Raw genomic sequence first — 57671 nt, forward strand, 5'->3', positions numbered from 1 at the left:
TAATTCATTTTGAGTCCTCCTTGGTTTGGTTAATTTAGGAGTCGATCGATCGACATCCCGTATGATACCAAGGAGGCTCATTTTTTGTTAAGCCTCAAATTTTTTCGTGACAGGAATGCTCCCTTTTATTGAACAATCTTTTGACCCGATTAGTTAAGAGCTTCTATATAATGTAATTATCTGAAATATGCACGCTAATAGAAGAATTGGATTGCTGCATGACGTTCCGAAGTTCCTTTTGCTGACAAAACGGGTGCACTTCCACTTGGTTGATAGCTGGAACAACATCATGACTCAATATGAGATCCACTAAACGATCTTCAAGAAAATTACATACACCGATTGCTTTCACTTTTCCGGAACGATATAATTCCTACATCGCTTTCCAACTGCCATGGTAATCACCATAAGGCATGTGAATTAAATATAGATCCAGATAGTCTGTTTACAGGTTTTGAAGTGTTTTTTCAAATGACTTCATTGTTTTCTCATATCCTGCATCTTGAATGAAGACTTTTGACGAAATAAATATTTCTTCTCTTGCAATTCCACTGTTTTTAATGGCATTTCCAACCGCTTTTTCATTTCCGTAACTGGCAGCTGTGTCAATCATCCGATAGACAGTATTTAACGCATGTAAGACACTTTGCTCACATAATTCCTGTCCGTTATTTGAAATACACCGAATCCTAATAGCGGCATCGTTACTTTATTATTTAATTGAATCGTATCCATTTAGCAGTTCTCCTTTATCATAACTTATTAAAGGGACTTTATTTGTAGTGACTACTATTTTATTTTATCCTCTAAATTTGCTATGAATTTTGCGGGATTTCCGCCGACAATGGTATTAGGTTCGACATCTCTGGTGACTACTGATCCAGCTGCGACAATGGCATTTTCACCAACTGTAACACCCGGGAGAATGGTTGCATTAGAGCCGATCCAGATTCTCTCCTTTAATACAATTGGTTTCAAATACATGGTTCCTCTATTTAATGGGTTATAGTCGTGGTTTATGGTTGCCAAAACAACATTATGGCCAATTAAGCTTTGATCTCCGATGATGATTTGGCCTTGATCTTGAAACCGGCATCCAGAATTAATGAATACGTTCTTCCCTATTTTAATGTTTTTCCCGAAATCAGTCGTAAATGGTAAAAACAACGAAAAGTCTTCATCTAGTGCCTGACCGACAATTTGTGAAATTTGTTGCCTGATCTGCTCATTTGTATAAACACCATTATTCAAGTGTGCACACAAACGTCTCGCTTCATCGGATACTGCTACCATTGCCTTATTGACTTCTGAACCAGCATGGATTACACCCTCAGTTTCCATTTTGGATAAGAGCTTTTCTAGTTCCATTTTATACATTCCTTTCTAGTCTGTATTTCTCACTTAAAAGAGTGCTCGCCACCCCCTGATGGGAATTTCGCCGAATCAACGATAATTCCCATCTATTTATTCACTGTTTGGCTTTTTGTAATTGCCAATTATGCTTCGCGCGGTGTGACTTTCACTGTTGCACTAATTGGCCCCTGAGTCATCATTGGAGGTACATATGGACTGTCCCCATACTTTTCTTGATAGGCTTGATTAATTTTTTCCGTTAATTCTGCGCCTGTTTCAATCGGTATATAGTAAACGGATAGGAAACTTCTTTGATAACCATTTGCCCTGCGCCTTGTTCAACAGCGGATTGATACCATCTGGAACGTTGACCGTTATAAGCCCGAACATATAAATCGTTATCAACTACAACCGACCAAATCCATGTCGGTGTTCCATACGTTTTGCCATCACTATAAAACGGGGAAACATGAAAATTATCTTGGTTACTAAAAAATTCCAATTGCTCATCTGTCCATCTTGTCATCGCTGTTCCATCCTCTCATTAATTATTGGAAACTGCTATATCTCATTCAAGTCTGATAGCTTCTTTATTACCAAGGTTGCGTGGTCGGCCCAATCGTAAATTCATTCACATTGGTATCCTCCGGCTGATCGATTGCAAATGCAACAACATTGGCAACACGGTCTGGACCGATTTGATACTGTTTGTACATCGCATTCGTCCCCTCTGCGGTTTCTTCATCCGTGATTGTTTCCAGTAACTCCGTTTTGATGGCAGCCGGATAAATAGTTGCTGTCCGGATATTGGTCCCTTCTTGTGCCGATTCCATACGCAACACTTCCATTAAATCGCGCACAGCCCATTTCGTTGCGCCATAAACGGCACCACCTGGGTAAGCTTTGAGTCCAGCTACCGAAGAAGTTGTAATCACATGACCGGATTTTTGTTCCTTAAATTCTGGAAGAACTGCTTCGAGACCATTTAAAACACCTTTTAAGTTTACATCAACCATTTGATTCCATTCGTTGCTCTTTAGTTCGGACAATGGAGAGTTCGGCATTAAACCCGCATTTAAAAAGATGACATCCACTTTGCCAAATTCCGTTTTTGCTAATTCCACTAATTTCTGGTTATCTTCAACCTTTGTAACATCCGTTATCTGATAAACTGCCTCTCCGCCATCTTTCGTAATTGCATCCCTCAATTTTTGCAATTTATCTTCACGACGAGCACCTAATACCAATTTTGCTCCTTTACTTGCCAACAATGTAGCGGTAGCTTCGCCAATTCCGGAAGAAGCACCTGTGATCATAACGACTTTATCTTTTACAGCCATGTTAATTCCTCCATTAATTTGATGTTATATTTACGATTCGTCTTTGCTCATACCACATGCTTTCGAACCTCGAATCTTTGTTGTTACACGTTTCAAGGTACATACAACATGTCCGCTCGGTTTAAAATTCCCTGAATGGGAAAATGGGATCTTTTAGTTGATACTCATAGGTGGATTCATCCACAATACCTACAATCTTGTTGCTATCATAAAGGTCTAACATAAAGCCGGCCATTTCATTTGCTGTAAGAAACTTGGCAACTTGCCCTTCATATTGGAATTCATCCAGGTCCTGGGAATTTTGTTCAAATTCTGTTTCCGTAACAGCAGGGACTAGAACCTTGGCCTGCATTTTGGAACTCTTACATAAATTAACACCATAATCATCACATCAAATAGCATTACAAATAACAAGCATTTTCACAGACGTATTAACAAGTGTACATAAATTTATGTACATCTGATAATTTGTATGTTATTTAGTATGTTATTTATTTCGTTGCATAAGTTGAATCGAGGACTTCCATATCAATAAAAAAGGGGATACTAAATCACTTGTGATTTGTATCCCTGAAATTTATGTTATTTTGTATTTTCTCTCCCAGAACTGAACCCGTTATTATAAAATCACCCTCTTTTTCCAGGGGAAGACACTACTGTGAGTGGGCTGTCCTTTAAATTCTGATTTTATAAGATGTCAAACCAATTATTATTTCCGCAAAATCTTCTCCATCGCTTTTCCCTTTGCCAACTCATCGATCAGCTTATCCAAATAGCGAATTTCCTGCATCGTTGGTTCTTCAACCTCTTCCACCCGGACACCGCAGACCACACCTTTAATCAAATCACGCGCTGTACCTTTAATCAAATCACGCGCTGTATTCAGTTGGGGAGCTTCCGCAAAGAAGGTCTCAAAGTCTGCCTGTTTTTCCAGTTGCGCTTCTAATTCTTCCTGGCTATACCCTGTCAACCAACGGATAATTTCATCGACTTCTGCTTTCGTACGTCCTTTTTTCTCCGCTTTCGTAACATAATGGGGATAGACACTTGCGACACTCATTGTATAGATCTTATGCTTGGCCATGATACATCTTCCTTTCTGCATTACCGTCGTGAAACATTAAAAACGTTGTAACTTATAAGTCATTTTTTCCACGTTTTCTTGAGATTTCTTATTGATTGTCCTCCTCTTATTCAATTATATATCCCCATTCTGATAGATGCTTTCTTCTTCCGCGAAAGTTCCCATTTTCTGAAGATGCCGTTATCCTATAAAGTTGCCCATTGTTGAAATTGTAACATATGTTATTCCACAATCGGACCCTAACGCAAGGCAGGCGCATCCTCTATTCGGAATGCGCCCGCTTATGGCAAATACCCAGAGCTATTCATCTTCACTTCTTACAAGCTGTCTGAACCCAAAGTGAAGGCGGTGGTTTGTAAACTGCATTAAGTGTTCAGTTCCATGCAATGTAATGGTGACAGCACGGGGGCCTACGGAACGGGTTGGCATTTCAGTTCCCTGGATCTCCACAAAAATAGTTGCATCTTTTTCATAGACTTTTACCGTTTGACCTTCATTAGATTGATAGGTGCCGGTGATTGCTTGGCGGTCTGTTTCTGTGGGTGCATAATGGTCATATTCGATGGCCGGTTTTTCCGGGTCAATATCCATTTCGCTTTGTACTGCCCCTTTTAAAAGAGCTTCTGCAGGCGCACCGGCAATATTCGTTAAGCAAATGGCTGAGATGCTTCTCTCAGGCAATACTGCGAATTGTGCCGTCACACCCTTAATGCCTCCACCGTGTTCAATAAGCGTTGTACCAAAAAAATCAGGTGTGACCATAACGCCATAACCGTAATGCCGGCCGGGCTCCACTTCAATATGCCGGGAAGTCAGATCATTGAGACTTTCTGCGGATAAAATACCATTGCCGCTGTTCAAAAAGACATCCCCGAAGCGGAGCATATCATTTGCCGTCGTTTTTACATATCCGGCTGCCCGCATCACTGGAGCATCCCACCATTCCGGTGAGTATTCAATCGTTGGTGTTTCGGCAGTTGGATCAACACTGTACAAGCGCGCTGCCTGCTCATCCAATTGATCGGGATGAAAGAAACTATTTTTCATCCCAAGGGGCCGAAAGATGTTTTTTTCAATATAACGTTCATACGGCTGCCCGCTGACACGTTCAATAATGATGCCCAGAAGTGCATAGCCGTCGTTTGAATAACTGAATGATTTTCCGGGCTGATCAAGGGGAACGAATTGAATGGCATTTAAATAATTTATGAGATCATCGTATGTATCAATGCTATCTTGTTCCCGGTCAAGCGGGGCACCCAGCTTAATTTGCAAGTCGAATGAGCCATCCCTCTCCATTGATGGCTTATTCGCATAAAAGAGTGTATTCAATGGTGGGATGCCGGATGTATGGGTCATCAGGTGATGAAGTGTGATATCACTGCTCCCTTTAAATGTGATTTCGGGCAAATATGTTTGAATACGGTCTTGGACGGACAGCAGTCCTTCTTCCTGCAGCTGAAGTATCCCGATACATGTCATTGACTTGGTAATACTGCCAATGCCAAAGATGGTATCAGCGGTAACAGGAAGTTGATTTTCAAGGTCCCGGAATCCGAATCCTTTTTCGTAACGTTGATCATTTATTCCGATGATCGCCCCAGGGGTATGACTGGTGTTTATAAGTGATTCAGCAAATCTTTCATATTTTTCTTTATTCACGGTAATGCCTCCTTTTTTATTACATACGACTAAGCATATCCAAATGTTTCGCTATTTTTTAAATACCAATGGCGAAAAAAATACGCTTCCCGTTCTGTTTTTACAACACAAAGCGGGGAGAAAACTAACCTGCAGATCTCTTACCGCCTCACGCAATCGATTTCATTTTAAAATGCAGAAAACGTCTTTTTGTCGACTTAATGGTATTGATGGCGTGACTTCGAAACTTATTATTAATCGAAGTCTTCCAGGGAATCATTTATCCATTCATGCGGTGAAATATTGTGGCATTCGAATGATAATGCGGTTCAGCAATATTGCCTGCACTTAAAAACACATCAAGCAAATACGTCTTCCCCATTGTGCGCAATTGTTCATGACCAAGTACATTGATATAATTGTCCTCATTTTTGATAAAGAACCTGCTTTGTGCCATATCATAGGCATAATGCAGATTGGGGTTCGTATAATCCATATGCTTAGTACAGTAGCGGGGAGTCTTTTTTTATGGAGTATTTTTCCTGGCCAGGAAGGAATTTAGTCGAGGCGTATCGAATAGAATGGTTGTGTGCGCTTCTCCGCACAACGAATGTACATTACAGGCAAGGTGTCGACAATGAAAAAAGAATCGCTTGGCAAAATCAAATCGGGCTTGCTGATCGTCATATCCTTGGCACTCATCATCACCGGAATACAGCTATATCAGGAAAAACAGGAAAACAATCGGCAGTTCGAATTGTTTTTGAATCATTTTTATTTTGAATTGACGGACATAATACGGTCTCTGAATGCCGTACTGAAGGAGCCGATGGAAGGAAAAGAACTGGAACATGCTTTGCTGGCTGTCAAGGATGGTCTGGAGCGGACAGACTTTATGCTGGAAGCGGGCAGCGATTTTGCAGACCGGGACATCCATGCCCACCCATCGTTCTTTTCAAACCATCCGCTTGGGCAATTTTCTGATGATGGTATGCTTGCGAGTGAGGAAGCGGACTACCTTGAGGACTTAAAAAATGATCTGGATACCATACGATCAGGCTTACATTCAGATGAATCCGGACAGGAGAACCCCGACCTGAGCATCCGTGCATTCAACAATATCATCAATGGTTCGGGATACGAATCAGGTTTTTTAACAGAGCATAAATCCATTACGCTCCCTTTCCAAATAGTTGATCCGGAACAGGTACCGGAACCCATCCGGAAATGGATAGAACAAAGCGCATCCGAGGATCAGAAAAAAGTATTCCATGTTGACGGCAGGATGTACGTCTTAATTATACCGGAACAAGCCGGCAAATATCAGGCAGTCATCACCGACATGACCCGAGCTGGCGGGGGGATTGCCGTCACCCATAAAATCAAAGAGCAAAGCGGTGATACTGCACAAGAATCCGCGATGGCGATTGCCGCATTGGAAATGAAGAAGGCGCGACCCTTTCAGTTCACAACACAGCTCGAGAGTGATGAAGAAAGTGGAAACACTGGGAACAGCAACGCTCAGCGTGTCCAGGCAGGGGCTGTTGCTGAATTGGTACCGCCCGAAAAGATTTCCGAGGACGGCCAAGTGGTGGAATAATATGGACTGTTAGGAGGGGAGCACATTACTATAATTTCTTTAAAGTCCATTTATGGAAAAATAACATAATGATATAATACAACAATCGAACCATACTATTGGATAAAAAAGGAGTTCGAAAGCATGGATGGTATGGGAATGGGAGTCATCGGTATGCTCTTCTGGATTATCGTTCTCGGTTTGTTGTTTTACGGCGTATATTTATTGATGGCCAAAATTTCCGGGAAACCAAAAGAAACCCTTTCCGATGATTCATTACGCATTTTAAAGGAAAGGTTAGCGTGCGGTGAAATTAATGAAGAGGAGTACGAACGGTTAAGGGAAGTAACCGCCTACCTCATCAAAAACGCTTCAAAATCAGTTTGTGTCTCCTTCTTAAATCGCCGTTTTTTCTGTACCATCCAAAAGTCCCTTGTTAAACTAAATCCTTTGATGGGAATTTCTCGTAGCGTTTTATATTTCAATTCTTTCTGGACAGTTAATTTAGGCAAGATACTCGTTCCTAAATCAGCTTCCACTGCACTTTTGATTGCCTGCGTGCTGCCAAGTTCCATTGCATTTTCTATTTTTTCGAGAATATGATGCTGTTCTAAAGCTTCTTCAACGATTAATCGGGTTCCGGACTCTTTTTCCCTCCAGATCATCTTTTCCTCCGGCAGCTCATTTAACTCAATCTCCGCTCTTCTTCCCCAATCGTGATCATTGGAGGTAACCAATATGAGCTCATCATCCGCAAATTTTTGTTGGTTATATTGATCAATTGGTAAAACACCTTCTACTAGAGCAATATCGATTTCATCGTTTTCCAATTTCTCAATCATAAGGGGGGTGTTCCCAACCGACAGACTGAATTTAATATCGGGATGGTGCTTATTGAAACGACCAATTAAGCCCGGCAATAAATACTCTCCAATAGTAAGGCTTGCTCCGACATGCAAGTTTTTTTCCTTATCTCCCAACTGTTCCTGGATTCCTTCATAAGCCGCTTTATTCAAGGCAAGTATTTCTTTTGCATATGGATAGAGCAGCCTGCCAGCTTCATTTAGTCTTAAGTTTCCCTCTTCCCTGTCAAACAGCACTGTTCCATAACTGTTTTCCAACTGGTGAATTTTTCTGGTTACAGCGGGTTGTGAGACAAAACCTAAACGTGCGGCTTTGGTAATACTCCCCTCTTTCACTACATGACAAAACGTCCTTAAGTTATCAATATTCAACTCTGCAACCTCCAACCTTTCTCTTCTCTCAACATAATGTCTTGTCCAATACTGAAGCTATTTTAACATAATAGAAACCGCCATTCATTTTTGTTAACCCCTATAAAAGAAAGTGATTTGAGTTGCCCTCCTTTCCGTGAGAGGATAAAGTAAGCATTGCCCATTGAAGAAAGGAGTTCGTTTTTTGGATATTTTGACAGGAATACTGCTGCTCATAATCGGTACTATCGCTGGAGCTTACGGTACTATTGTTGGAGCTGGCGGCGGCTTCATTTTTGTACCGGCATTACTTATTCTATTTGATATGGACCCGGTAATCGCCGCTGGGTCTGGTCTGGTGATTGTTCTAATCAACTCATTTACAGGTGTGATCGGCTATGCGAAACAGAAAAGAATTCACTATAACATAGCCCTTACGATCGGAATAAGTGCCCTTCCAGGGGCATTACTAGGGGTATGGCTGCTGCAGGTTTACGCTTCGCAATATTTTCATGTTATTTTTGCTACGATATTAGCCGCCCTTGGGATCTTTTTATTCTACAAGAACTCTCCCTGGGAAGGTAAAATTTTTAATAGAAATAAAACAACAGATTCTACTGCGATAACAGACAGCGAAGCAAGCGTATTAAATAATGGTTGGTTTATTCCCTTAGGATTCGGTATGGGTGTTTTATCCAGTTACCTTGGAATCGGCGGTGGTTGGCTTTTAGTTCCGATTTTAATTTACTTGTTTAAGGTGCCAACACATCAAGCAGCCGCTACATCTATCTTATCCTTATCTCTCTATTCAACAGTAGGAGTCGTTTCGCATCTCTATTATAGTAACATTGACTGGATGATAGTTGCCTTTGGAGGTGTCGGAATCATCATTGGTGCAAACATCGGAGTGATCTTGTCACAGCGACTCCCAGGAAGAATTGTCCTGCAGATGCTGTCCATATTATTGGTCATTATTGGCTTTAGAATGTACTTTCAATAACCGGAAATGTTTTAAATCGGCATTCAAGCAGGTAACAGCCATCTCCACTAATTTTGTAGTTATGGATAATGTATTGGTCCTGTGTTTTTATAAAAGAGAGAGACGGCTGATGATTAGTATGCTGTGTGATGATCGTCATAAAGGCATGTGCAGAATACCCTAATTCCATTTGGTTAACCTTTATGGTATAGCCCTCAATCGCACCAATTGTCTTCCAGTTTGGCGACTCTTTCCGAGGCAGCTTGTCCCGTTAAATGGACTTTCTCCCCCAACTCCTTCATAGTGATACGGCTGTTATTGGATAGTTCATCCAGGATACGCATATCTGTATTATCCAACGTTTTTCAAATCCTTTCAGTTATCAAGTCTAACGGCAATAAGTCCTGATTTTATCCATGTATTTCTCCATTGATGATAATATATACTAAATGTGAATGAAAGAAAGGAGTTTATAACTATGAATATACAACAAATTCGCAATGCAACCCTGGTGGTTGAATATGCTGGAAAGAAATTCTTAAGATGCTGCAGAAATTAAAAACAGGGTTTTCAGAACGTGGAGGTGCTGCAGAAAGATACCGTCTTTGAAGGTGTTCAATTATCAAAAACACAAGGCGAACACGGCAGAGGTGAAATTCTGAAAGTTGCTGGTCTGGTATGTGGCGTTGTCTTTAACCACTCAGATGAAAAAACGCTTTATGTCGCCGGAGATACGGTTTGGAATAACGATGTTAAGCAGGAAATTGAAACACACAAACCAGAAATCATTGTCGTCAATGCAGGGGATAATCAATTCCTGGAAGGTGGATCTCTCGTAATGGGCAAAGATGATGTCTATGAAGTGTACAAGGCTGCCCCTAACGCAAAATTATTGCCAGCCATATGGAAGCTGTCAATCATTGGACATTATCAAGAGAAGAATTAAAAAACTTCATTAATGAAAAAAGCATCTCTTCTAACGTTCTCGTTCCGGACGACGGAGAATCTTATTCATTTTAATGATGAAGGCAGAAAGAAAAATATTTTTCTTTCTGCCTTTAATTATCATCTGGGAAGTTATAGATTGTTAGTGCTGCTGCCAATTTTCCTGCTAGTTATCATTTCTTTATGACGACTTGAATAACATGTCCTAACCCCACATGTCTTTTTCCTTCATCCCGTGTCGCTTCACCATAATAAAAATGAATACATTTATAGGGTTTTATCCAATCCAGAATGTCTGCCGGGTCATACAACATGTCAAGAGCTGGCGGACCGCCTGTTCGATAGTTCAACTGATCTTCAGAGTAGACTTCAAATATAACATACCCACCAGGTTTTACTGAATCAATCATACTTTCCACAAAAAATTGTTGACTCTCCCTGGGTACATGTCCAAATACCATGATAGCTGCATCATACTGGTTTGTTGGTACTTTTTCTTGAGTCAAATCCATTTCAACGGTTTCCACGTCGACATGATTTTGCCCAGCTAATGCTTTCGTCTTGTCAAGACCAACTGTCGATTGATCATAGCTCGTTACATCGTGACCAAGTCTTGCTAAATAGACGGCATTACGGCCTTCACCTTCTGCAAAGCAGCCAACTTTTGAATGTTCCGGAATGAAACCACTCATCTCGCGTATCAACACATTTTCTGTTTCACCATAAACAAAATCCTGATCTGAAAAACTGTTATCCCAATGTTCTTTTGACATACTTCACGATCTCCTTACCTATTATTTCCAAATGTCCTGTGCAATACTGGTGACGTGTCTTAGTTTTGCCCATTGTTGTTCTTCTGTCAGCATGTTCCCTTCTTCTGTTGAGGCAAACCCACATTGTGGGCTTAAGCATAATTGGTTCAAGTCTACAAACTGGGTCGCTTCTTCAACACGCTGCTTCACGTCGTCCGCTTTTTCCAGTTCCGGATGTTTCGAGGTCACCAGACCAAGCACAATCTGAAGATCCTTCCGTTTAACGAATCGAAGTGGTTTAAAATCACCAGCCCGGTCACTGTCGTATTCCAAAAAGAAGCCGTCAACATTAACCCCGTCAAACAGTGTTTCAGCAACAGGCTCATACCCGCCGGCATACATCCAAGTGGAACGGTAATTACCACGGCAAATATGCATGGTAATGGTCAAATCATCCGGCCGGTCTTCTACGGCTTTGTTGATCGTATCGGCATATAACGCGATCAGGTCATCCGGATCTGTCCCCTGAGAACGCATCCTTTCCCGTTCGTCGTCAGAAGCTAAAAAGGCCCATGCGGTATCATCCAGCTGTAAATAACGGCAACCCGCATCATAAAAAGCTTGAATCGCTTGTTTATAAGCATCAGCCAAATCCTGGGTGAATGCTTCCGGATCGTTGTAAACACCCTCTTGAAAACTTGCTCTGAGACGCAACATGCTCGGACTTGGAATCGTCATTTTTGCTACAGGGGACCCAGCGATGCTTTGCAGGAATTTAAAATCCTTAAGCATGGGGTGATGGCCGAATCCGATTTTGTCCGTCACTTTGATGCCTCGTGCTTTGGTTTGCTGCTGACGAAATTGGAGTCCGGCCTCCGCATCAAACGCTTCGACACCATCTAAATTTTCCAGAAAATCGAAATGCCACCAGCTTCTCCGGAGTTCACCATCTGTTACAGCACTAAGACCCATTTCTTTTTGCTTGTCGACGATACGCTTGATTTCCTGATTTTCAATGTTACGCAATTGCTCTTGCGTAATCGTGTTATTGACGCGTTGTTGCCGGGCTTTTTTCAATCGATCAGGTCTTAATAGACTTCCGACGTGATCTGCGCGGAACGGCGGGTTAAAACGTTTCAGTGATGATTGTTGTGTGATCATCATCTGCCTCCCTTTCATTCATTCGCAAATTGATTAATGTTCATCTGCAAACACTTGCGACCATTCGTCCTTACCTTTCAGCATGTTGGAGGCGATGTCCTTGGCTCCCTCAAGACTGTGATTAGCGGCCCATCCACATTGCTTTGGATTGCATGCAGGAACTTCATCGGCTTCCAGAACATCTTCCAATGTTTTTTCTAACGCCACCAACACATCATCATAACTGTCATTATTCAAGACCGACATGTAGAATCCTGTCTGACATCCCATAGGACCGATGTCAATGACGTTATCCAAATGATTCCGGATAAGACCTGCCATCAAGTGTTCAATGGAATGCAATCCTGGCATGTCCATGTGGGATTCATTCGGCTGACAGAAACGGATATCATATTTGTAGACGATATCATGGGTTCCTTCTGTCTTGCCTGCCAGGCGAACATAGGGAGCTTTAACAGCTGTATGGTCCAAGTCAAAACTTTCGACGTTTGCCAATTCTTTACTCATTATGCTTCATCTCCTTAATCATGGTTAATATAAGTGCCGCAGAGTTTGTTGCAGCAGTTTGTAAAAATTGATTGAAACTCTCAGGTGCTTTTTTACCCGCTATGTCTGACAACGACCGAATAATCACAAATGGTGTTTCGAACCGATAACATACTTGAGCAATCGCCCCTGCTTCCATTTCAGCAGCTTCAAGCTCAGGAAATTTTGTCAATACAAGTTCGACCCGCGACGGATCGGACATGAATGAATCACCAGTTGCGATGAGCCCTGTAACGATATGGTAAGCATTTGTCTTTTCCTTCGCTGCATTTTCGGCAAGGCTCATCAAGCGTTCATCAGCCCTGTAAACAGCCGGCATTTGCGGAACCTGACCGTACGCATAGCCAAACCCTGTGGCATCGACATCATGATAACGGACTTCTGTTGAAATCACAATATCACCAACTTTCAGGTCTTTGTTAAAGCCACCTGCTGATCCTGTGTTGATCACAACATCAGGCTGAAAATGGTTTAATAAAATCGTTGTAGACAGCGCTGCATTGACTTTCCCAATCCCTGACTTCAGCAAAATGACGTCGTGACCGGCTATCCTACCCTGGTAAAAGGGACTTTCTGCAATTACCGTCTCCTGACAAGCATCCAGCTGCTCCTTAAGCTGTTCCACTTCCTCATCCATGGCTCCGATAATACCGATTTTTGTCATAGGTAAGCCTCCTTTCTTGTTTTTGTCATGCCGAACAGGAAAAAATCAGTTAAATGACACATCTTGTTTAAGAACCTCGGCTTTATCTGTATTTTCCCATGGGAATTCGACATCTGAACGGCCAAAGTGTCCATATGCCGCTGTTTCTTGAAAAATTGGCCTACGCAAATCCAACATTTTAATAATACCAGCCGGGCGTAAGTCAAAATGAGCCCGGATTCGTTCAATTAAACGCTCTTCTGACACCCTGCCTGTTCCAAACGTATCAATTGAAATCGACACCGGCTGGGCCACACCAATCGCGTAACCTAATTGAATTTCACATTTATCGGCTAATTCTGCAGCCACAATATTTTTGGCAACATATCTTGCAGCGTAAGCCGCCGAGCGATCCACTTTTGTCGGATCCTTACCCGAAAATGCACCACCACCATGACGAGCAATCCCGCCATAAGTGTCGACCACAATTTTTCTTCCAGTTAAACCGGCGTCGCCCTGTGGACCACCAATGACGAACCTGCCTGTCGGGTTAATCAAATACTTCGTGTCAGGGTCAATAAGCTCTTCCGGAACCGTCTCATCAATAACATATTTCTTTATATCATCTGTGATTTGTTCTAACGTTATCTCCGGATGGTGCTGTGCAGAAATAACAATCGTATCAATGCGTTTAGGTTGATTGTTGTTTTCCTCATATTCTACAGTGACTTGCGTTTTTCCATCAGGCCGCAGATAGTCCACAATGTGATTTTTTCTAACCTCCGACAATCGGTGAGATAACTTGTGTGCTAATGAGATCGGCAAAGGCATGAGTTCAAGGGTTTCGTTGGAAGCATACCCAAATACGATCCCCTGATCACCTGCTCCAATGGCTTCGATCTCTTCATCCGACATTCGCCCTTCTCTCGCTTCCAATGCTTGGTTGACACCTTGAGAAATATCCGCAGACTGTTCATCGAGGGATGTCAAGATTGCACATGTATTCGCATCAAATCCATACTTGGCTCGATTATAACCAGTTCCTCTGATGGTCTCTCTAACTGTCTCAGGGATATCAACATAGGTTGACGTTGTTATTTCACCTGTCACTAAAACCAAGCCAGTGCTTACGATAGTCTCACATGCTACGCGCGCGTTCGGATCATGCTTAAGCACCTTATCGAGAATGGCGTCAGAGATTTGATCACTAATTTTATCCGGGTGTCCCTCTGTTACTGATTCCGAGGTAAACAACCGGCGGGAATGTTGTAGTGTCATCTAAGCCCTCCTTCATTTAAGTTTAGTTTGGCATCATTTGATTGAATCGTGTAACTGGCGCATGTTAGCAGAGAAATCATCTGCTGTCGTAATAACCACCTTATTCATGGTGTCACGAACGCAGCGGTTATAGAGTCATTAGTTTACCATCTGGTCATACGCTTTTGTATCAAATCACACTCCCACTATATACCCGCATAGGTATATAAAGAAATAATTTGCTTGTATTTTTGAAAATAACAAATAAAGAAGTTTCCACATCATATATATGATCGCGCTAGCTTTTCTTATCAGCAAACAAGGAATCTACTATCGAACTTTTCCTTTGTTGTTTGGAAACCATCCACACTCGGCAACCCTGGTATATACATATCCATTGATAATGGACCAAATGCCGGCAGCGCTCCTAATATAAGCACCATCCATACTTTATTAAATTGTTTTGGTGTTTCTTGATCATCTATTGTTTGTTTCATTTCAGTCAAAATTGTCATATCCTTTCAAGTTATAGTTGAATCAAAATACTCATCATACGGAACGGGGTATATAAAAGCTATTGCTTCCTCAAAATACGCAGCTTTGGCTGGCGGAACTCCTTTCCCCTGAGAACGCCCCCCTGCACGAGTTGCGGCCGCTCCCTAGACAAAACGTTTACCTGGCACTAAAAAAGCCCTCTTCTCAGAATCAATAAGAAGAGGGCTTGTCCGTCAGCTCCGCTCTTCTTATCTTCAGCATAAGCCTCTGGAATTAGCACAGTACTAGTGTCTGTTGCTGAGGTTTCAATGGGCCAGTCCCTCCACCTCTCTGGATAAGAAAAACACAAGTATTTAATTACATTCCATACTATAACGCCGGACTAAAGCAACTGTCAAGAGAAGAAATCGATGAAACGCACTTTTAAGGTTAGCGTCAACGCCCACAAGCGTACGTGAAGGTTTGCGAACCAGAAATGTAATGATTGTTGAAGAGAAATAAAGATCAGAAGCCCCCCTCCTTCCATTACTAATTGGAAAAATGTCATAGAAAAGACACATAAAACAAAAATTCTTTCATCATATTTTCACATTAAACTTGTATGATATATTTTGGGGAACATTGAAATGGAGGACACACTTCATGATGGCTGCAAACAAATTAATACCTATATAGGGGATTTGATTTCACAAGCGATCATTTTAGTATCATAATCTGAATTGGGAAAAACATATGGAGTATGCATAAAAGCTCCATTATCGATACTGACCTATCCAATTAATAGTACTGGTGTACAGGTCTTAGTCCAATCAAATGGATGTACTTGCATTCACTGAATTTTTTCTGTCAGTATTTTAACGACGTCGTTCGTGTATGAAGTTATAATCATTACTAAAAAGAGAAAGGGGATTAACAATGGGTGGAATTGAAGCAGATACAATGTTGATTGCAGGCATGTTTTTAGCAATAGGGGCTGGTGCGTTATCGTTTTTATCCCCCTGCGTGCTGCCGATTTTTCCAGCATATATGTCCTATATCACAGGAATTAGTGTAAAGGAATTGCAAGGGAATAAGGATGCGAAGATTCGTCGTCAGTTGTTGAGTCATTCCTTATTTTTTTTACTTGCCGTTTCGCTGGTTTTTATCAGTTTAGGTGCCAGCGCATCGTTTTTAGGACAATGGGCTCAAAATTTACTGATGGGAGATTCTGGTTTATTTATTCAGCGAATTGCCGGCATTTTTATCATTGTAATGGGATTATTTGTTGCAGGATGGATTACGATTCCTACATTAATGAAGGAAAGACGCTTTCATTATTCGAACAAGCCGGCCGGATATCTGGGAACATTTTTTGTCGGGCTTGGTTTTGCTGCTGGCTGGACGCCATGTATAGGTCCTATTTTTGGGTCTATTCTGCTTTTAGCGGCGACCAATCCCGGTCAGGGTGTGTTTTACACCGTTATGTATGTCATTGGCTTTTCATTGCCATTCCTTATTTTGACGTTTTACCTTGGATCGACGAGATGGATTGTCCGGCACAGTCAAGTCATCATGAAAATAGGCGGAGCGATTATGATTATCATGGGATTGGTCTTGTTTTTAGGTTTCATGCCGCGTATTACAGGATTTTTGCTTGATCTGGTACAGGATACATGGTTATCAAGATTAGGATAGTATGGAGGAATAACCAATGAAAAAAGCAATACTTATTGTGTTGGTAGTCGGTATGTTCAGTTGGGCTGTGTATGATTTAGTGAGTACACCTGATGATACATCTGTGGAAGAAAGTGATGACAATCTTTCAGGCGGCGGAAAAATCACTTCACCACCGTCTGATGACAACGATGGTGAAGTCAAGGAATCGAATGAAGACGGACTTTCTGTAGGCCAAATGGCTCCTGACTTTGAACTGACAACACTTGAGGGAGAAACAGTACGTCTGTCTGACTTTAGAGGACAGCGTGTCATCGTTAACTTTTGGGCAACCTGGTGCCCGCCATGCAGAGCAGAAATACCGGATTTGCAAAAGCTTTATAATAAAAAAGATGTTGAAATCTTAGCAGTGAATTTAACCGGAACGGAAGAGAGTGAAGAAGGGGTCAGAAACTTTGTCAATGACTTCGAGATGACTTTCCCGGTGCCAATGGACGCAAACGCCGACGTTGCAACGACTTATCAAATACAGGCATACCCGACTTCATATATGATTGATTCAAATGGCCGTATACAATTCTCTGCAATGGGTGCCATGAATTATGATCTTATGGTGCAAGAACTGTCAAAGATGGAGTAACTGATAACACAATTCCTGGGAAAGATGAATAAAAGTTCTTTTTGTTATAGAATGGCAATAGAGGTGTTCTGGATGAAACAAACCATTTTAGTAGTGGAAGACGATCAGATGATCCGTCAACTTGTCAGAATAAATCTTGAAAAGCATCACTATGAGGTGGTTGAAGCTGGTGACGGTCAAGCCGCGAAAGATGTTTTCTTAAACAGTCAGCCTTGCCTGGTTATTCTTGATTTGATGCTGCCTAAAGTAAGTGGAGAGGAATTTTGTGAATGGGTACGTGACCGGGAAGGAAATGACGTGTCTGTCATTATGCTGTCAGCAAAGTCCCGGGTGGATGATAAGATTGCAGGTTTAAAAATGGGTGCTGATGATTATCTCACGAAGCCGTTTGAACCCGATGAACTCATAGCACATGTGGAAGCTGTTTTGCGAAGGACAGGTCAATATTGTCAAAAAATTGCCCATGACGGCTTATGTATTAAGCCACGAAAAGGGGAAGTACAACTCTGTGGCAAGTCTGTATCTTTAACAAAACATGAATTTAATTTACTCTATTATCTTATGCAGCATCCAAATGTCGTGCATGACCGTGAGCAGCTGATCGAACAGCTTTATCCACATGTCGAACATACAGTTCTCGATCGGACAATCGATGCGCATATTAAAAAGCTGAGGGAAAAAATCGAAACAGACTCCTCCAAACCAGAGCGCATCCAGACAGTCCGGGGAATGGGGTATAAGTTTGTCGGTGCGTAACCGGATAAAGTCAGTCTTCCCTAAAGGGCTCCTATGGCAGTTATCTGCATTGAATATAATCGTTGTCGCATCAGCTATCATATTAAGCGGACTGGCTATTTATAATACCGCTTGTTTTCTGGTAGATACAATGGGGCATTTGAATGATCAACAACAAAGTCAGTATAACGCTACGCTGTTTAATTACTTATTGATTTTTGCAGTTGTAACGATTGTTTCTGGCAGTTTACTTCATTTTTACCTGACAAAAAAAATAACAAAACCAATCCGGAGCCTGATTGAATCGGCCAAACAATTAAAAAGAGGAGAATACCCCAAGCCTGTCAAAAATACTGCACAGGGAGAGGTTGGCGAACTCACTGACCACTTCAATGGTTTAATCAGCCAGCTGAAAACCAATGATGACAGTCGTCAGAAACTGGTATCAGACATATCGCATGAGCTTCGTACGCCTCTGACCAATCTGAATGGGTATTTACAGGCATTGGAGAACGGCGACGTCAAGGGCAACGTAGAACTGTATCACGCATTGCACAATGAATCCAAACGTCTGACAGACATCATTGAACAGATTGAATGGCTAAAGGAGTGGGGCGATGTGTCTTCCCGCCCATACACTGACCATGATAAAGCTGACATGTCAGAACTGATTGAACAGTGTACGGCCATGTTCCAATGGGTACTGGAGCAAAAATCTTTGGATATCAATGTAACAACTGACTCTTATATATTATCGGTCCATGCTGAAGGCATCCAGCAAGTGATTACCAACCTGCTTGAAAATGCCATTCACTATTATCAAGGTGAAGGCCATATCGGCATAAAAGGCAACCTTGGAGATGACTTCTACCGTGTGTCTATCAGCGGACCAGGTGAGAGAATTCCTAAAGAAATACAACACCGGATTTTCGAACGTTTTTATCGACTTGATACATCAAGAAATCGTGAAACAGGTGGCGGTGGTTTGGGACTTGCGATCGCCAAAGAAATTATCGAACAGCACAATGGCAAAATCGGACTACATACGGAAGGTAATCAAAATACTTTCTGGTTTGAACTGCCGATAACATGAACAAAGTGATTCCTAATAAGATGAGGTTCCAAGCTGACGGTATAGCATAACACTGGAATGTTACCTTGCTGTCATTCACTAATGCCAGTTACATGCCGGGTAAAACACATAGGACATGCCATACCTTTTGCATCTAATACTTTTGCTGCTTCCATTGTGATTTCCTCCCTGTAAAAATTGGTTGCTACCTGCCTGAATCATTAGCCATGGACTGCACAGCGGTTTGGTCCAATCTCCATTTCACGTTGTTTATCGTCCTCAGGAGTCATTTTCCCCATATTCGTCTGGCGGATGTTTTCATATTCATTTGGCTGCGGTGGCAGATTTTCCGTTACCATTTTACGAAACGCTTGTTCATCATCCACTTTAAGTCCATTGTTACGCTTATACAAATCACCAAGACGTGCCTGGACACTGCTGTAATCATTTAATTCTTCAACGGACGAGTAGTGCGCTGGCAGTACAACCAGTTCATCAGACAGGTTTTTATACCGGCTGTAAAGCGTCTCTCGAAGGTCGCCAACCCAGTCATCAGCTTTACCGGCTAAGTCCGGACGGCCAATCGATTTCACAAATAGGATATCACCTGTCAGCAAGTACTGTTCATCGATAATCAATGAAGTACTGCCAATCGTGTGTCCAGGTGAATAAAGCGGCTGCACCTTAATCGTTGTGTTACCAACGGTTATATCATGGCCTTCTTCCAATGGTTCATAATCAAACGTTACGTCACTGGCATCTTTAGACGGAAGATGGTAGGTGCCGCCTGTTTTTTCAGCGAGCTTGCGGCCGCCTGAAATATGGTCAGCATGAAGATGTGTGTCGATCGTATGCTTGATGGTGACACCTTTTTCTTTAGCAAACTGTTCATAAATATCCGTCATACGGTTAGGATCAATGACAGCCGCCTCCTGTTCTGAAACGGCCATATATGATAAACAACCCTTGCCAAGCCGGACAAATTGATAAAGACTGCCGCCATCATTCAAGTCAGCTATTTTGACCGATTCCAAATGTTCACTCCAGGCTTTCATACCGCCTTCTACATCATAAACGCTGCTGAACCCTGCATCTTCCATCATTTCAGAGATCATTTTGGAAGCATTGCCTTTTGCACAGACAATGATGACTTCCTGATCTTTGTTCAATTTTTCGACTACAGGATCAATGCCATCGAGCAGGTTAACATACGGCTCGTTCATGATCTCAACACTGTCGCCTTCAATCTTCCAGTCAGCAAACTCATCCGTATTCCGTACATCCAGAATCAGTGTTTCCTCATGATTAACAATGCGTCGTGCAAGTTCTTTCGTCGTAATGCTTTGTGACAATTTTATGCCTCCTTTTATTTAAAATGTCAGTGAAATATCGGCGTCTTTGGCAAATTCAATAAATGATGCCGCTCCGCCAACTTCAATACCGTCTACAAAAGTGTCTTTTTCCAGGTTCATCACATCCATTGTCATTTGACAGCCAATCATCTTAACACCCATTTCCTGCGCCATTCCCAAGAGTTCACTAATTGAAGGGACATTGGCTTTCTCAAATCCTTCCTGGAAGTGTTCTTTCCCTTCCGGCAATGGCAGATTCTTGTGTGCCTCTTTATGAATCAGGTTCAATCCTTCAAACGTAAAGAAAATCCCTACTTCTTTATCAGATGCTGCAGCTGCCGTTGCATATTAAATACCTTGTATGCGTCGAACAATCCGCCATTTGCTGCGATAATAGCTACACGTGTGTTATTTTCCATTTTCAATTTTTCCTGATTAATTGTTTTGTTCAGCCGGACCGTCCCATGAAGTCATGCCCGGTGCTACATTTTTTGCATATTTGAAACCTTTTTCTTCTATTTCTCTACATCTTCATCCCAGGCCAACATACCTCCTTCAACGTTGGTGACATCAAAACCCTGGTTTTCCAGGAATTCAGTTACCTTGCCACTTCGACCGCCTGAACGACAAACCATGTAATAGTGTTTACGTTTATCCATTTCATCAAGGCGTTCAGGGACCTCTCCCAATGGAATATGTTCAGCACCGGGGATCTTACCCTGCTCGACTTCTTCATCTTCACGTACATCAATAACGCGGACATTTTCTCCCTGTTTTATTTTTTCAGCTAATTCTCCAGTTGTTATTTTCTTCATATACTGTCCTCCCAACGAATGCTTCGTTTTTATATCCCCCATACTTTTGCATGGTTATGATCTTTTACATATACCCGTATAGGTATTAAAAAAGCGATAAAAAAAGGTTAGTACGATCCATGTCACGTAACCTGTTTTTTTAGTTTAAAAGAAGTGCGATCAATCTGTAACCATTTTCATCGGCTTTTGACAAGCAAGTTGACTGCCTCTTTAACAAGCTCTTCAGAGTTTTCACCGTTTTGTTTGTCTTCGCGGATGCACTGTTCAAGATTTTGACTGACAATGACAGCAACAGTACGATCCAATGCATTTCGGACAGCTGTCATTTGTGTGACAACGTCACGGCAATCCTTTTCTTCGTCCATCATTTTCAGGAGTCCTCGGACTTGGCCCTCGATACGTTTTACACGATTTTCGATATCTGCTTCATATTCCATTGGATTGTCACTCCTTTCATTCATTCAACATCAGAGTAAGCAGCATGCGCTAATTCCGGACATAAAGCCACCATCTTTTCCTTCTCTTCAGCAGGACTACGGTTAGTCTATACCCCTGTAGGTATTTTGTCAAACGATGATTTATTCTGGTTAAAAACGCCATGGAATTTTACCGATAAACCAACCATTTGCTCAGCAATCATTACAACCATCCCATCTCCTGCTACACCGGGAGGTACAGTTTCGCATTCCACCGGACTCCATTTAGTCTTATGATGTTTTGCAATTTTCTATTGGGCAGTTTCTTCATCTTAGGCATATTGTGCACATCCCGTCCATAACGCTCCGAGTTCAGCGGCGCTCATTTTAGGTTTGTCTGTCAATAAGTAAACCTCCAAATACGTATGTTAAACGTATTTTCATCTGATTGACGTCAATTATGTATCCTTCAGAGGAGCTGCCCCAATATCACTTTGTCTTACTTTCCATATTTCTCTCGTTCTTCGGGGAATTCCTGCGTGTTATGTTCGAAATAAAATAAGCGATGCTCGCAGAAAGAAAAGCAAGTAATAGCATAGGCCAAAAAGGGCTGACACTGCCTTTTATGACGGTTTCCTGAGATAAGCTGGCACTTGAATTCCAAGCCTCTTCTATATCCGGCGTATAGGCGAATGTCAGAATCATTCCCGATAAAATCTGGCACAATGAAAACAATAGAATAAAACTAATGGCAAAAATCATATACTTTTTCATAACGATCATTCACCCCCGTTTAACACATTCTCATCCAGTTTCTGCAAATCCTCATCTCCCGGCCGGTCTGTCCTCAGCTGGCCGATAAACAGCTTCAATGTCTGTTCATTGATCCAGTTCGTTCCCCACACATCGTCATGGGCTATCATCGTCCCCATTAGCCAAATCCGCCTGGCGGTTATGAACAACGGCAGACTGCGCACATCATCGGTTGCCAAATCACGTTCGATCAAATAGCCCTTGAGAAATGCGTCCCAGCACTCTGTCTCCAGGTTCCGGTAGTTATTTTTTAAATTCCACCAGGACACCGCCATGTCATAAGCCCGGTAACCTATAGCACAGTTGTCAAAGTCAAATACTTCAATTATATCGTCCTGGATATGCATATTGTGGTTATGAAAATCGCCATGACAGAAACCTTTATCAAGATCAAATTCTGCCAGATCGGCCTTGGTGTTTTCCACAACAATATGTAATATCTTCACGGCAGTGCCCCCAAGATAGCGCTCAATCACAGGTGAAATAATGGCAGCCGGTTCATCTATTAGTGTTTGGGTATCCAGTTCAAACCCGCGTCCGCGTTCAGGTGCATAATCTGCAGTCAGTTCATGCAACCGGCCAAGTGTGGCACCAATGACCTCAGAGTTCGCCGGCGTCATTTGCGGCCGCTCTCCTACTGTATACGAAAACAGCGCCCCATAACGTTTTCCTTCTGGCGCCATGACTTCAGTTAAATAATCACCGTTACCTTTTTCAAACGGATATGAAGCCCGGAATGACTGCTTATACAGGTGGTGAATGGCTTCAAGCTCGAATAAAATCGCTTCCCTGTCACGCCAGCCAGAACGGTAAAGCTTGTAAATATATTTGGTATCATGTTGGTCCGTAATGAGATATGTATCATTCAAACCACGGGCTAAAATCTCACACTGGACATCCCCGGGCAAACCATAATCTACAGCTAATTGTTTGATTGTTTCCGTGTCAATCAATGAATGCCTGACATTAATGTGCAAAACATGAATCCTCCAATACGCTTACAACGGGACGTACTCACATTTGCGTTCATGCGGGACGCTGCTACTTTTCCTCATAAGCGCCATAATCCTCACCATAAAACCGGTTGTAGCGGTCTTTAAACTTTTCAAACATAAAAACAACAATGACCTTCAGGATTGCGTAGCCTGGAATACCGAGAATGACACCGACAACCCCAAACAGATTCCCGGCTACTAATAAGACAATAATGATCGTAAGTGGGTGTACCTGCATCGTTTTGCCCATGACGTTCGGCGAGACAAAATTTCCTTCGAGAAACTGTACCGCTGCCCAAACAATCCCCAGTTTTAACAGCATAACCGGGGAAGCAACAATTGCAATGATAATCGCCGGCGTGATGGCAATCATCGGTCCAAGGTATGGTACAACACTCGTGACAGCAGCGATAATGGCGAGTGTGATCGCATAATCCAAACCAATGATCAAATAGCCGATATATAAAAGAACCCCAATACACGAAGCGACAATGATCTGGCCTTGAATATAGGAGCCAACCTGCACGTCCATGTTGTGAAGGATTTGATTGGCTTCACCACGGTATTTAGGCGGCAGTAATTTCAGGCAAAACCGTTTAAAGCGGTCCCCGTCCTTTAACATGAAGAACAGAATAAATGGGAAGGTAATAATGGCGACCACCACACTGGTGATGGCACTGGCTACGTTTTGCACGCCTTCGACAGCTCCACCCAAGTATTCAGTAATTCTGCTTGTCACATCACTTAAGTTTGACGTGAACCAAGCGTAACCTTGTTCATAATAGGGAGCAAGGAATGACGACTGAATCCAGTTTTCAATCCCCTGACCCATCTGCTGCAAGTAAGTCGGGAATCTTTCAGCCAAGTCCTTCACCTGTGACTCAATCGCCGGTGCCGTCAGTAAAATCAATCCGGTCAGCAACCCACTGATGCCCAGAATAATGATGAGGATACCCCATATGCGATTAATATGTACCCGTTCCAACAGATTAACAATCGGATTCAGTAAATAAAATGCAATAAACGCTAATATGACCGGCGGCACCACGGTAGACAAGATGGTCACAATCGGATTAAAAATAAACGATACTTTAGCATAAATAAAGATGGTAATTCCGATCAGTAATAAAAGAATGAGACCATAAAACAAATCACGACCGCCAATAAATCTCATGAATCGGCTGATTTTCATATCACAACGCTCCTCCTTGATACACAAATTATAGATGATATTGCGAAAAATTTCCATAATAGATGTGAAGAAGTTAACGAATAGCTATCGTTATTTTTCCCATTCCAGAAATTCCAGCCGATTGCCAAAGGGATCAGTCATATAAAAGCGTTTTGCGCCGGGCAGCCGGTCATCTTCCCTGTATTCAGCACCCTTTTCACCCAGATACGTCTTCAAATCCGCCATATTCCCCACCCTGAAAGCCGGATGTGCTTTTCTAGCGGGAACAAATGGATATTCAATTCCGATATGTACTTGAATGCCTCCTGCTTGAAACCAAACACCGCCATTTTTCTTTAACGACGCCGGTTTATCAATTTCAGTAAAACCCAATATCCCGCTGTAAAATTCACGTGCCGTTTCCTCACTGTTCTCAGGTGCTGCCAATTGGACATGATCAATGACTTTATAAATAAATGACATCAGTATCACCCCTCCTATTCCATCATAACCCGAAAATAATATCGCGGATAATATGAATTATATATCACTGACAGAAACTTTTGCTTATACATCAAAAAAGCCAGCTCCCATAAGGAAACTGACTTAACACTTAAATGATTTACAGCCACAAGTGCCGTATTTTTATAAATAAAAAGTTTTAAACCACCACTTCACCAAGTGGGTGTTTGCAGAAACTTTCCTGTCTTCCGCTCTCAAGGCGGCCCGACATTTCAGTTCCGATATAAAACTCCCTATTCATTTGTTAGAGGTTTAAACTTATTTAAATACGAACATTGTAGCCTGTGTTTATATAATAAACCGTAGTTGCGTTAAAATCAATGGGAAATTTTTCCTGAACTTCGTGCAATACTTTACTGATAGTTTGATTCAGAAAAGTAATTCGTACACTTCCTTTAATTGCTTAGCCCGCACATCATCTTCCGCGTTTCTGGCATAATTCAATTCCTTTTCAACGACCGCGTCAAGATATGCCATTTCCTCTTCGTCAAGATTCCTTACAAATTCTTCTTCACTTTTAAAGTCATTGTGCTTGATCTTGCCAATCATTTGTTTCGCCCTATCGTTTTCACGATGGTTTACGAGTGATTCAAGCAAATAATCCAACGTATTGTCGATGATTCTCACCCTCATCTTTTCATTAGATGCTGCAGCTAAATTTTCGTGTTTTTCTTTTTAGCACGCTGTTCAAGCTGACTGTCCGGCTGCTGATCTGCCACATCTTCACTAAGACCTTGCTTATTCACACTGGTCTTTACCTGCCGATTACTGCGGTTAACTTTTTTATCAGCCATAAAACCACCTCCAGGGTGTAGTATTTCATAGCAGGAATTGTTTTATGCTGAATAATACCGGTCCCAAATGGCAGTTCGGAAATTATGATAAAAACTTTGCGTTTTTGCTCCTAAACATGAGCGTGATTTCTTCCGGATCACATCCAAATTTGGCCTGATCCCGTTAAACCGCTCTTTTACGCCTCCCCAAGTGTTTCATAGCGATCCCGCAGCGAACGCTTCAACACTTTTCCACTCGGGTTCTTCGGTAATTCATTCGTAAACGCCACATATTTCGGAGCTTTGAATGTCGACAGCCGCTCCCGGCAAAACTCCATGACAGCCTCTTTTGAAAATTCCACCCCATCTTTCCCCACAATGACAGCGGTAATAGCTTCGATCCAATAAGCATCCGGGATGCCGATGACAGCCACTTCAGACACTGCATCCATCTGGTAAATGGTTTCCTCGACTTCACGGCTTGATACGTTAACCCCGCCAGTATTGATCATATCTTTTTTGCGGTCAATGATCGTAATATAACCTTCCTCATCCATCACACCCAAATCACCGCTGTGGAACCAGCCGTTTTGAAACACTTCAGCTGTTTTATCCGGGTCATGCAAATAGCCTTTCATCGTATGCGGTGTTCGGTGTACAATCTCGCCCTCTATACCACGTGCCACTTCAACGCCATGATCATCCACAATTTTTGTCTGTACGTTCAGTGTCGGCACGCCGGCAGATCCAAGTTTGCGCAACTGATCTTCCGGCTGTAATGCTGTGGCGAGCGGAGCAACCTCCGTCTGCCCGTAGAAATTCCAAAATCGCGCATTCGGCAGGCGTTCTGCCAGTTCTTTTAAAATTTCCCGGGGCATGATGGCTGCACCATAATAACATTTTTTTAAAGTCGACAAATCGCGTTCATCAAAATCCGGATTTCTTAAGAGTGCAATCCAGACCGTTGGTGGCGCAAACAGTTGGGTCGCACCTTCTTCTTCAATCGTTTTTAAAATAACTTCCGGGCTTGCTTCCCCCAAAATAATCCCGCTTGCCCCAACGTAAACACTCGGCCCCAAAAACACATGAAGTTGTGCACTGTGATAAAGCGGCAGGGCATGAACAAACACATCCCCCGGCGCTATTTGTCCATCAACAATGCAGCTGACATATTCACTGACAAGACTTTTATGGGAAAGCATCACCCCTTTTGGTCGTGATTCCGTCCCGCTTGTGTACAGAACGTGAGCAAGGTCATCATCGTCGATAGCTACATCAACAAGGTCAGCTGCCTGTTCCTCCCGTGCCTCAGATAAGGAGACCCACTCCGCAAGATCGCCATCGTATTTGCCCAGCATATCCATTAAGTAACGATTCCTAATGTCTAGATTTCTTGCTGATTTATCCAGTACCGGCGCATATTCTTCAGACGCAATCAATACGCTCGCTTCAGCATGTTCCAAGATATACTGTACATCTTCAGCTGAGAGCATATAATTAATAGGAATCATGACTGCACCCATGCGTGCTAAAGCAAAATTCACGATCACAAAGTCAAGGCTATTCCGCGACATGACTGTCACCATGTCACCTTTTTCCATACCGTCCTCAAGAAAAGCCCGTGCCGTCTGGTTCACCAAGTCGTCCAATTCCGCATAATTCAGCCGCTGCCCATTGTAGACAAATGCGAACTTTTCCGGCATCCGATCGCGCGTCCGTGCCAGTAAATCCCCCAGCGTGTTCCGTCGTGCCCTGTCCAGCATCAACCTGAGATCATCTGATACATTCGTTTCCACGCTCATAACGCCACTCCTCAAATAAATTGTCGATGACTCATACGCTGAATATTCTATGTTTTAGTTTAATTCAGATATAAAAAGATGACAAGTCTGAAAAATGTCTTGTTTTGCAAAACATTTCCTGAATTTATCATTTTTTGTCGCCGTCATGCCGGGGCGTGAAAAACATTGGCTCCGCCGCACCGTGGGATACACCAAAATCGGCATAGTAGTTGCGTTGATTGAACTGCCAGGCACAATTGCTTTATATTTTGTGAAACACATTTGCCTTCCACATGTGCTCATTGCTGAAAATATAAGGGCACGCATTATGAACTTGCTTATCTAATTGAAGAAGATGAATATGGATATATCATAATTCATTATCATGACCGGAACCAGGGAGAACTTTTATCATGAACTAAAGAGGCACCTGAAGTGAAATAAAAAGATGGCGCCGTAAAAGCACCATCCCTTCACTACCGGTCAAACACAACCCGTGTATTCCCAAACATGTCATGTAACCCCTGCTTTTGCTCCCCGAATGCCACGAACAGGTATAATAGGTTGGTAAACCAGAACACACGGTGGATAAAGCGACCAACCACTTCCCGGAAAATCAGATCGCTCCATTCCAATGGTTCTCTGTCTTCACGGACAACGCGAAGTCCTAGAATCATTTTGCCCAGTGTCTTACCATAAAATTTCGTCATTAGCAAAAAGTACAGGTACAGCACGATGAGTCCAACGATCCCGGCTACAGTCCAAAATCCAATATCAACCCCGCTGCCATCACCGATAAATTTAAACGGACTAAGCAGGATACCGTTAATGCTAAATACAATAACCAAGTCAAAAAGATAAGCCCAGAAGCGCATCCAGAACCCGGCATAACGTTGCGTCTTAACTCCGGTATTCTCTATTTCGTATGTTTCCTGATATTCACTCATAACGGCACCTCCCTATTTCGAATATAAGTACATGGCACGTGGTCCGTCTGATTGCTGCAGCAGCTCCTGAATGGCCATCAGACTCTGGTCTTCTTTACCAAACAGACTTTGTACTTTACCGCTAAGAAGTGATTGCCAGCCAAAGTCTAAACCACTTTGATATTTGACAACTTTTGCGTTCGACCATTCAAAATCTTCCTGCATCATGGCTACGGTTTCTTCCAGGCTGCCAAGCCCATCAACAAGCCCATTGTCTGCTGCCTGGCTTCCGGTATAAACACGTCCATCGCCCAGTTCACGTACTTTGGACTCTGACATATCCCGGCCATCCACAATAACCTGAACAAAATCGGCATACATGTCATCAATCATTGTCTGCAGAATGTCACGCTCTTCATCGGTCATTTTTCTTGTCGTGGACATGATATCTTTAAATTCGCCGCTTTTAATCGTATTCATATCAACCCCGAGCTGATCGGCAAGTTCCGTAAAGTTATAGCTTTGCATAATGACACCGATCGATCCGGTTAACGTAGCCGGATGAGCGATGATTTTATCCGCCGGAGCAGAAACATAATACCCGCCTGATGCGGCTGTATTCCCCATCGAAACATAGACTGGCTTATTGTGTTCTTCTTTTATCTCAACGATTTTGTCATGAATCTCGTCACTTTCCACAACACCCCCGCCAGGTGTATTCACACGTAAAATAACGCCGGCTACAGACCGATCTTCACCGACATCCTCCAATTTTTTCAAAAACCGGTCATGGTTATAGCCACCCGAATTCAACATAGATGATGTGGACGTGTCCTGAATAACCCCGTCAAGCTCCACGACCGCAATCTTCTTACCGGTCCCTTCCTCAATAACCGTTTCCTCGTATGGCTGCTTCGGCATCTCAAACAAAGCTTCAAGATCGGTCGAGAATAGACTGCTCATAAACCTGAAACCGATTGAAACTGCAAGTAAACCGATTGCAATACTTAGTGCAATCCAGCGTGTCTTATTCAATTCGATATCCTCCATTTCGTTGTCTGTATGTATACGCCAATGCTACTATCATTTTTGCCGAATCGTAATCGGACAATGCGCCTGCTAAAGTTCCAGCTTCTCCAATGCAGCTTTCAAATTGGTCAGATCTGCTTCCGTCAGCGTGACACCTTTACCCATTTTTGCCTTATCAGGTGCCCAGTCCCTGAGATCATATTTCGGATCGCGTCCATTCCAGCTGACCAAATTCAATTCCTTCGTCCAGCCTTTTGGTGATTCAGATAGTTCTGCAATATGTTTGATAATGTCATATTTGATATCAGCCATACCAATTCCTCCATAACGAAATTTAAACAAACAAGCGTACGGTCGCCATGTCAGACTTGGCGCTTCATTCAGTACACTTCATAATTCTGCCCTGTCTGTGCACCTTCCACACTTTTAACATACGCCCTTGCCACACGTTCAGCAGGCACCGGGGAGAAACCGGCAAAAAGATGACCAATTCGGTCCCAGGATTCCTCTACAATATTAGGACTGACACAGTTAATCCGGATCCCCCTTGCCATTTCAATGGCGGCTGTTTTCACGAATGCTTTCACTCCACCGTTTGCCATGGCAGCTGATGCCCCCATAGGGATCGGATCATCCATCATAACACCGGTCGTCAGTGTGAAACTTCCACCATCATTCAGGTAATCCTGCCCAAGTAGTACCAAATTAATCTGCCCTTTCAGCTTACTTTCAATTCCTTTTTCATTCAACTCAGGGGTTAAATCCGGAACAGCTTTAAAATTCGCTCCCCCTGATGCATTTATAACGGCGTCCACTTGACCAACCGTTTCATACATATTAACAATGCTTTCCTGTGACATGAGATCAACTGAAACATCGACCCCATTTCTCCCGGCACGGAGAACCTCATGATTCGGTGTTAAAGCTTCCGTTATTTTTTTCCCAATGGTACCGCTTGCCCCGACAACAACTATACGCATTTCTTCAAAATCCCCTTTCCATCGGTTAAAAGTAGATTTTCGTGCTTTGTTTCGCACGTTTTTTGCTCTTGGGCGGATAATAGCCCCGTTCATAGATCCTGCCTTTTGACATATGGCACTTCCTTAGAAATATATCCGTTTCATCCGTTTCATATGTCTTAAATGCCTCGATTAAAATTTTAGCAGCAACCCGCGCATCTTCCAAAGCATGGTGATGGTCAAATTGAATCCCGTGATGGGAGGCGACCGTATTCAGTTTATGATTGGGAAGCCTTGACCATACGCGCCTTGAAACATTCGCAGTACAAAGGTAGTCCATTTCCGGATATGTCAGATTAAACTGATCCAGTGTGTGCCGGATAACGCTCATATCAAAGCTGGCATTGTGGGCAACTGCCAAATGATGTGATAAATAGCCATCAAGTGTCGGCCACAATTCCGCAAATGTCGGTGCATCCGCCACATCGTCCTCTGTAATCCCATGAATACGCGTGTTAAATGGACTGAAATATGTGAGCGGATTGATTAGACTGTAATACTCATCAACAATCTCCTCACCATCCACAACAGCGATTCCGATCGCACACGGACTGTTGCGCTGTTCATTTGCCGTTTCAAAATCAAGTGATACAAATTGCATGCTTCCGCCCCCGTTTCTTTATCATAATACGGATAGCTAATATATAACGTTTCATTTGTCAAAGGTGCTCAAACCAGACATGTTGATGTCAGTTCCACATTACCATCATTATAAACGTTTTACCATAAAAAATACCAACAACTGCCATCAGACCAACCAAAAGAAACGATTATTTTAAGCTTCTCCATTATTCTTCAACTGTTCAAAGACCCCTGCCAATGAACTTTGATACGCTTTCGGAGCGTACGATATTATGTTTCAGACCATACACTTGGCGGGAAAAGAATTATATAATTAATTTAAATGGAGGTGCTGCAATTGGCGGAAGAAATTTTTGGACCATTTTCGTCAGTTGAAGAAGCGGCAAAAACGGTTGACGTTCTCGAATTGGAAGGCTATTTCAAAGAAAATATCACGATTTTTTCTCATGGAAAGTATGCGGATGAACTGAACGCTAATACGGATGTCGCTGTTACAAGCACAGAAACTCCCGAAAACCGTGAGAGTTCTTTCATGGATAAAATCTCTAAGGTTATTTTCAACGGTGTCGGAGAAACGTCGAACATGCTTGACCAACTGCGAGGCAAAGGATTATCAGCTGAACAGGCAGCCCAGTATGCTAAACAAATTAATTCCGGTAAGATACTAATTACAGCGGATAGAACATTGAAAATGGGTAACGATGCAGCAGAGGATTCCAATAATACCGGTGAACGTGTTAATCACTTGTATCAATAAAAGTATATAGCAATGGAGTAATCGGCATCCGCCGATTACTTTTATTATCGGGCTGGAGTTAAACTCCCGTGGCAGGGTTTTCATGCCTCGGCTGGCAGCCCCCCCTCTTCTGCTGATATCCTTGTCCCCCCGCGTCGCTCAATCCAATTCATTTATTTGGAGCAGCCATGTATGCAGGATATAATGAAGCAAAAAGGAATGATTATCATGTGTCTGATCAATTTTAATTTTCAGGGGCACCGTAATTATAAATTAATCATCGCTGCGAACAGGGATGAATTTTATAAACGCCCGACCGCGTCTGCCCGGTTTTGGGAGGATAACCCTGACATTCTGGCCGGGAGGGATCTCGTTGGAATGGGCACCTGGCTGGGTATCACGAAAAGTGGCCGGATCGCTGCATTAACCAATTACCGTGATCCTAATGAAGAACAGAACAACAAAACATCTCGTGGCCATATTGTACGGAGTTTTTTGGAAGACCACATGCCTGCTACCGAGTTTCTATCCGGATTGCAGAAAGACAAGGGACTGTACGCCGGGTTCAATATCATTGCCGGAAGTCCAGAACAATTATGGTATTACAATAATATTCAAAACGAGATGTCACCAGTTCCTCCAGGTACTCACGGATTAAGCAATGAATTCCTTGATACCCCATGGCCGAAAGTTACCAAAGGGAAAGAACGGATGACAGCCTATATCCGAAAACATTCGATTATTGAAATTGATCCACTTTTCGATTTGATTACCGATGCGGAACAAGCTCCAGATGAACGGCTGCCGAATACAGGTGTTGGCGTGGAGCTAGAGCGGCAACTGTCACCACTATTCATCAAGACACCCGGGTATGGCACCCGCTGCTCGACGGTACTTCTGGTTGATCACGACGGACGTGTTACATTCGTGGAACGGACATATGACCAAGGCAATTTTGAACAGGAAAAGCGCTTTTCTTTCCAATTAAATAATATGTGAAATCGGTGCTAATTTGTATAAACATTGCACAACGATCAGGACGTTTTGGCTCTTTATCAGCGTACCAGCTCCACCGGCTACAACCAAACACCTCCTCAGCCACGTAAATGTAAAAAGCGAACAGCGCCACTGCACTGTTCGCTCCCATATACTACCCATCTTGATTTCGGATCTTACGGATTTCGTCAGCCACAAATTGTACCTGGGTACCGACGACAACCTGGATATTATGCTTGCCGACAACGTTGATGCCTGGAACGCCGGTTGCTTTAATTTTATCCTGGTTAACTTTATCCATATCATCTACTTCAAGTCTTAGACGTGATACACAATTATCAACTGTCAGGACGTTTTCATCTCCGCCAAGACCATCGTAAATTTTCTCGGCCATTACAGCTGTTTCGTCTTTTTCAATTTCTTCATCTGTACTGTAGCTTTCATCAACTTCCCCTTCTCCTGGTTCATCACTTTCACGACCTGGTGTGTTCAGATTAAACTTCACAATCAGGAATCGGAACAAGAAGTAGTAAATGACCGCAAATACAAGACCCTGCACAATCAGCATGAGCGGTTGATTGGCAATGGGGACGCCCAGACTCAGGGTGTAGTCCACCAAACCGGCACTAAAACTGAAACCTGCCGTCCATTCAAACATGGCTGCTACAAACAATGACAGTCCTGTCAATGCAGCATGTACAACATACAGTACAGGGGCCACGAACATGAACGAGAATTCAAGTGCTTCGGTTACACCAGTGAAGAATGATGCAAAGGCGGCGGCCATTAACAGAGATGCAGCCTGCTTCTTGCGTTTCGTTTTAGCTGTATGATACATTGCTAAAGCTGCTGCAGGAAGGCCGAACATCATAATCGGGAAAAACCCTGCCAAATAGCGTCCGGTAATCCCTTTTTCACCTTCACTTGCCCAAAAGCTGGCGATGTCATCGATACCAGCAACATCAAACCAGAAAACCGAGTTCAATGCATGGTGCAGACCGGTTGGGATAAGGAGTCTGTTAAAGAATCCGTATATACCTGCTCCGACAGCATCCAGACTAATAATCGCTTCACCGAACGAAACGAGTCCCGAATAGACAACCGGCCAGACAAAGAACAATACAGCAGAGACAACCATCATGGCGGCTGCACTCATGATCGGCACCAGCCGTTTTCCGCTGAAGAAAGCAAGCGCATCCGGCAGCCGGATATGACTGAACCGGTTATACATCATTGACGCCACGATACCGGATAGAATACCGATAAAAACGTTTTCGATATTTTCAAAGGCCGGATTAACCGCACTTTCCTCGATACCCTGAAGCCCGGCAACCCCGCTGACACTAAGAACAGTAGTCGCAGCCAGGCGACAAGGCCACTTAAACCGGCCGCACCATCCTGTTCCCTGGACATCCCAATTGCGACACCAACTGCAAATAGAATGCCAAGATGACTGAGGATGGCGTCACCTCCGCTTGTAAGATAATTGCCGATAATATTGTTCTCATCAGCATTAAGAATCCAATTTCCAATCCCCATCAGAATCGCCGCAGCCGGCAGTACAGCAACCGGCAACATCAAAGAGCGGCCGAGATTCTGCAAATATTTCATCATGTTATTTCCCTCCAATTTCGTAAAAATGGTTCAATTACCAGGATCCATCACTTCATGAAAGAAAAGCATACCGTTTCCATAACTGAATTCGTTTACAAAATAAGTCCACAATGCTCACAATAGGTATTCTATTAGTGTGTGCGCAGCCGTTCAATATGAAGTGTAATGTATCCCAGTTCTTCCTCAGGCAAGTTAATGCCGAATGACGCAGATGTTTCGTTAGCCACTTGTTTGGCGCATCGATAAGAAACATTATATTTCTGCTTAATTATGTCAAACATATCTTGATCCATGACATGACTATCGTGATGTTTGGCCCGTGTAAGGGCAAATTGAAGATGTGTTACCAGCCGGTCATAAGATATGTCTGCCTCATCGATGGCAATGTTTAGACAATCTCTGATCCCCTGCACCATCGTTTGCACCATTGTCGTCTGTCGTACTGTTTCGTGAATATCACCCCCTTGAATTTTCATCGTGTGAATATATAGTGCTATAAACGCCGCTTCGTCCACCGGCATTTCAACCCCGATTTCCGTTTTAATGCGATCGATTGCCCATAAGCCGATTTCAAATTCCTGCCGGTACAGCACTTTAATTTCGCGCAGCAGCGCATTCTTCAGTTGGATACCATTTTGCTCCCGTTCGATGGCAAATGAAATATGATCAGCAAGCTGTATGCGGATATGGTCATTCAGTTCAGCGTTCAGCCGCTGTTCAGCATGATTGATAATGGCCTCAGACAGGATAAAATGCGCTTCCGGTATCCGAAGCAACAACTGCTGCAATTTTTCATTTTCCTTTAAGACAAACAGCTTTTCAATTTTTTTCGGGTTTGCCACATCATTTTTCTTTTTCTCAAAGGCTATCCCCGATCCAATCGCTATTTTTTCTTCGCCTTCATCCATAACGATGACAGCATTGTTGTTCAATATCTTGCTGATCTTCATCAGAAAGCACTCCCTTCACCTCGGGATCATTTATCTGAAGCCGTGATGACCACGGTTTCACCGGCCTTGCCTTCTTTTTCATCCGTCATCGTGTATTGTTTTCCAGTTTCCTGTGCATTCGTGATGACAACGGGTGTCATATCACTTGAGGCATTATTGCGAATGTAATCCAGGTCAAACGTCATCAGTTCCTGTCCAGCAGAAACATTGTCTCCTATACTGACTGAAGCTGTAAACCCTTTCCCTTCCAAAGAAACGGTCTCAAGCCCGATATGAACCAGAACCTCGGTACCATCCTTTGCACGCAATCCAATCGCATGCAGTGTATCCGGAATTTGAACGATTTCACCTTCAACGGGCGCAAAAATTTTTCCTTCTGACGGTTTAACGGCAACCCCATCACCCATCATTTTTTGACTAAAAACAGGATCAGGCACCTCTCCCAGCGTCACAATCTCCCCACTAACCGGTGCGTATATTTCAGTTTTGGCATCGCCTTTTTTAAATAAATTTTTAAACATGGTTGAAACTCCTTTCAAAATGATGGTAAACCTTTTTACAGATTTAGTATGCACCAATCATTGCAACATAAAAGGGCATGGCGGTATAAAGGAGACCAGCGTCCCCTCTAAAATACCACCATGCCTAATCACGTCAGTAACATGTGTGCTTAATAATTTTTCATCTATTCTTATCCTACCACGACTTAGACTTTGAAACAACCATTTCATCCGAAATGTCCATGCAACAACCAGGGGACAAGTAGTTCTTTCCACCTGTTTTTACAGGAAATTTGACTCGTTTTGTGCCAAACCCCTTCGAAAATAGAATATTTAAACTATAATAAATATAGATAGTATTTGAGGAGGGAAAACAATGGCAAAAATGCATCTGATTCCGTATCAGGTAGAAGAAATTGAAGATACAGCCACAGAAATCCCCCAGGGCGTGCAAATGATTCAAGCTCCGGATGTGTGGGAGCAATCGGATGAAGGGAGCGGCAATGTGATTGCGATCATTGATACCGGCTGTGACAAGAGCCACCCGGACTTGGACGGGCAAGTCATTGATGGCAAAAACTTCACGGATGATGGCAGTGCCACCGATTATCGCGACAACAACGGCCACGGCACTCATGTCGCCGGAACGGCCGCAGCAGCCGCAGGCGAAGAAGGGATTGCAGGTGTCGCACCGAATGCAAAACTGCTGGTCGTCAAAGTGCTGGATGCGAATGGCAGCGGCAACTACGAATGGATTATTGACGGCATCAACTATGCAACCGACTGGGAGGGACCGAATAGTGAAAAAGTGCGTGCGATTTCCATGTCCCTCGGTGGCCCGGAAGATGTTCCGGAACTTTATCAGGCTGTTAAACGTGCGATTGACAGGGGTATTCCGGTCGTTTGTGCTGCAGGAAACGACGGGGATGACCGTCCGGATACAGATGAATATGCCTTTCCCGGCGCCTATAATGAAGTGATTCAGGTCGGCGCTGTCAACTATGACCGTGAAATCGCCCCATTCAGCAACACGAATAACGAGATTGATATCGTGGCCCCAGGCGTTGAGATTCTATCAACGTACGCTGACGGGAAATATGCGCGGCTCTCCGGCACATCCATGGCCACACCGCATGTATCGGGAGCGCTCGCCTTGGTCACCAGCATCGCTGAAAAACAGTTTGACAGGAAACTGACAGAAGGCGAACTATATGCCCAGCTGGTAAGACGCACCGTTCCATTGGGCTACCCCAAATCAGCAGAAGGAAACGGTCTGGTTGCACTCGATGTCCTGAACCGGTTCGAGCAGTTGTTTCAGACATTTAATACGGTTTTTAAATAACTTGAGCCGGGATCCTGATATAAAGAGCAGGGTCCCGGTTACCTGTTTTGAAATGACTATTGAACCTTCACGTTGTACCGCTCGCAAATTCGGATAGGAATTACACCCGTTCTGCACAAGTCGGTGCTCCTCCCGCACGGATTCGGCTTCTGTTGTGCACCTCCGCCCTTACCATAAGCAGGCTGCAGCCAATAACCCGCTAATCATAATGGCAATCAACAAAACGCTTCCCAATATAAATTGATCTTTCAACGTCAGGACACCGGATTGATAGGCAATGATGGTTGTATTTGAGTAAATCGGCAATACCATTAAACTTCCAATAATAAGAATTGTTAAAAGCGAGACACTTAAAACAGGTAAGCCTAACGAATTTCCAAAAGAAACTGCGAGTGGCAATATGACTGCAATCGCACCCGTCGGACTTGTGAAAAACACCCTTAAGAACAAAATCATAACCATTAGGAAAAATAAGGCGATCATATCAGGGTATGTTGGTGAAATCCAGCCGAATAATACATTGGCCAGCCAGTCCGCAGTCCCCGTCCGCTGTACGATGTTTGACAATGATATGGCTGAACCAATGAAAATAAACGTCTCCCATTCAAAGCTCCGAAAATCCATATCCGTAAACAAGCGAATTCCCGGTAGCGATAAGATGGTCAGCACAATAATGGGCGGAAGAATCGTCGGCATACCCGTATTACTTCCTATCAGCCAGGCAGCTATCATCAGGATAATTAAACTAAACACAATCTGCATGTTCCGTTTGTCATAGCCATTATTCGATAATTGATCGTTTACAGGCTCTGACGTGTTTGCACTACGTGACGAATCAGCCAACTCGTCCCATACATGAAAATAAAAAAAAGCAAAAATGATGACCATAACCGTCGCGGCATAAATAGGCGGCATCATATGCAAAAACCAGGAGGTCCAGGTCATCGAAAACCCGGCATCATCCAATAATTCCGATGCCAATATCGGATATCCGCCGCCTGTCAGAACAATCATCGTCAAAAACTGATTCACCCCACTGAACAGCCAATTACAAAAGCGTCTGAATGCGCTCTGTTCCGGCAGGTCATAAAAAGTATTCACTGAATCAATCAACGGATGAAACATGCGAAACCTAGCAACCGCAGACGGCATCAAAACAGGCAGTACCATGGCTGCTATTACAAACCCCAACATTACTCTTACAACATTTCCTGATGACAGTCGCAGAATAAGACGAGCTATCATTTTATCCAGACCAACTTTGATCATAACCTTGCTGATCATTGAAACGATTAAAACAAAGTATAGAGCTGATGCAATAAATCCGGAAATGGCTGATGAAAACGAATCGGCAAGGTTGAACATCATAATAATAGCAATTACAAATAACGAGCTGATACCCAGCGGCAGAAGTTTTGTTGACCATAAGAAAATAGATATGACCAACAGCAGAAGTGTTTTCCACTGTTGATCATCCAATCCTGAAAACGGCGCAGGAACAAGTAAACCTGCTGCAAATAAAATCACAACGATGACTAATTGCAGCCATTTCGTATGAAGAAAACGTTGACCCGAAATACTTCCATTCACATAAAATCCACCCTTCAGCAAGCAACAACATGTGCATCAAAACAATGATTGGTCAGTCTTCAGGACACCACCCCGCTTAAAGCGTTATCTTGCCTTCTTAACTCTTCTATTTTTAAAAAACGGAAAAGCAAATGATAGAATCGAAACAGCAAATAGTCCTATTGCAATCGGACTTTCCAGAAATATTATAAAGTCCCCGTTCGAAATGGTCAGCGCCTGCCGCAGTGACTGTTCCATCATACCACCTAATACAAACGCGAGAATAAACGGTGGCGCTGGAAAAGAATAGATGCGGAACAGATACCCTATCACACCGAAAATAAGCAGTAAGTAGAGATCAAAAACATTAAAGCTGATCGAATATACCCCAATGATACAAAACATAACAACCAGTGATATTAACAATGGACGCGGAATCTTTAATATTTTAGCAATGTAAGGAATCAACGGCAAATTTAACACCAGCAAAAAGAGATTCCCGACATACATACTGGCAACGACACCCCAAAATACATCCGGGTGATCCTGAAATAAAAGCGGTCCCGGGTTGATGCCTAATACAAGCAGCGCACCAAGCATAACTGCCGTAGTACCTGACCCGGGAATACCAAGACTCAATAACGGTACGAATGCACCACTCGTTGCAGCGTTATTGGATGTTTCCGGTGCAACAAGACCTTTGATCGAACCTTTCCCGAATTCATCAGGTTTTTTTGCAAACCTTTTTTCTGTGATATAACTGATAAATGACGAAACGGTTGCACCCGCCCCTGGCAAAACACCCATGATAAATCCCAGAGGTGAATGCCTTATTAACGGCCCGCGCATTTCCTTGAAATCCTTTTTGGTTAATTTAAGGCTCCCGATATTCTGTGTTTTGGCTAAACTGTCATCATTACGATTTTTAATCAGAAAAGCCACTTCGGCTATCGCGAAAAGACCCAGGGCAACAACAAGAAAATCGATGCCTTCCAACAGATTCGCGTTCCCGAACGTAAAGCGCGGAGTACCAGTTTGTGCATCAATACCTACTGTAACTGCCATGAGTCCCAATACCCCTGATATTAACGCCTTCATGGTCGACCCTTCCGACAGACTAGAGATAGCTGCCAACCCCATAAACATAAGTGCAAAATATTCCACAGGCCCAAACGAGACCGCGACAGAGGCCAGGGCCGGAGCAAACAGCATCAATAACACAATACTGACCGTGCCTCCCGTAAAGGATGAGATGGCGGCTATGGCCAGCGCCTGCCCGGCTTTACCCTGCTGCGCCATGGGATAACCATCAAACGCCGTGGCGACTGTTCCGGAAATACCCGGTGCATTCAGTAATATCGAGGCTGTGGATCCCCCGAAAACAGCGCCATAATAAACCCCCGCCATCAGCACCATGGCTAACGTTGGATCCATACCGTAAAGCATGGGTATCATAATGGCAATCGCTGTAATCGGCCCTAAACCAGGCAACATACCAATTAATGTGCCGGCAGCTACCCCAATTAAGACAAACATGATTCCTTCTAAACTAAAAGCAATTTGAAATCCGTCCAATAAACCTTGCATGGCATTCATGTCATTTCATCTCTCCTTTAAAACGGCAGGATCCCGGCTGGCAACCTAATTTGCAGCAAATAATTGAAAATATAGTATAGGATGACGGGAAAAAGAATTGAAACGGTTGCATTGACTTTAAACTTCTTATAACCAAGAAACCACGAACAAAAGAAAACAAATAATACCGTAACAATGACAAACCCTAAAACTTCCAACAATAGAATATAAGCTAACACCATTGCGGTTACCGCTAACAATGCAGGCGTTTCTGATTTTGATGTGGTACTTTCCTCTTTTTTATCTTCGTCTGCATCGCTTTTTCCTGTAAAAAATAACCCAACGGCTAGAGCAATCAGTAAATAACCTAAAGCTTTCGGCATCAAATCTGAATCGACCGGCACAAATTCATAGGGAGGCAGCTGATAGCTTAATATCAAATAGCCAATTGCCAACGCAATCAAGACCACGCTTATTTTCCGGTCAGCGGATTTTAACATATTGTCTCCACCACACTTTCATGTTTAAATGATTGGAGCCAATGTCTTGGTACATTGGCCCCCTAAAAGCTTTTTATTCAGCTAAACCAAGCTCTTCCATCAATGAGGTTAATTCTTCTGTTTGTTCTGCCAGGAATTCCTTATATTCTTTATGGCCAATGAACTGCTCGGACCATCCGTATTTACTTCTGATATCCGCAAACGCTTCTGAATCGCTGAGCTCTTTGAACTTTTCTTCATAATAGCTGATGGCGCTTTCGTCCATATCCGGTGGACCGAAGAATCCTCTCCAGTTGACAAATGTTGCATCGATTCCCTGTTCTTTTGCTGTAGGGAATGTCTCTAAAACATCCCCCTCCAGTCTTTCAGGTGATGTTACACCGAGTACTTTAATCTTATCGGCCTTCACCTGCTCAACGGTTTCGGCAACACCTGTGGAATAAACGTCAACGCTTCCATTAAGTAAATCTGTCAAAGCACCGCCTTCCTGATTGGATACATATTTAATTTTTGTCACATCCACGCCTGCCTCTTTCGCGATTTTCACAAATTGCATATGGTCCATGCTGCCAGGAGACGAAGCACCAACGACCGTAATACTTGACGGATCCTCTTTCATATCGTCAAATAGCTCATTCAAATTATCCCATTTTGCATCTTCTTTGACGGCAAAAGCAGCATAATCTGCAATCACGTTGGCAATCGGGGTGAAGTCTTCGTATGTTAATTCTGTTTGGCCGTTAAGCGGTACAAAGATCAGTGGTGGTGATGACACAAAAAGATTATAAGGGCTGCCTTCCTGGCTATTGATGTAAGACCAGGCAACGGAGCCACCCCCGCCTTCTTTATTGACAACACCAATATCCTGATCGATTATACCCTCTTCATCAAACACTTGAGCTGCGGATCTGGCTGTTGTATCCCATCCACCGCCGGCCCCGGCCGGTGCTACAATTTCAATGGATTCTTCCGGGGTAAATTCCCCTTCTTCTTCATCGGAGGCTTGTTCCCCGTCACCACATGCAGCAGCAACGATCATAACAATTACCAATAAAGACAAAAAGATAAGCTTTCTCATGAAACCCCTCCTAAAAAATTTTAATTGTCCCCTTTGCAAAGAAATAACACAATTCTTTATTGTGTGGTCATTATCTTACAATAAAAGATGCCTATTGCAAGCGTTTTCAAAATAACTTTCATAAAGAATATAAACCACTTTTTGTTCATTTTGTTCAGCCGGCTGTGTTCAACAAATCAATCAAAGGATTTATAGATTCTCTCCGGCCGGCCGACTATGCCGTATTCCAGTTCGGCATTCACTTCACCGGTTGACGTCAAATATTCCAGATATCTTCTGGCGGTCGTTCGAGATGCGCCCATTTTTTCACCGATTTCTTCTGCCGTTGCGCCTTTGTTTTCATGTAGCATAATCTTTTTCACTTTTTCGAGCGACAGGGGATCTATCCCTTTAGGCAGTTCCTGATCCGAGTCTTGCTTTGACTTAGGTGACTTGGACATGAGAAGCTGATCAACTTCCTCCTGATTAACGTCCGGTTTGGACGCCAATAAATGACGTTTGTGTTTGTATTTCTCAATTGTTTCCATAAATCGTTCCATTTTCAATGGCTTGATAATATAATCAAACACACCATAGCCCAATGAATTTTTTACCATTTCAATGTCCGTTGCCGCTGTAATGACAATGATATCAAGAGAAGGATGACTCTTTCTGAGTTCCGGTAATAAATCGATACCGAGTATATCGGGCATATAAATATCCAACAGTAATAAGTCAACCTCCTTTTCGTTTAACAACTTAAGTGTCTCTTCTCCATTCATTCCTTTACCGGCGACCTCCAAGCCTTCTGTTTTGGACAGAAACTGTTCATGGATTCCTGCAACCCGAAAGTCATCCTCTGCAATGGCAATTTTAATCAACGAAACGTCCCCCTTTGTTTCAATTGTTCAGGCAGAAAAACGGTCACAATGGTGCCCCCGTATTTCTGATTTTTCATCTCGATCCAACCACCTAACCGCTTAACCGTATCCTGTAAAATGGTCAATCCGTATCCGCGGTCACCACCGATCTTTGTTGAAAAACCCTTTTTAAACAGATCCTTATTTTCATCGATACCTTTACCACTGTCAGCCACTTCAAAAATGATGTCATTCCCCACATCCGTTGCAAAGAACGTCACGTCTTTTTCCTCAGTTGATTCAACGGATTCAAATGCATTGTCAATGATGTTTCCGATAATCCCGATCAAACTTGAGATATCAATGTGATCCGGCAGAGCGTTAAGCGAACTGTTGTCATCAAGGGAGAAATTGACTTTTTTCTCGGACGCTTTGCCTATTTTACCTAATAAAATGGCTTGGACTTTACTATCCTGAATCTGGTCGAATAAAATATGGTTCTGCGTATCCGTTGTTTTTAGTTCAGATTGAATCATGTCAACTGCCTCATCGTACTCACCAAGCTGAATTAAACCGGATAACACATAGAGCCTGTTCGTATATTCATGCGTTTGAGCTCTCAGATCCTCAGAGTACTGCCTGACTTCTGAGATGGTTTCAATCATTTCCTGGATTTCCGTTTTATCCCGGAAACTTGCAACGACGCCGACGATCTTGTCGCTTTCCTTGATCACTTCCCGGCTAACAATTACCCACCGGTCATTCAAATACATCTCCTGATTTTGCTCATTTTCGCCGGATTCAAGCACACGATACATAAGTGTATTGGGAAGAATGTCTTCGATTGGCTTATAGAGATAATTGCTGTGCAATTCCAGCATGTCGCTTGCAGCTTGATTCATCATGGTAATCAGACCTTTTTCATCAATAGCGATTACCCCTTCTTTGATTGAGTGTAAAATAGCGCTCCGTTCTCGGTAAAGATTGGCAATTTCATAAGGTTCCAACCCAAGGGTATCCTTTCTGATATTATTCGTCAGCACGATGCCGCCAATTGTACCGAGAATTAAAACAACAAGCGAAATCTTGCTGATATCCCATATTTTCTGATAAATTTCAGCATAGATTTCTTCCAGCAAATAACCTGTCGATACTATCCCCATAATATTGCCATCATCGTCAAAAACGGGTGATTTTCCATTTAAAGCAGGACCAAGTGAACTTGCTGATTGAGATATATAATACTGACCAAAAATCAGAGCCCTGTAATTGTCATCCCCGGCCATTGGCTTACCCAGCAGTGAAGCATTGGGATGCGCGTAACGTTCACCGTCTGCATTCGCGATCACAACATAGTCTGCGCCAACCTGCAGGCGTACATTTTCCGCAATGGACTGCAGTGAATCTGAGGGATTAGCATCATGAAAAGCCTCTCTGACAGAAGGCATAAATGATACGGTCTTAGAAACCTGCAGCGCCCGATCACCCATATTTTCTTCCGTTTGCTGCTTCTCAAGCACGATATAGATCCCTGACAATAAAATGATAACAACCAAGATCAACGATATAATCAAGGTAAGTATTTTCGTCTGAAGCGAGACATTTTTAAGTTTGACCATTTCGGAAATTCCCTTTCAAAGGTCGTTTGGAAAATTTACGTTCGTGATGAATGCAAAACAAAGACTGCGTATGCTAATACATACAGCCGTTGCCTTTAGTTTCACCATAATATCCGTGGTCCTGGCGAAACCTGTACGTTATCTCCGCCATTTCGCACGCACCAATTAAGTCTGTAGCCGGTAAATCAGAAACCGGTCATATGAATCACCATTAAAAATTTCTGACAAGACGATCTCATCTTTTAATTCAAAAGCTGTGGTGTTTTCCAAATAGTCCACATAACTATCTGGCCCATAATAAATGATCAGCTCGATGTCCCGTTTATATCGCCCTGCCGAGAGCAGGATGTTATGAATAACTTTATCAAATATGCCCACTGAAAACGGGTTAAAAAAATAGAACCGGTTATCTATCGGGGCAATCTGATATTCTTCAGCCAAACCGTAATGAAAGTCAATTCTGGCCGTGCCTTCCTTTGTGTGATTCACATATCGATGATGGTTTCCGACCGCCTCGTCAAAGAGGTCTTTGTTCATTTCAACCCCCGTACAAGCGGCATTGTAAAAATAATTGATATAAAAGTTCAATCGCCCTTTCCCACAACCAAAATCAACAACATGGTCACTGCTTTTCAAGTGATATTTTCGAAACAACGCTTCCAGCGCAATGTACGGTGTCGGCTGGTAAGGGTTATGATGCAAGGACTCGGGGAACTCTGTTTCATTTCCCAAGGTCTTAATACTCAACAACTTGTCATAATAGTATTCTTTCATCGGTATACTCCTAAGTGGTTTGATAAAGGACCGATCATCCCCAAGAAGTCATTGGGTTTCATAGCCACGATGAAGGTCGTTTTTCTCGTTTTCCGGGCTCATTCATGTCTTCATAGCACCTATGAATAGCTTGACCCATGGATTTCACCTTTCATTATACGATTGGTTGATACAATTTTCCATACAAAACAAGGAGCCAAACCTCGGTCAGCTCCTTGAAATCAATCTATTGGATTGTTCTATTCATATTCTTTCTCAAATGCCTTCGTGCTTCTCACCGTATCAATCGGACGGACATACTGCTCAATCTGTTCACGCTTTGGTTCCAGCATAGGCGGCAATGCCAATTTTTCTCCCAAGGTTTCATACGGTTCATCGCCCATGAATCCCGGGCCGTCTGTTGCAAATTCGAATAAAATTTGTGGGGCAACAGGGACATACAGTGATTCAAAATAGAAACGGTTCACGTAGCCGGATGTACGGAATCCAAAGTCGTCCATCCGCTTAATCCATTCTTCCAGCACGGAGCGGTCTTCAACACGGAATGCCGAGTGGTGGACCGTTCCATAGCCTTGCTGAGCATTCGGCATGGCGGTGTTATGTTCCACCACAACCCTTGCGCCATTACCGCCCTTGCCAACCTCAAACAGATGACGGTCGCCTTCCTGGTCGATTTCTTTAAACTGCAGCACTTTTTCCATCACTTCTTTAAAATAATCGAAATTGGCGATCCGCACATGAATCGGACCAAGTCCAGTAATCCCGTACTCCAGTGGAATCGGACCGTCCTGCCACGGGGCTCCCGGTTCCACCCCTTCATTGTGTTCATCCGAAACCAATTGATATTTCTGATCATCAAAATCCGAAAACGAAAGTGTTTTAACACCGAATTCTTCCTTAATGTCATCGTGTTGTACTTCAAGACGGTCAAACCGTTTCACCCAATAGTCCAGTGCTTCGTCGCTCGGCACACGGAAGGCTGTTTTGGCAATCTCGTTTGTCCCATGCGTCCCCTGGGGGATGCCAGGGAAGTCAAAAAACGTCATGTCTGTACCCGGATTCCCCTGATCATCAGCGAAAAATAAATGATATGTCCGGATATCATCCTGGTTGACCGTTTTTTTAACCAGACGCATGCCCAGTATATATGTGAAAAATTCGTAATTCTTTTCGGCGCTGCTTGTGATCGCAGTGACGTGATGCATTCCTTTTAGGCCATTCATGAAAATTCCTCCATATTCAATTAAACTAATTATGCTGAATTTTATTTATCTTTAATTCAGACTAAATATAATACAACAGCCAGATAGATGTCAATTTAGACGTCTTCAAGAAAAGCGCGGGGCGCCTTGTTCACCGCCGAAAAGCTTAAGCAAAAATTTGCAGTGGCGTGTTTTGCCACATTGCTTAAGACCTCGAGGGGGGCGCTGGCCGGCTAAGATTCGGCACGTCCTGTGCCAACGCCGGCACTAGTACGTCCTGTACGTCGAAGCTGGAGCTGGAGATATCGCTATTGCTGACAAAAAACTTCATATAGCCAAAAATTTTATACCTATCTTTCAACAAAAAACCGATGTTTGTCCCCCCCTATCATCGGCAAGGGTCTCACATCGGTTAGACAACTAATAATAAGGCTATTCGGAGCATAATAATCTGTTCATCCTACTTTCTTTAAAGAAAGCTGACATCATTTTCAATGTTAGTAACTCTTCTTCCACGCTTTCCATGTGCTCTTCAGGATTGTCCATTATCGCATTCCAAGCTTGTCTATCCGTCCAATTACAGCGCAAGCTATAGTACCAGCGTATAATGATCTATTGCAAGGAAGGAATAAAGATGGTAAACTAAATTAGTTAATATACCTACGTTACAACAATGTATAAAAATCCTTTTTATTATTCTATCATTATATTTGAATAAAGTCAATAAAAAGCACTTTAGGAGGATGATTTTTATGGATAAAGCTGACAATCGCGCGCATGAGCAACAGCGAGTCAATTATGTAATCGATGAAATCAACAAAAAGGCTGAAAATTTATACTCCAGAGAAACAGGGCTAAAAGAAGATGTCATCGAACTCCGAAAAAATTTCTGGGAAGATGTAACCGTCAATTTAGATGAACCGGATGACGTCATCGAAACACAAGCCAGTATTAAGCAACAGGCAGAACTCCTGTCACAAAAAGAGACGATTCATGGGAAAATTGAAGATGAACTTAAAACGTTAAAAAAATTAAAGAATTCTCCTTATTTCGGTCGAATCGATTTTATCGAGGACTCCGAGACAAAAACAGAACAAATCTATATTGGTATCGAGTCATTATTGGACAGTGACGAGAAGGATTTTCTGATATATGATTGGCGTGCCCCTATTTCCAGCCTTTACTATGATTACTCACCCGGTTATGCCCAATATGAAACAATTGAAGGAACAGTCATGGGGGAAGTTTCCCTAAAAAGACAATTCATCATACGACAGGGCTCCATTAAGGGAATGTTTGACACGGGGGTTACGATCGGTGACCATCTGTTGCAGCAGGCGCTGGGAAACAACGCCAGTACAAGTATGAAAAGCATTGTGGCCACTATTCAAAAGGAACAAAACAAAATCATCCGGAACAAAGGTAATCAGTTCCTAATTGTACAAGGGGTTGCTGGAAGCGGGAAAACTTCTGCAGCCCTGCAACGTATTGCCTACTTAATGTACCAATATCGTGAAGTACTAAATCCCAATAATATTCTACTTTTATCACCAAACCCTTTGTTCACAAGCTATATTGCCAATGTATTGCCCGAGCTGGGAGAAACAAATGTCAGGCAGACAACCTTTTTGGATTACCTGAAAGACAAAGCAGGAAGCCAGATGACAGTTGAATCACCCTTTGAACAGATGGAGTATGTGTTAACGGGAGAGAAACACACTGACTATTTAGTCCGAATGAAAAGCATCGATTATAAATCGGGCGTGGAATTCAAATACATGATCGATCACTTCATTACCGGATTAAATACACAAGGTATCCAATTTAAAAATATAACGTTTCACGGAGAAGTCCTCATTTCCAATGCACAGATCAGTGAGTACTTTTATTCTCTGGACCCGCAAATGGGCGTTCCCAATAAAATGGAGCTTGTCTCAAAATGGCTTTTGAAAAAAATACGAAGACAACAAAATATTGAAAAAAACAAAGACTGGGTGATGGAAAAAGTCGAACTGCTGGATAAGGAAGATTACTTGAATGCTTATTATAATAACCAGGAAGAGGACGAGGACGATTCCAGCCTGGAAGAGGAAATTTTGCGGAAAGTAGTTGTGAAAAGAATTTTTGCGTCGATTAAAAAACGTATCAAACAATTTGACTTCGTTCACGTTTTGACAACTTATCAAACATTATTTACCAAATGGACTCCAAAAGATATGCCCGAATACTGGAAGGAAATTAGTGAACAGACTGCAGCCAACTTATCACAAAAGTTCTTAACATGGGAAGACGCGACGCCTTATCTGTATTTTCAGGGGCGGCTATTAGGGGATCATCACGACCGTTCAGTCCGCCATCTGGTTATCGATGAGGCACAGGATTATTCAGCATTTCAGTTTGCTTATATAAAACATATCTTTCCATATACCCGAATGACCTTACTGGGGGACACTAACCAAGCGATCTACACGTATGCTACTGAAGAAAACCCGCTTTTCCTGGAACAACAGCGGGAAACTGAAAAAGTCACTCTGACGAAAAGCTACCGGTCAACGAAACAGATTGTGGACTTCACGAAACATTTTGCGCCGGGTGACGAACTGATTGAGCCGTTTAACCGGGAAGGCGTTAAACCAGAGCTCACTCTATTGTACAACGAAACTGATTTAGCCGGGGCATTAGTCGACAGCGCAAATGACCTTAGGAAAAACGGACACGAGACAATAGGAATTATCTGCAAAACGTCACAGGAAAGTGACATGATTTTTAATCTGCTAAAAGATAAAATATCCGTCATCCAAATAAATGAAGAAACGTATTCTTTTCAAAAAGGGCTGCTCATCCTTCCCGTTTATTTAGCCAAAGGGATTGAGGTTGATGCAGTCATCATCCCGGATGCTTCCGACCGGCAATATGTCAAGGAATCAGATCGAACACTTTTTTATACAGCCTGCACAAGAGCCATGCACGCACTGGTGATGATAGCCCAGGATAATCCGAGTCCTTTTATCGAAGAGGCCCCCGGGAATGAATATGTAAAAATACAATGAAGTAAAAGGCCGGAAGAAAATGTAATGCAAATTACCGCATTTTCTTCCGGCTTCAAAGCGTCTACTGCCAAAGCAAACTAAATGTGAGCTCAATACCCCGTCACGAATCGTCCACGTTCAAAACATAACCTCAAACGAAACATCTCTAATTTTTCCTTCCAAATCAAACAAGCACAGTACCGCCAACTGTGCTTGTCGTTCCTTGCTTTTAAGAGCCTATAACACCTTGGAAGACGAGCCCCTGGTCGAAACTCATAACTTTAACCATGCCGTTATTTTTTACAAAAACACTCTTATATTGGGAATGCCCGTCCGCATCTTTTAAAATGATAACCCGTATGCTTTGGTTGTCTTCTACAACCCGCATTTGGTAATCGTCCGCGTGCACGTGCTCATCCAGTATGTCACTTTCAGGATACATGCCATAGGCAGTATTTTTGGGCTCTTCGTCTGTAGCTTGCTCCGCGGCTTCGGCTGTTTTAACTTTCCCTGCCGGACCAACCGCCTCGGTCTTTTCTGTAACCTGAACAGAATCACTGCAGGCTGTCGAAGCGAATAACAACGCGCCTGCCGCTGTGCTTAAAAACAATGGTCTCATCCTGATACCCCTTTCCTTTTCCGGGATATCCTCATCATAGTGAAGTTTTTTGAAAAATGGATTGCAGAACCATTAGAAATCACTGAGAAATCAGTGGAAAATTTGCGGCAGCCATGTGTCATATTTTGGGACAAAGGGTCTGACCCCTTGTCCCAGCGTTCAGCCCTTCTTCTTGGCCAGTTCGTCACGATCCACCGCTCGTGGCGGCTCTTCCATCCAGCCATGCTTGATCATGATATCGGCGCCATCTTCAGCGTATTTCAGGATTTCATTCAATAATCGGTTATACGCAGTACCCAGGTCGCGTCTCGGGCTTGCTGAGATGCTGGCACCATAATAACCGACACTTAAGGCGATTAAGCCTGTACTATAATACATCATAAGCTTATCAGAAAATGTATACGCAGTGGAATCCGTCACTGAATCTTCCATTTTTGTTGGAGCAGGAACATCATCTTCATGCAATTTCGAGCTAAAAACTTCACAATGTTTTTGGGCAATTTCCTTCCCTCTGACCATAAATTTCCTGACATCTGTATTTTGAGCCACTTGACTGAATCCGACCAACGTGGCTGAACCCAGCGCATTACGAAAGTAGTTACCAAATAAGTTGTTGATTTCCGTACCGGCTAATGGCCTCCTTTCACCAAAGTAACCCGTCAAAAAACTTTGGTTTTGCACAAAATCATAACTTTCCGGTTTCGGAAGCATTGGATACATGACGTAAAGGCCTTTTGCCTGCAATACGTTATTAATCATTTTAAGAAATTCAATTTGTTCCTGCAGACATTCCGAAAAGTAATTGTAGACATCCTCTCTGCCGGCTAATCCCAAGCTGATGCTGTATGCCTGCGTCGCAATTTGTGCACCCTGCTGCAGATAATACAAGGTATACGAGTCAGAATAGAGTTTTGGTGCATTGACATCGGTATCCTCATCCAAATTAAACCCATACGGAATCGGGTAATTTTCCTTATTAAATATTTCCGTTAATGTTGGTATATGGGACTGTGGCAAATCCAGACCATGCTGGACAAGCTGCTTGATTTCGTTATCTTCCGTTTTGACCAAAAAGTACTGTAATTGACACATCAATGCACAGTCTTGCATATAAGCTGCCCAAAGCTGCGTGATTTCCGCTGATGTTAAGGAGTGTTCAACATTATTCACCGTCTTGCACCTCCATTATTTTTAAAAGTATACGATTATTCTATTGCCGATAGGTACCTTCTTCCCTGATTGATTAACTGCTATAAGTTATGCCACTAAACTTATACTGGAAGAATTGTATCCGGCAGCATCACCTCATCCTTTCTTCTTCGCCAATTCATCACGATCAAGTGCCCGCGGCGGTTCTTCCATCCAGCCATGCTTGATCAGGATGTTGGCCCCATCTTCAGCATATTTCAATATTTCATTCAGCAATCTGTTATATGTCACACCGATATCCCTTCTTGGGCTCATGGCCATGCTTGTTCCATAAAAACCGACGCCCAACGCAATTAATTCGGTGCTGTAGAACATCATTAACTTATCGGAAAATGTATAGGTAGTTGAATCCGTCACTAAATCTTCCATTTTTGCCGGAGCAGGGATGTCATCCTCATGCAACATCGAACCAAAGATCTCACAATGTTTTTGCGCGATTTCTTTTCCCCTTACCAGATACTTGCGGACATCTGTATTTTTGGCCACCTGACTGAATCCGATTAACGCGGCCGATCCCAGTGCATTACGGAAGTAGTTGCCAAATAAGTTATTGATTTCTGTCCCTGCTAATGGTCTTCGTTCGCCAAAATACCCGGTCAGAAAGCTTTGGTTCTTTACAAAATCATATTTTTCCGGTTTCGGAAGTGTTGGATATGTGGTATAAAGACCTTTCGACTGTAAAACATCATTAATCATTTTAAGAAAGGTAATTTGTTCCATCAGACATTCCGAAAAGAAATGGTAAACATCCTCTCTGCCGGCTAAACCCAGGCTGACACTGTGCGCTTGCATTGAAATAATTGCACCTTGCTGCAAATAATACAGACTAAACGAATCCGAATACAGCCGCGGTGCACTGATATTCACATCCTCGTCTGTGTTAAATCCATATGGAATCGGGTACTGCTCCTGATTGAAAATTTCCGTTATTTTGGTGATATGGGATTGAGCCAAATTCAAACCATGCTGTACAAGCTGTGTAATATCCTCATCATTCGTTATGGCTGAAAAATATTGGAGTTGACAGGTCACCGCACTGTCCTGCATATAAATTACCCAAAGCTGTGTGATTTCTGCTGATGTCAGTGATTGGTTGTTCTCCAAATTCACTTCCGGCACCTCCAAACGATTCGTTGCACCTATTTTCACCAAAGGCAGGATTTGTATGTATGTTTCAGATAAAAATGGCCTCTTATATAAACGAGCCGATCTAGTCGAGAAAAGATTGACACATACAAGACTTACAAACGACTTTTCATTTTTAACTCTAAAATGCTATGATAAGTCTGCGGGTTTAAAGAAAACGTCTGTGGTTCAAATGCCTTCACTCACTTTGCCCCAAGAATGTCAGTGGTGAAAAACTAACAGATCTGGTGATCCGTTATCGCTTAAACGTTTATCAAGGTCCGATCAGTGCTGCTCGCGTTAACGTTGAATGCTTCCATATAAAGAATCAAGGAGGACCAGGGAATGTTTACAAAAAACGGCTTCTAATCATCGCTGCCATCGCATTTTTTGTCGGACTGGTTCTTGCCATGACCGGTTATTCGAATATATTTCCCCCTGATACACATATTATTCTAATCGCATTGGGCGTTATTTGTTTTCTGTTATCGGCTATTGTTCCGGGAAAGTGACGAAACTCTTCCTGCAGATACACGTTTGAAAGGCCTTTACCCTTCCTTCGATTGATGAATGACTGTTTATTACCGTTCATGTTCGGGAACATATTATTACTATTTTTCACTAAAATGGAAGGAGAGACACAACATGACACCCGATCAAATAGGGTTTGCATTATTATATCTGGGATTATTTCTCTTAATCGGCAAGTGGATCCGAATACGTGTGAAATGGATGCAGAATTTATTCCTCCCTTCTTCTGTCATCGGCGGATTTCTTGCTCTAATACTAGGACCGCAAGTACTTGGACGTCTATTGGAACCGGTCACAGGTGAAGGTTCATTCTGGGCGACCGGGCTCCTATCGCCGGAAGTCATGGATGTATGGAGCCCGTTGGCAGGATTAATGATCAATGTTGTCTTTGCCACATTATTTCTGGGGACCGTGCTTCCGAATTTGAAAAAAGTGTGGCATATCGGTGGTCCGCAGCTGGCATTCGGCTGGTCACTCGGTTGGGGGCAATATGTTATTGGGTTGTTGCTGGCTATGTTGGTGCTGGTGCCGTTTTATGACATGCCGCCATTTGTTGGGGCTCTGATTGAAATGAGCTTTGAAGGCGGACATGGGACAGCTGCAGGCATGCAGGGCACATTTGAAGAACTTGGATTTACGGAAGCTTATGATCTGACTATCGGATTAGCTACTGTCGGTATCCTATCAGGCGTGATCATCGGGATTATCGCCATTAATTGGGCGATAAGGCGAAACAAAACACAAGTGATCAAAGATATTAAAGAAACGTCTCCATTAAAAAAAGCTGGAATTGTCGAATTTGAAAATCGGGATGCAGCAGCACAAATGACAGTCCGCCCCGAATCAATCGAACCGCTTTCGCTGCACTTTGGTATAACCGGACTTGCCATTCTAGTTGGCTATTTATTGCTGCAGAGCATTACGTGGCTCGAGGGAGCACTGATCGGTTCCGATTTCATGACTTATGTACCGCTTTTCCCATTGGCCATGATCGGGGGGATTCTTGTCCAGCTGGTTTTCACTAAGATTGATAAAGCGCATATTCTGGACCGGCAAATGATCATGCGGATACAAGGCTTTTCTCTCGATGTCCTGATTTTATCAGCCATTGGAACCGTTTCGCTTGATGTTATTGGCGAATATCTTGTTCCATTCCTTTTGCTTGCCCTTGCCGGTATTATCTGGAATGTCTTCGGCCTGCTTGTTCTTGGGCCGCGAATCTTACCGACGTATTGGTTCGAAAGGGCTGTTGGTGATTTTGGCCAATCAACAGGGATCACAGCGACTGGATTATTGTTAATGCGTGTTGCCGACCCGGAAATGAAATCACCTGCGTATGAAGGTTTTGGGTACAAACAACTCATTTTCGAGCCATTTCTCGGCGGTGGTCTCGTCACAGCACTATCCGCACCACTCGTCTTCCAATTTGGCCCGATACCGTTCCTCATTTTTTCAGCCGTGATGCTGACAATCGGTTTACTGACCGGCTTGCTTTATTTCGGACGAATGAAAGAATGACGGTGCCGTATGAGCATTTTTGAAGTTCGAAACAAAAGCTGTCCCAAACGTAAATGGGGCAGTTTTTTGCGTTGTTTGGGAGACTTTTGGCCGCAGCAAGGGGCTCTCGATCATTTCCGGGACTTTTGGATGTCGTTTTCATCGTGAGACGTCCTCTCTCGATCATTTCTCCCGCTTTTGAGCATCGTTTTGGTCATGAGACGGCCCTGTCTGCCGATTTCTGTATTCGAACCCTGTCAGCAAATTAAAACGGATACCTCCGATGGCTCATAAAAAGAAGCATGTTACCCCCTTTCATGAGAGGGCCATGCTTCCATCTTAATAATTCTGTTGTGATTTTTTCTTATTCCTTACATTGTGGATCCAGGCCTTGTCGTTATCCATCATCTTCTTAGCAGCATAAATGGTGAATATCTGGATGAATATGATGGGTATCCCCATGAGTCCTGATAGCACTTCCAGCGGTGCCAGACCTCCAATTCGCATTAGCAGCAGTGCCAATACCGTTATGATGACGGCAACAAGTATTCTTAACGTTCTTGATGGCTCAGCCTTACTCATGTTTTTAGTACCTGTATAAGATGCGATTGTGTATGTTGTTGAATCCAATGTTGTTGTCAAAAAGATCGTCGCAATAATGATAAAGAGTACCAGCACAATATTCGATAACGGTAATGAACTTAAAATGGCCGGTATAGCTGCCATGGCATCGTCCTTAGCAATTTCCAGCACGGGGGTTTCACCGGTCAGATACTGGTGTGCACCAAGACCGCCAAGGACACCTGTTGCCACCCAGGAAAGCATCGTCGGCGCAAACAGATATGTCAGAATCATTTCTTTGATCGTGCGGCCTTTCGAAATCTTTGCAGCGAACACACTATGAAGCATGGCCCATGTCGCACTATAAGCAAACCAGAAGACGGTATTGCTGACGATATAAGTCGCCCCCTCCATATTTGTTGAATCCGTGTGAATCGACATATCAATATAATTGGCCAGCAAATGACCAACACTGTCAGTGAAAAAGTTCAAAATAAAAATACCAGGACCTATAACCATCACTAACAGGGCAAATGCTCCCGCCAGATACATATTCAGCGTACTAAGCCGCTTAATTCCCTTTTCAATGCCCAAATAGGCACTTATCGAAAATAAAAATACCCAAGCAATCGTTACAATCAGCGTTAACATAAAGGACTGTTCAATATTAAACAGTTCAGCCAGGTTGTAGGTAACAATCGGTGCCCCCAGTCCCAATGTAACCGCAGCACCTGAGAGAATACTAACCAGAAAAATAATATCCAGTATTTTTCCGCCAATGCCGTCAACGAACTGATCACCAAAAATATCACGGCACGCTTCAGATATGCGCATAAATGGCTTTTTCCGAACGTGCAGGATATAGCCCATGGCAGGTGCAGCCATGACAAAGATGGCAAATACTTGAACACTCCACATGAACATACTGTAGGCATTACCCCACAGCAATGCGTCAGCCGACCCTGCCTCAGCACCGAACGGCGGATCAATCGCCACATTTGCCCATTCCGTCATGCCTGTTCGCATAATCGTTGAGCCCAGCCCCATCGCAATTAGGATAGAAGCATACTCAAATAAATTAAAGCGCGGTTTCTCTGTCGGATCACCCAGCACAACATCACCGTATTTGGAAAACGATAAATACAGACCGGCAATAACCAGAATGATGGCGTACCAAATATAGCCCCACGTGAACATACTGACAATCTGGTTGAAAATGCTGTTCAACAGTTCCAGTGATTTATCCTCATATAATGCAAACGGAACACAGATGAGAATCATAATAATTAAAGATGGGGCAAAGATGCGATGATCAATCAGCCTGCCGCTCAACCCCTTATTTCCGTTCCCTTTCATCAAGAAACCTCCAATCACAAATTCGGGACAAGGGCGGGTTCCTTGACCTTGTCCTTAATTGGGATAATGAACCCACCCCTTTTAAAATAAATATATTGGACTTATTACCGCATGATCACATTTATAAACTTAGGTAGCTTTAAAGGGAGCTTTAAAAATTAAAAAGCCCTCATGCCTGTATTGATTCCCTGGTAATTCCATTCTTACCCTTAAACTGCCAGAAACCCAAACCACTTTGTATATTTTCAGGAAAGTAATCCAAAATATCTACAAGAAACATATCTTAATGGAGGATATAAGATGCCTAATTTTACCCAGCTTTTTGAATCAGCATCGAATGTTTTTCAAACGCTGACAGACAACAAAAAAGACCCGTTACACGTGGGTGAAGCCATGTCTTGCTGGACATACCTTGCGTTTGTGAACAATATTATGACTTATGAAGAAATAGGCCTTTATACAACAACAGACCCCGGAGTAAAAGAGCTCTATCAGGAGGGATTAAAAATAGCGACTTCCCACAAAAAGCAGTTAACAGAATTGATGCGGGAAGAGGGCGTGTCCCTGCCAACTTCCCCGGAGAGCAAGCCGAATTCTGATCCAAGTGCCATACCAGTGGGTGCAAGATTCACAGACTTCGAACTGGCAAACACGATTAATATTAACTTTGTGGCAGCAGCAGATATGTGTGCAGCCGCTGCAAGTCAGTGCCTTCGTACCGATATCGGTCTTATGTTCATCAAATTCCAGACCGAAAAATTAGCTATGGGGTACAAAGCCAAAGAATTAATGAATAAGAAAGGTTGGCTCATCAAACCACCCTATTTCCAGCCCCAAGGCACGCCACATCCAAAAAAATAGGGACAGAGGGTCAGGTAACATTGTCCCAACCCTCTCCCCTTCTACATAAGGGCGCGATACCTCACTCTCTGTCATGCCCCTGGTTAATTAATATAAATCTACTTTATCGGAGTCGATTTCCCAAAACTCCGAGAAGCCTTCTTATGGTCAAAACTACCTTAGAGAGTCGCCGGAACGTCCGATTCAGCACCTCTCAGGACCGGAGATAGAGGGGCAGGTACGTGCATAACCTTTTGCCCCATCTACTTCTCAAATGTTACGAGTTTTAAAATCGCCTTCATAAACTCATCGAATGATGTAACGTAT

The 57671-nt window shown here is 43.0% G+C and carries 53 protein-coding genes, 1 other RNA gene, 7 pseudogenes and 1 riboswitch; of the genes and pseudogenes, 14 read left to right on the forward strand and 47 right to left on the reverse strand.

Annotated elements, in window-relative coordinates:
* Positions 1-232: 232 nt before the first annotated feature.
* From E4U82_RS07740 to E4U82_RS07775, 8 genes and pseudogenes are all read right to left on the reverse strand, one after another.
* Positions 233-735, reverse strand: a pseudogene (locus tag E4U82_RS07740) (aldo/keto reductase); the annotation flags it as partial.
* A 54-nt stretch (positions 736-789) separates the two neighbouring features.
* Positions 790-1368: a DapH/DapD/GlmU-related protein gene (locus E4U82_RS07745; RefSeq protein ID WP_135109633.1), complete on the reverse strand. Its 579-nt coding sequence runs from the start codon at positions 1366-1368 to the stop codon at positions 790-792.
* A gap of 244 nt (positions 1369-1612) precedes the next feature.
* Positions 1613-1879 (reverse strand): DUF2255 family protein, encoded by a 267-nt coding sequence (locus E4U82_RS07750; protein WP_245183534.1) that lies wholly within the window; start codon positions 1877-1879, stop codon positions 1613-1615.
* Positions 1880-1946: 67 nt separating this feature from the next.
* Positions 1947-2693, reverse strand: a complete 747-nt coding sequence (locus E4U82_RS07755; protein WP_135109634.1) for an SDR family oxidoreductase — start codon at positions 2691-2693, stop codon at positions 1947-1949.
* 121 nt (positions 2694-2814) lie between these two features.
* A pseudogene (locus tag E4U82_RS07760) lies at positions 2815-3057 on the reverse strand (SDR family NAD(P)-dependent oxidoreductase); the annotation flags it as partial.
* A gap of 345 nt (positions 3058-3402) precedes the next feature.
* Positions 3403-3777 carry a DUF2200 domain-containing protein gene (locus tag E4U82_RS07765; protein ID WP_135109636.1) on the reverse strand — a complete coding sequence of 125 codons (375 nt, stop codon included), beginning with the start codon at positions 3775-3777 and terminating at the stop codon, positions 3403-3405.
* 300 nt (positions 3778-4077) lie between these two features.
* Complete coding sequence (locus E4U82_RS07770; protein WP_135109637.1) at positions 4078-5439, reverse strand: serine hydrolase domain-containing protein; 1362 nt, start codon at positions 5437-5439, stop codon at positions 4078-4080.
* A 259-nt stretch (positions 5440-5698) separates the two neighbouring features.
* Positions 5699-5914: a cupin domain-containing protein gene (locus E4U82_RS07775; RefSeq protein ID WP_135109638.1), complete on the reverse strand. Its 216-nt coding sequence runs from the start codon at positions 5912-5914 to the stop codon at positions 5699-5701.
* 141 nt (positions 5915-6055) lie between these two features.
* On the opposite strand from E4U82_RS07775, the gene E4U82_RS07780 reads away from it, so the two are divergent.
* Both E4U82_RS07780 and E4U82_RS20260 read left to right on the forward strand, forming a co-directional pair.
* Positions 6056-7018 (forward strand): hypothetical protein, encoded by a 963-nt coding sequence (locus tag E4U82_RS07780; protein WP_135109639.1) that lies wholly within the window; start codon positions 6056-6058, stop codon positions 7016-7018.
* A gap of 207 nt (positions 7019-7225) precedes the next feature.
* Positions 7226-7333, forward strand: a pseudogene (locus tag E4U82_RS20260) (SHOCT domain-containing protein); the annotation flags it as partial.
* A 17-nt stretch (positions 7334-7350) separates the two neighbouring features.
* On the opposite strand, the gene E4U82_RS07790 reads toward E4U82_RS20260, so the two are convergent.
* A complete protein-coding gene (locus tag E4U82_RS07790; protein WP_135109640.1) occupies positions 7351-8232 on the reverse strand; it encodes a LysR substrate-binding domain-containing protein in 882 nt (293 codons plus the stop codon).
* A gap of 184 nt (positions 8233-8416) precedes the next feature.
* Between E4U82_RS07790 and E4U82_RS07795 the strand changes: the two genes are divergently transcribed.
* On the forward strand, positions 8417-9211 hold the full coding sequence (locus E4U82_RS07795) for a sulfite exporter TauE/SafE family protein (RefSeq protein ID WP_135109641.1): 795 nt from the start codon (positions 8417-8419) through the stop codon (positions 9209-9211).
* On the opposite strand, the pseudogene E4U82_RS07800 reads toward E4U82_RS07795, so the two are convergent.
* Positions 9192-9534: pseudogene (locus E4U82_RS07800) on the reverse strand (Lrp/AsnC family transcriptional regulator). The gene E4U82_RS07795 and the pseudogene E4U82_RS07800 overlap by 20 nt on opposite strands.
* A 198-nt stretch (positions 9535-9732) precedes the next feature.
* Here E4U82_RS07800 and E4U82_RS07805 point away from each other — a divergent pair.
* Positions 9733-10210: pseudogene (locus E4U82_RS07805) on the forward strand (MBL fold metallo-hydrolase); the annotation flags it as partial.
* Positions 10211-10308: 98 nt separating this feature from the next.
* On the opposite strand, the gene E4U82_RS07810 reads toward E4U82_RS07805, so the two are convergent.
* From E4U82_RS07810 to E4U82_RS07835, 6 genes are all read right to left on the reverse strand, one after another.
* The gene (locus tag E4U82_RS07810; protein ID WP_135109642.1) at positions 10309-10908 is read right to left on the reverse strand and encodes a class I SAM-dependent methyltransferase; all 600 of its coding nucleotides are present in this window, start codon (positions 10906-10908) and stop codon (positions 10309-10311) included.
* Positions 10909-10929: 21 nt separating this feature from the next.
* Positions 10930-12051 carry a 5-methyltetrahydropteroyltriglutamate--homocysteine S-methyltransferase gene (locus tag E4U82_RS07815; protein WP_135109643.1) on the reverse strand — a complete coding sequence of 374 codons (1122 nt, stop codon included), beginning with the start codon at positions 12049-12051 and terminating at the stop codon, positions 10930-10932.
* A 30-nt stretch (positions 12052-12081) separates the two neighbouring features.
* The gene (locus E4U82_RS07820) at positions 12082-12555 is read right to left on the reverse strand and encodes an S-ribosylhomocysteine lyase (RefSeq protein ID WP_135109644.1); all 474 of its coding nucleotides are present in this window, start codon (positions 12553-12555) and stop codon (positions 12082-12084) included.
* Positions 12548-13258 carry a 5'-methylthioadenosine/S-adenosylhomocysteine nucleosidase gene (gene mtnN / locus E4U82_RS07825; RefSeq protein WP_135109645.1) on the reverse strand — a complete coding sequence of 237 codons (711 nt, stop codon included), beginning with the start codon at positions 13256-13258 and terminating at the stop codon, positions 12548-12550. The genes E4U82_RS07820 and mtnN overlap by 8 nt, the downstream gene beginning before the upstream one ends.
* 45 nt (positions 13259-13303) lie before the next feature.
* Complete coding sequence (gene metK / locus E4U82_RS07830; protein WP_135109646.1) at positions 13304-14515, reverse strand: methionine adenosyltransferase; 1212 nt, start codon at positions 14513-14515, stop codon at positions 13304-13306.
* A 290-nt stretch (positions 14516-14805) separates the two neighbouring features.
* Positions 14806-15000 carry a hypothetical protein gene (locus E4U82_RS07835; protein ID WP_135109647.1) on the reverse strand — a complete coding sequence of 65 codons (195 nt, stop codon included), beginning with the start codon at positions 14998-15000 and terminating at the stop codon, positions 14806-14808.
* Positions 15001-15234: 234 nt separating this feature from the next.
* Positions 15235-15330, reverse strand: a riboswitch (SAM riboswitch).
* Between the two features lie 574 nt (positions 15331-15904).
* On the opposite strand from E4U82_RS07835, the gene E4U82_RS07840 reads away from it, so the two are divergent.
* The 4 genes from E4U82_RS07840 (at position 15905) to E4U82_RS07855 (ending at position 19110) form a co-directional block, all read left to right on the forward strand.
* A complete protein-coding gene (locus E4U82_RS07840; protein ID WP_135109648.1) occupies positions 15905-16663 on the forward strand; it encodes a cytochrome c biogenesis CcdA family protein in 759 nt (252 codons plus the stop codon).
* A 16-nt stretch (positions 16664-16679) separates the two neighbouring features.
* A complete protein-coding gene (locus E4U82_RS07845) occupies positions 16680-17282 on the forward strand; it encodes a TlpA family protein disulfide reductase (protein WP_135109649.1) in 603 nt (200 codons plus the stop codon).
* Positions 17283-17354: 72 nt separating this feature from the next.
* Positions 17355-18038, forward strand: coding sequence for a response regulator transcription factor (locus E4U82_RS07850; protein WP_135109650.1), 684 nt, complete (start codon positions 17355-17357; stop codon positions 18036-18038).
* A gap of 49 nt (positions 18039-18087) precedes the next feature.
* Complete coding sequence (locus E4U82_RS07855; protein ID WP_245183536.1) at positions 18088-19110, forward strand: sensor histidine kinase; 1023 nt, start codon at positions 18088-18090, stop codon at positions 19108-19110.
* Positions 19111-19310: 200 nt separating this feature from the next.
* Here E4U82_RS07855 and E4U82_RS07860 read toward each other — a convergent pair whose 3' ends face one another.
* The 16 genes and pseudogenes from E4U82_RS07860 to E4U82_RS07940 form a co-directional block, all read right to left on the reverse strand.
* On the reverse strand, positions 19311-20441 hold the full coding sequence (locus tag E4U82_RS07860) for an MBL fold metallo-hydrolase (RefSeq protein ID WP_135109652.1): 1131 nt from the start codon (positions 20439-20441) through the stop codon (positions 19311-19313).
* An 18-nt stretch (positions 20442-20459) separates the two neighbouring features.
* Positions 20460-20860: pseudogene (locus tag E4U82_RS07865) on the reverse strand (DsrE/DsrF/DrsH-like family protein).
* Positions 20861-20956: 96 nt separating this feature from the next.
* Positions 20957-21256 (reverse strand): rhodanese-like domain-containing protein, encoded by a 300-nt coding sequence (locus tag E4U82_RS07870; protein ID WP_135109653.1) that lies wholly within the window; start codon positions 21254-21256, stop codon positions 20957-20959.
* 176 nt (positions 21257-21432) lie between these two features.
* The gene (locus tag E4U82_RS07875; RefSeq protein WP_135109654.1) at positions 21433-21693 is read right to left on the reverse strand and encodes a metal-sensitive transcriptional regulator; all 261 of its coding nucleotides are present in this window, start codon (positions 21691-21693) and stop codon (positions 21433-21435) included.
* Positions 21694-22451: 758 nt separating this feature from the next.
* Positions 22452-23462, reverse strand: coding sequence for a phosphotransferase enzyme family protein (locus tag E4U82_RS07885; RefSeq protein WP_167751356.1), 1011 nt, complete (start codon positions 23460-23462; stop codon positions 22452-22454).
* A gap of 64 nt (positions 23463-23526) precedes the next feature.
* Positions 23527-24672: an AI-2E family transporter gene (locus E4U82_RS07890; RefSeq protein WP_135109657.1), complete on the reverse strand. Its 1146-nt coding sequence runs from the start codon at positions 24670-24672 to the stop codon at positions 23527-23529.
* A 90-nt stretch (positions 24673-24762) separates the two neighbouring features.
* The gene (locus tag E4U82_RS07895; protein WP_135109658.1) at positions 24763-25134 is read right to left on the reverse strand and encodes a VOC family protein; all 372 of its coding nucleotides are present in this window, start codon (positions 25132-25134) and stop codon (positions 24763-24765) included.
* Between the two features lie 139 nt (positions 25135-25273).
* A non-coding RNA gene (gene ssrS, locus E4U82_RS07900) (6S RNA) lies at positions 25274-25460 on the reverse strand.
* A gap of 82 nt (positions 25461-25542) precedes the next feature.
* Positions 25543-25800 (reverse strand): sporulation protein, encoded by a 258-nt coding sequence (locus E4U82_RS07905; protein WP_425339510.1) that lies wholly within the window; start codon positions 25798-25800, stop codon positions 25543-25545.
* 26 nt (positions 25801-25826) lie between these two features.
* Positions 25827-25967, reverse strand: coding sequence for a small, acid-soluble spore protein L (locus E4U82_RS07910; RefSeq protein WP_135109659.1), 141 nt, complete (start codon positions 25965-25967; stop codon positions 25827-25829).
* A gap of 176 nt (positions 25968-26143) precedes the next feature.
* Positions 26144-27748 carry a fatty acyl-CoA synthetase gene (locus tag E4U82_RS07915; protein ID WP_135109660.1) on the reverse strand — a complete coding sequence of 535 codons (1605 nt, stop codon included), beginning with the start codon at positions 27746-27748 and terminating at the stop codon, positions 26144-26146.
* Between the two features lie 455 nt (positions 27749-28203).
* Positions 28204-28674 carry an RDD family protein gene (locus E4U82_RS07920; protein ID WP_135109661.1) on the reverse strand — a complete coding sequence of 157 codons (471 nt, stop codon included), beginning with the start codon at positions 28672-28674 and terminating at the stop codon, positions 28204-28206.
* A 12-nt stretch (positions 28675-28686) separates the two neighbouring features.
* Complete coding sequence (sppA, locus tag E4U82_RS07925) at positions 28687-29688, reverse strand: signal peptide peptidase SppA (RefSeq protein ID WP_135109662.1); 1002 nt, start codon at positions 29686-29688, stop codon at positions 28687-28689.
* An 84-nt stretch (positions 29689-29772) separates the two neighbouring features.
* Positions 29773-29994, reverse strand: a complete 222-nt coding sequence (locus tag E4U82_RS07930; RefSeq protein ID WP_135109663.1) for a YdbC family protein — start codon at positions 29992-29994, stop codon at positions 29773-29775.
* A gap of 68 nt (positions 29995-30062) precedes the next feature.
* Entirely contained in the window at positions 30063-30662 is a 600-nt protein-coding gene (locus tag E4U82_RS07935) for a short chain dehydrogenase (RefSeq protein WP_135109664.1), read from the reverse strand.
* Positions 30663-30687: 25 nt separating this feature from the next.
* A complete protein-coding gene (locus E4U82_RS07940; RefSeq protein WP_135109665.1) occupies positions 30688-31302 on the reverse strand; it encodes a 3'-5' exonuclease in 615 nt (204 codons plus the stop codon).
* A gap of 318 nt (positions 31303-31620) precedes the next feature.
* Here E4U82_RS07940 and E4U82_RS07945 point away from each other — a divergent pair, with 318 nt between their 5' ends.
* Both E4U82_RS07945 and E4U82_RS07950 read left to right on the forward strand, forming a co-directional pair.
* Entirely contained in the window at positions 31621-32040 is a 420-nt protein-coding gene (locus E4U82_RS07945) for a general stress protein (RefSeq protein ID WP_167751357.1), read from the forward strand.
* Positions 32041-32211: 171 nt separating this feature from the next.
* Positions 32212-33018, forward strand: coding sequence for an NRDE family protein (locus tag E4U82_RS07950; RefSeq protein ID WP_342447726.1), 807 nt, complete (start codon positions 32212-32214; stop codon positions 33016-33018).
* Positions 33019-33169: 151 nt separating this feature from the next.
* Here the strand turns inward: E4U82_RS07950 and nagE are convergent.
* The 3 genes and pseudogenes from nagE to E4U82_RS07965 form a co-directional block, all read right to left on the reverse strand.
* Positions 33170-34629 (reverse strand): annotated as a pseudogene (gene nagE, locus E4U82_RS20455) (N-acetylglucosamine-specific PTS transporter subunit IIBC).
* 131 nt (positions 34630-34760) lie between these two features.
* The gene (locus tag E4U82_RS07960; RefSeq protein ID WP_135109667.1) at positions 34761-35579 is read right to left on the reverse strand and encodes a PRD domain-containing protein; all 819 of its coding nucleotides are present in this window, start codon (positions 35577-35579) and stop codon (positions 34761-34763) included.
* Positions 35580-35605: 26 nt separating this feature from the next.
* Positions 35606-36100: a PTS sugar transporter subunit IIA gene (locus E4U82_RS07965; protein WP_135109668.1), complete on the reverse strand. Its 495-nt coding sequence runs from the start codon at positions 36098-36100 to the stop codon at positions 35606-35608.
* Between the two features lie 355 nt (positions 36101-36455).
* Here E4U82_RS07965 and E4U82_RS07970 point away from each other — a divergent pair, with 355 nt between their 5' ends.
* Positions 36456-37421: a S8 family peptidase gene (locus E4U82_RS07970; RefSeq protein WP_135109669.1), complete on the forward strand. Its 966-nt coding sequence runs from the start codon at positions 36456-36458 to the stop codon at positions 37419-37421.
* A gap of 168 nt (positions 37422-37589) precedes the next feature.
* Here the strand turns inward: E4U82_RS07970 and E4U82_RS07975 are convergent, their stop codons facing one another.
* The 8 genes from E4U82_RS07975 to E4U82_RS08010 form a co-directional block, all read right to left on the reverse strand.
* Entirely contained in the window at positions 37590-39011 is a 1422-nt protein-coding gene (locus E4U82_RS07975; protein ID WP_167751358.1) for an SLC13 family permease, read from the reverse strand.
* A gap of 84 nt (positions 39012-39095) precedes the next feature.
* Positions 39096-40586 (reverse strand): tripartite tricarboxylate transporter permease, encoded by a 1491-nt coding sequence (locus E4U82_RS07980; RefSeq protein WP_135109671.1) that lies wholly within the window; start codon positions 40584-40586, stop codon positions 39096-39098.
* Positions 40587-40603: 17 nt separating this feature from the next.
* A complete protein-coding gene (locus E4U82_RS07985; protein ID WP_135109672.1) occupies positions 40604-41065 on the reverse strand; it encodes a tripartite tricarboxylate transporter TctB family protein in 462 nt (153 codons plus the stop codon).
* 73 nt (positions 41066-41138) lie between these two features.
* Positions 41139-42143, reverse strand: coding sequence for a tripartite tricarboxylate transporter substrate binding protein (locus E4U82_RS07990; RefSeq protein ID WP_135109673.1), 1005 nt, complete (start codon positions 42141-42143; stop codon positions 41139-41141).
* Between the two features lie 176 nt (positions 42144-42319).
* Positions 42320-43003, reverse strand: a complete 684-nt coding sequence (locus E4U82_RS07995; protein WP_135109674.1) for a response regulator — start codon at positions 43001-43003, stop codon at positions 42320-42322.
* On the reverse strand, positions 43000-44601 hold the full coding sequence (locus E4U82_RS08000; protein WP_135109675.1) for an ATP-binding protein: 1602 nt from the start codon (positions 44599-44601) through the stop codon (positions 43000-43002). Before E4U82_RS08000 ends, E4U82_RS07995 begins: the two co-directional genes overlap by 4 nt.
* A 165-nt stretch (positions 44602-44766) precedes the next feature.
* On the reverse strand, positions 44767-45375 hold the full coding sequence (locus E4U82_RS08005; protein ID WP_135109676.1) for a class I SAM-dependent methyltransferase: 609 nt from the start codon (positions 45373-45375) through the stop codon (positions 44767-44769).
* A 239-nt stretch (positions 45376-45614) separates the two neighbouring features.
* A complete protein-coding gene (locus E4U82_RS08010) occupies positions 45615-46598 on the reverse strand; it encodes a ring-cleaving dioxygenase (protein ID WP_135109677.1) in 984 nt (327 codons plus the stop codon).
* Between the two features lie 731 nt (positions 46599-47329).
* On the opposite strand from E4U82_RS08010, the gene helD reads away from it, so the two are divergent.
* Positions 47330-49627, forward strand: a complete 2298-nt coding sequence (gene helD / locus E4U82_RS08015) for an RNA polymerase recycling motor HelD (RefSeq protein WP_135109678.1) — start codon at positions 47330-47332, stop codon at positions 49625-49627.
* A 208-nt stretch (positions 49628-49835) separates the two neighbouring features.
* Here helD and E4U82_RS08020 read toward each other — a convergent pair whose 3' ends face one another.
* The 3 genes from E4U82_RS08020 to E4U82_RS08030 all read right to left on the reverse strand — a co-directional run bounded on the left by E4U82_RS08020 (position 49836) and on the right by E4U82_RS08030 (position 52544).
* Positions 49836-50225 (reverse strand): hypothetical protein, encoded by a 390-nt coding sequence (locus E4U82_RS08020; protein WP_135109679.1) that lies wholly within the window; start codon positions 50223-50225, stop codon positions 49836-49838.
* 159 nt (positions 50226-50384) lie between these two features.
* A complete protein-coding gene (locus E4U82_RS08025) occupies positions 50385-51395 on the reverse strand; it encodes a DUF3231 family protein (RefSeq protein ID WP_135109680.1) in 1011 nt (336 codons plus the stop codon).
* A gap of 135 nt (positions 51396-51530) precedes the next feature.
* On the reverse strand, positions 51531-52544 hold the full coding sequence (locus E4U82_RS08030; RefSeq protein ID WP_135109681.1) for a DUF3231 family protein: 1014 nt from the start codon (positions 52542-52544) through the stop codon (positions 51531-51533).
* A gap of 660 nt (positions 52545-53204) precedes the next feature.
* Between E4U82_RS08030 and E4U82_RS08035 the strand changes: the two genes are divergently transcribed.
* Positions 53205-54608 (forward strand): sodium/glutamate symporter, encoded by a 1404-nt coding sequence (locus E4U82_RS08035; RefSeq protein ID WP_135109682.1) that lies wholly within the window; start codon positions 53205-53207, stop codon positions 54606-54608.
* Positions 54609-54926: 318 nt separating this feature from the next.
* Here E4U82_RS08035 and E4U82_RS08040 read toward each other — a convergent pair whose 3' ends face one another.
* Positions 54927-56504: a BCCT family transporter gene (locus E4U82_RS08040; RefSeq protein ID WP_135109683.1), complete on the reverse strand. Its 1578-nt coding sequence runs from the start codon at positions 56502-56504 to the stop codon at positions 54927-54929.
* A 300-nt stretch (positions 56505-56804) separates the two neighbouring features.
* On the opposite strand from E4U82_RS08040, the gene E4U82_RS08045 reads away from it, so the two are divergent.
* Positions 56805-57365, forward strand: a complete 561-nt coding sequence (locus E4U82_RS08045) for a DUF3231 family protein (RefSeq protein WP_135109684.1) — start codon at positions 56805-56807, stop codon at positions 57363-57365.
* Positions 57366-57671 lie beyond the last annotated feature (306 nt).

Origin of the sequence: Lentibacillus salicampi (genome assembly GCF_004565465.1) — a bacterium.
Lineage (GTDB): Bacteria > Bacillota > Bacilli > Bacillales > Amphibacillaceae > Lentibacillus > Lentibacillus salicampi.

What these genes read in the sequence shown, in the direction of transcription:
- E4U82_RS07980 (WP_135109671.1), bottom strand. Translation starts at nt 40,586, where the DNA reads ATGAATGCCATGCAAGGTTTATTGGACGGATTTCAAATTGCTTTTAGT.
- E4U82_RS07875 (WP_135109654.1), bottom strand. Translation starts at nt 21,693, where the DNA reads ATGGAATATGAAGCAGATATCGAAAATCGTGTAAAACGTATCGAGGGC.
- E4U82_RS08005 (WP_135109676.1), bottom strand. Translation starts at nt 45,375, where the DNA reads ATGAAAGAATACTATTATGACAAGTTGTTGAGTATTAAGACCTTGGGA.
- E4U82_RS07970 (WP_135109669.1), top strand. Translation starts at nt 36,456, where the DNA reads ATGGCAAAAATGCATCTGATTCCGTATCAGGTAGAAGAAATTGAAGAT.
- E4U82_RS07850 (WP_135109650.1), top strand. Translation starts at nt 17,355, where the DNA reads ATGAAACAAACCATTTTAGTAGTGGAAGACGATCAGATGATCCGTCAA.
- E4U82_RS07915 (WP_135109660.1), bottom strand. Translation starts at nt 27,748, where the DNA reads ATGAGCGTGGAAACGAATGTATCAGATGATCTCAGGTTGATGCTGGAC.
- E4U82_RS07985 (WP_135109672.1), bottom strand. Translation starts at nt 41,065, where the DNA reads ATGTTAAAATCCGCTGACCGGAAAATAAGCGTGGTCTTGATTGCGTTG.
- E4U82_RS08035 (WP_135109682.1), top strand. Translation starts at nt 53,205, where the DNA reads ATGACACCCGATCAAATAGGGTTTGCATTATTATATCTGGGATTATTT.
- E4U82_RS07990 (WP_135109673.1), bottom strand. Translation starts at nt 42,143, where the DNA reads ATGAGAAAGCTTATCTTTTTGTCTTTATTGGTAATTGTTATGATCGTT.
- E4U82_RS08000 (WP_135109675.1), bottom strand. Translation starts at nt 44,601, where the DNA reads ATGGTCAAACTTAAAAATGTCTCGCTTCAGACGAAAATACTTACCTTG.
- E4U82_RS07890 (WP_135109657.1), bottom strand. Translation starts at nt 24,672, where the DNA reads ATGAAAATCAGCCGATTCATGAGATTTATTGGCGGTCGTGATTTGTTT.
- E4U82_RS07815 (WP_135109643.1), bottom strand. Translation starts at nt 12,051, where the DNA reads ATGATGATCACACAACAATCATCACTGAAACGTTTTAACCCGCCGTTC.
- E4U82_RS07745 (WP_135109633.1), bottom strand. Translation starts at nt 1,368, where the DNA reads ATGGAACTAGAAAAGCTCTTATCCAAAATGGAAACTGAGGGTGTAATC.
- E4U82_RS07780 (WP_135109639.1), top strand. Translation starts at nt 6,056, where the DNA reads ATGAAAAAAGAATCGCTTGGCAAAATCAAATCGGGCTTGCTGATCGTC.
- E4U82_RS07765 (WP_135109636.1), bottom strand. Translation starts at nt 3,777, where the DNA reads ATGGCCAAGCATAAGATCTATACAATGAGTGTCGCAAGTGTCTATCCC.
- E4U82_RS07870 (WP_135109653.1), bottom strand. Translation starts at nt 21,256, where the DNA reads ATGAAGAAAATAACAACTGGAGAATTAGCTGAAAAAATAAAACAGGGA.
- E4U82_RS08020 (WP_135109679.1), bottom strand. Translation starts at nt 50,225, where the DNA reads ATGAGACCATTGTTTTTAAGCACAGCGGCAGGCGCGTTGTTATTCGCT.
- E4U82_RS07930 (WP_135109663.1), bottom strand. Translation starts at nt 29,994, where the DNA reads ATGGCTGATATCAAATATGACATTATCAAACATATTGCAGAACTATCT.
- metK (WP_135109646.1), bottom strand. Translation starts at nt 14,515, where the DNA reads ATGACACTACAACATTCCCGCCGGTTGTTTACCTCGGAATCAGTAACA.
- E4U82_RS08010 (WP_135109677.1), bottom strand. Translation starts at nt 46,598, where the DNA reads ATGAATGGCCTAAAAGGAATGCATCACGTCACTGCGATCACAAGCAGC.
- E4U82_RS07895 (WP_135109658.1), bottom strand. Translation starts at nt 25,134, where the DNA reads ATGTCATTTATTTATAAAGTCATTGATCATGTCCAATTGGCAGCACCT.
- E4U82_RS08045 (WP_135109684.1), top strand. Translation starts at nt 56,805, where the DNA reads ATGCCTAATTTTACCCAGCTTTTTGAATCAGCATCGAATGTTTTTCAA.
- E4U82_RS07840 (WP_135109648.1), top strand. Translation starts at nt 15,905, where the DNA reads ATGGGTGGAATTGAAGCAGATACAATGTTGATTGCAGGCATGTTTTTA.
- E4U82_RS07820 (WP_135109644.1), bottom strand. Translation starts at nt 12,555, where the DNA reads ATGAGTAAAGAATTGGCAAACGTCGAAAGTTTTGACTTGGACCATACA.
- mtnN (WP_135109645.1), bottom strand. Translation starts at nt 13,258, where the DNA reads ATGACAAAAATCGGTATTATCGGAGCCATGGATGAGGAAGTGGAACAG.
- E4U82_RS08040 (WP_135109683.1), bottom strand. Translation starts at nt 56,504, where the DNA reads ATGAAAGGGAACGGAAATAAGGGGTTGAGCGGCAGGCTGATTGATCAT.
- E4U82_RS07965 (WP_135109668.1), bottom strand. Translation starts at nt 36,100, where the DNA reads ATGTTTAAAAATTTATTTAAAAAAGGCGATGCCAAAACTGAAATATAC.
- E4U82_RS07935 (WP_135109664.1), bottom strand. Translation starts at nt 30,662, where the DNA reads ATGCGTATAGTTGTTGTCGGGGCAAGCGGTACCATTGGGAAAAAAATA.
- E4U82_RS07810 (WP_135109642.1), bottom strand. Translation starts at nt 10,908, where the DNA reads ATGTCAAAAGAACATTGGGATAACAGTTTTTCAGATCAGGATTTTGTT.
- E4U82_RS07960 (WP_135109667.1), bottom strand. Translation starts at nt 35,579, where the DNA reads ATGAAGATCAGCAAGATATTGAACAACAATGCTGTCATCGTTATGGAT.
- E4U82_RS07775 (WP_135109638.1), bottom strand. Translation starts at nt 5,914, where the DNA reads ATGGATTATACGAACCCCAATCTGCATTATGCCTATGATATGGCACAA.
- E4U82_RS07755 (WP_135109634.1), bottom strand. Translation starts at nt 2,693, where the DNA reads ATGGCTGTAAAAGATAAAGTCGTTATGATCACAGGTGCTTCTTCCGGA.
- E4U82_RS07845 (WP_135109649.1), top strand. Translation starts at nt 16,680, where the DNA reads ATGAAAAAAGCAATACTTATTGTGTTGGTAGTCGGTATGTTCAGTTGG.
- E4U82_RS07920 (WP_135109661.1), bottom strand. Translation starts at nt 28,674, where the DNA reads ATGAGTGAATATCAGGAAACATACGAAATAGAGAATACCGGAGTTAAG.
- helD (WP_135109678.1), top strand. Translation starts at nt 47,330, where the DNA reads ATGGATAAAGCTGACAATCGCGCGCATGAGCAACAGCGAGTCAATTAT.
- E4U82_RS07940 (WP_135109665.1), bottom strand. Translation starts at nt 31,302, where the DNA reads ATGCAATTTGTATCACTTGATTTTGAAACGGCAAATGAACAGCGCAAC.
- E4U82_RS07950 (WP_342447726.1), top strand. Translation starts at nt 32,212, where the DNA reads ATGCAGGATATAATGAAGCAAAAAGGAATGATTATCATGTGTCTGATC.
- E4U82_RS07910 (WP_135109659.1), bottom strand. Translation starts at nt 25,967, where the DNA reads ATGGCTGATAAAAAAGTTAACCGCAGTAATCGGCAGGTAAAGACCAGT.
- E4U82_RS07750 (WP_245183534.1), bottom strand. Translation starts at nt 1,879, where the DNA reads ATGACAAGATGGACAGATGAGCAATTGGAATTTTTTAGTAACCAAGAT.